This is a genomic window from Geobacillus sp. GHH01, assembly GCF_000336445.1.
In the GTDB taxonomy this organism is placed as follows: Bacteria; Bacillota; Bacilli; order Bacillales; family Anoxybacillaceae; genus Geobacillus; species Geobacillus zalihae.
Genome location: NC_020210.1, coordinates 333,015 through 390,685, shown reverse-complemented (window position 1 = coordinate 390,685; position 57,671 = coordinate 333,015). Strand labels below are relative to the sequence as shown.

At 51.4% G+C, this 57,671-nt stretch carries 51 protein-coding genes, 3 pseudogenes and 1 CRISPR repeat array (2 of these 55 cut by a window edge); of the genes and pseudogenes, 17 read left to right on the top strand and 37 right to left on the bottom strand.

The features are described 5' to 3' along the window. From GHH_RS01980 to GHH_RS01935, 10 genes are all read right to left on the bottom strand, one after another. Nucleotides 1–52, bottom strand: the beginning of a protein-coding gene (locus GHH_RS01980; RefSeq protein ID WP_015373893.1) for an RDD family protein. Its footprint begins 362 nt before the window's first position; 52 of the gene's 414 nt are visible here — the first part of the coding sequence; the start codon lies at nucleotides 50–52; its stop codon lies off the left edge, out of view. A 189-nt stretch (nucleotides 53–241) separates the two neighbouring features. Continuing rightward, a complete protein-coding gene (locus GHH_RS01975; RefSeq protein ID WP_015373892.1) occupies nucleotides 242–1,768 on the bottom strand; it encodes a PP2C family protein-serine/threonine phosphatase in 1,527 nt (508 codons plus the stop codon). Nucleotides 1,769–1,774: 6 nt separating this feature from the next. Then, nucleotides 1,775–2,059 carry an STAS domain-containing protein gene (locus GHH_RS01970; RefSeq protein WP_015373891.1) on the bottom strand — a complete coding sequence of 95 codons (285 nt, stop codon included), beginning with the start codon at nucleotides 2,057–2,059 and terminating at the stop codon, nucleotides 1,775–1,777. Between the two features lie 9 nt (nucleotides 2,060–2,068). Then, nucleotides 2,069–3,202, bottom strand: coding sequence for an IS4-like element IS5377 family transposase (locus GHH_RS01965; protein WP_015373890.1), 1,134 nt, complete (start codon nucleotides 3,200–3,202; stop codon nucleotides 2,069–2,071). A gap of 80 nt (nucleotides 3,203–3,282) precedes the next feature. Next, nucleotides 3,283–3,786 carry an ATP-binding protein gene (locus GHH_RS01960; protein ID WP_015373889.1) on the bottom strand — a complete coding sequence of 168 codons (504 nt, stop codon included), beginning with the start codon at nucleotides 3,784–3,786 and terminating at the stop codon, nucleotides 3,283–3,285. A 246-nt stretch (nucleotides 3,787–4,032) separates the two neighbouring features. Then, complete coding sequence (locus tag GHH_RS01955) at nucleotides 4,033–5,685, bottom strand: helix-turn-helix transcriptional regulator (RefSeq protein ID WP_015373888.1); 1,653 nt, start codon at nucleotides 5,683–5,685, stop codon at nucleotides 4,033–4,035. A 188-nt stretch (nucleotides 5,686–5,873) separates the two neighbouring features. Beyond that, nucleotides 5,874–7,283: a phosphomannomutase/phosphoglucomutase gene (locus GHH_RS01950; RefSeq protein WP_015373887.1), complete on the bottom strand. Its 1,410-nt coding sequence runs from the start codon at nucleotides 7,281–7,283 to the stop codon at nucleotides 5,874–5,876. Continuing rightward, nucleotides 7,234–8,349, bottom strand: coding sequence for a six-hairpin glycosidase (locus GHH_RS01945; RefSeq protein ID WP_015373886.1), 1,116 nt, complete (start codon nucleotides 8,347–8,349; stop codon nucleotides 7,234–7,236). Before GHH_RS01945 ends, GHH_RS01950 begins: the two co-directional genes overlap by 50 nt. After that, nucleotides 8,330–9,517, bottom strand: a complete 1,188-nt coding sequence (locus GHH_RS01940; protein WP_015373885.1) for a glycosyltransferase family 4 protein — start codon at nucleotides 9,515–9,517, stop codon at nucleotides 8,330–8,332. The genes GHH_RS01945 and GHH_RS01940 overlap by 20 nt, the downstream gene beginning before the upstream one ends. Further along, a complete protein-coding gene (locus tag GHH_RS01935) occupies nucleotides 9,514–10,557 on the bottom strand; it encodes an NDP-sugar synthase (RefSeq protein ID WP_015373884.1) in 1,044 nt (347 codons plus the stop codon). The genes GHH_RS01940 and GHH_RS01935 overlap by 4 nt, the downstream gene beginning before the upstream one ends. 291 nt (nucleotides 10,558–10,848) lie before the next feature. Here GHH_RS01935 and GHH_RS01930 point away from each other — a divergent pair, with 291 nt between their 5' ends. Continuing rightward, the gene (locus GHH_RS01930; protein ID WP_015373883.1) at nucleotides 10,849–12,027 is read left to right on the top strand and encodes a Gfo/Idh/MocA family protein; all 1,179 of its coding nucleotides are present in this window, start codon (nucleotides 10,849–10,851) and stop codon (nucleotides 12,025–12,027) included. Between the two features lie 65 nt (nucleotides 12,028–12,092). On the opposite strand, the gene GHH_RS01925 is transcribed toward GHH_RS01930, so the two are convergent. Further along, complete coding sequence (locus GHH_RS01925; RefSeq protein ID WP_015373882.1) at nucleotides 12,093–12,542, bottom strand: (deoxy)nucleoside triphosphate pyrophosphohydrolase; 450 nt, start codon at nucleotides 12,540–12,542, stop codon at nucleotides 12,093–12,095. A gap of 169 nt (nucleotides 12,543–12,711) precedes the next feature. Here GHH_RS01925 and GHH_RS01920 point away from each other — a divergent pair, with 169 nt between their 5' ends. Further along, nucleotides 12,712–13,473, top strand: coding sequence for a sporulation protein (locus GHH_RS01920; protein WP_015373881.1), 762 nt, complete (start codon nucleotides 12,712–12,714; stop codon nucleotides 13,471–13,473). 201 nt (nucleotides 13,474–13,674) lie between these two features. On the opposite strand, the gene GHH_RS01915 is transcribed toward GHH_RS01920, so the two are convergent. Beyond that, on the bottom strand, nucleotides 13,675–14,571 hold the full coding sequence (locus tag GHH_RS01915) for a 3-hydroxyacyl-CoA dehydrogenase (RefSeq protein WP_015373880.1): 897 nt from the start codon (nucleotides 14,569–14,571) through the stop codon (nucleotides 13,675–13,677). A 399-nt stretch (nucleotides 14,572–14,970) separates the two neighbouring features. Next, nucleotides 14,971–16,359 carry a 23S rRNA (uracil(1939)-C(5))-methyltransferase RlmD gene (rlmD, locus tag GHH_RS01910; protein WP_015373879.1) on the bottom strand — a complete coding sequence of 463 codons (1,389 nt, stop codon included), beginning with the start codon at nucleotides 16,357–16,359 and terminating at the stop codon, nucleotides 14,971–14,973. A 284-nt stretch (nucleotides 16,360–16,643) separates the two neighbouring features. Between rlmD (GHH_RS01910) and GHH_RS01905 the strand changes: the two genes are divergently transcribed. From GHH_RS01905 to GHH_RS01895, 3 genes are all read left to right on the top strand, one after another. Next, nucleotides 16,644–17,069 carry an SRPBCC domain-containing protein gene (locus GHH_RS01905; RefSeq protein WP_013144215.1) on the top strand — a complete coding sequence of 142 codons (426 nt, stop codon included), beginning with the start codon at nucleotides 16,644–16,646 and terminating at the stop codon, nucleotides 17,067–17,069. Continuing rightward, the gene (locus tag GHH_RS01900; protein WP_015373878.1) at nucleotides 17,032–17,403 is read left to right on the top strand and encodes a helix-turn-helix transcriptional regulator; all 372 of its coding nucleotides are present in this window, start codon (nucleotides 17,032–17,034) and stop codon (nucleotides 17,401–17,403) included. The genes GHH_RS01905 and GHH_RS01900 overlap by 38 nt, the downstream gene beginning before the upstream one ends. A gap of 94 nt (nucleotides 17,404–17,497) precedes the next feature. Further along, nucleotides 17,498–17,845, top strand: a complete 348-nt coding sequence (locus GHH_RS01895) for a hypothetical protein (RefSeq protein WP_015373877.1) — start codon at nucleotides 17,498–17,500, stop codon at nucleotides 17,843–17,845. A 182-nt stretch (nucleotides 17,846–18,027) separates the two neighbouring features. Here the strand turns inward: GHH_RS01895 and GHH_RS01890 are convergent, their stop codons facing one another. The 9 genes from GHH_RS01890 to GHH_RS01850 form a co-directional block, all read right to left on the bottom strand. After that, complete coding sequence (locus GHH_RS01890; protein WP_015373876.1) at nucleotides 18,028–19,497, bottom strand: sodium:alanine symporter family protein; 1,470 nt, start codon at nucleotides 19,495–19,497, stop codon at nucleotides 18,028–18,030. Nucleotides 19,498–19,862: 365 nt separating this feature from the next. Further along, complete coding sequence (locus GHH_RS19065; RefSeq protein ID WP_015373875.1) at nucleotides 19,863–20,027, bottom strand: hypothetical protein; 165 nt, start codon at nucleotides 20,025–20,027, stop codon at nucleotides 19,863–19,865. A 121-nt stretch (nucleotides 20,028–20,148) separates the two neighbouring features. Continuing rightward, a complete protein-coding gene (locus tag GHH_RS01880) occupies nucleotides 20,149–23,490 on the bottom strand; it encodes a DEAD/DEAH box helicase family protein (RefSeq protein ID WP_015373874.1) in 3,342 nt (1,113 codons plus the stop codon). 32 nt (nucleotides 23,491–23,522) lie between these two features. Further along, the gene (locus tag GHH_RS01875) at nucleotides 23,523–24,707 is read right to left on the bottom strand and encodes a restriction endonuclease subunit S (RefSeq protein WP_015373873.1); all 1,185 of its coding nucleotides are present in this window, start codon (nucleotides 24,705–24,707) and stop codon (nucleotides 23,523–23,525) included. A gap of 9 nt (nucleotides 24,708–24,716) precedes the next feature. Beyond that, nucleotides 24,717–26,174 carry a class I SAM-dependent DNA methyltransferase gene (locus tag GHH_RS01870; protein WP_015373872.1) on the bottom strand — a complete coding sequence of 486 codons (1,458 nt, stop codon included), beginning with the start codon at nucleotides 26,172–26,174 and terminating at the stop codon, nucleotides 24,717–24,719. A gap of 337 nt (nucleotides 26,175–26,511) precedes the next feature. Beyond that, the gene (gene rlmD / locus GHH_RS01865; protein ID WP_015373871.1) at nucleotides 26,512–27,885 is read right to left on the bottom strand and encodes a 23S rRNA (uracil(1939)-C(5))-methyltransferase RlmD; all 1,374 of its coding nucleotides are present in this window, start codon (nucleotides 27,883–27,885) and stop codon (nucleotides 26,512–26,514) included. A 76-nt stretch (nucleotides 27,886–27,961) separates the two neighbouring features. Next, nucleotides 27,962–28,882, bottom strand: coding sequence for a diacylglycerol kinase (locus GHH_RS01860; protein WP_015373870.1), 921 nt, complete (start codon nucleotides 28,880–28,882; stop codon nucleotides 27,962–27,964). 149 nt (nucleotides 28,883–29,031) lie between these two features. Further along, a complete protein-coding gene (locus GHH_RS01855; RefSeq protein ID WP_015373869.1) occupies nucleotides 29,032–30,552 on the bottom strand; it encodes a flotillin family protein in 1,521 nt (506 codons plus the stop codon). Between the two features lie 21 nt (nucleotides 30,553–30,573). Continuing rightward, a complete protein-coding gene (locus GHH_RS01850; protein ID WP_015373868.1) occupies nucleotides 30,574–31,110 on the bottom strand; it encodes an NfeD family protein in 537 nt (178 codons plus the stop codon). 205 nt (nucleotides 31,111–31,315) lie between these two features. Here GHH_RS01850 and GHH_RS01845 point away from each other — a divergent pair, with 205 nt between their 5' ends. Further along, nucleotides 31,316–32,194 (top strand): Rpn family recombination-promoting nuclease/putative transposase, encoded by an 879-nt coding sequence (locus GHH_RS01845; RefSeq protein ID WP_015373867.1) that lies wholly within the window; start codon nucleotides 31,316–31,318, stop codon nucleotides 32,192–32,194. A gap of 100 nt (nucleotides 32,195–32,294) precedes the next feature. Here GHH_RS01845 and GHH_RS01840 read toward each other — a convergent pair whose 3' ends face one another. The 3 genes from GHH_RS01840 to GHH_RS19285 all read right to left on the bottom strand — a co-directional run bounded on the left by GHH_RS01840 (nucleotide 32,295) and on the right by GHH_RS19285 (nucleotide 35,448). Continuing rightward, entirely contained in the window at nucleotides 32,295–32,624 is a 330-nt protein-coding gene (locus GHH_RS01840; RefSeq protein WP_015373866.1) for a DUF962 domain-containing protein, read from the bottom strand. Nucleotides 32,625–32,749: 125 nt separating this feature from the next. After that, nucleotides 32,750–34,138 carry a hypothetical protein gene (locus tag GHH_RS01835; RefSeq protein ID WP_015373865.1) on the bottom strand — a complete coding sequence of 463 codons (1,389 nt, stop codon included), beginning with the start codon at nucleotides 34,136–34,138 and terminating at the stop codon, nucleotides 32,750–32,752. Between the two features lie 737 nt (nucleotides 34,139–34,875). Beyond that, nucleotides 34,876–35,448 (bottom strand): IS630 family transposase, encoded by a 573-nt coding sequence (locus GHH_RS19285; RefSeq protein ID WP_015373864.1) that lies wholly within the window; start codon nucleotides 35,446–35,448, stop codon nucleotides 34,876–34,878. A gap of 96 nt (nucleotides 35,449–35,544) precedes the next feature. Between GHH_RS19285 and GHH_RS19360 the strand changes: the two are divergent. The 3 genes and pseudogenes from GHH_RS19360 to GHH_RS01815 all read left to right on the top strand — a co-directional run. Continuing rightward, a pseudogene (locus GHH_RS19360) lies at nucleotides 35,545–35,763 on the top strand (insertion element protein); the annotation flags it as partial. 653 nt (nucleotides 35,764–36,416) lie between these two features. Continuing rightward, nucleotides 36,417–36,854, top strand: coding sequence for a DUF4871 domain-containing protein (locus GHH_RS01820; protein WP_015373863.1), 438 nt, complete (start codon nucleotides 36,417–36,419; stop codon nucleotides 36,852–36,854). 488 nt (nucleotides 36,855–37,342) lie between these two features. Beyond that, nucleotides 37,343–37,561 carry a DUF4277 domain-containing protein gene (locus tag GHH_RS01815; protein ID WP_015373862.1) on the top strand — a complete coding sequence of 73 codons (219 nt, stop codon included), beginning with the start codon at nucleotides 37,343–37,345 and terminating at the stop codon, nucleotides 37,559–37,561. Between the two features lie 510 nt (nucleotides 37,562–38,071). On the opposite strand, the gene GHH_RS01810 is transcribed toward GHH_RS01815, so the two are convergent. The 3 genes and pseudogenes from GHH_RS01810 to GHH_RS01805 all read right to left on the bottom strand — a co-directional run. Continuing rightward, nucleotides 38,072–39,277 carry a S1C family serine protease gene (locus tag GHH_RS01810; RefSeq protein ID WP_015373861.1) on the bottom strand — a complete coding sequence of 402 codons (1,206 nt, stop codon included), beginning with the start codon at nucleotides 39,275–39,277 and terminating at the stop codon, nucleotides 38,072–38,074. Next, nucleotides 39,258–39,443, bottom strand: coding sequence for a hypothetical protein (locus tag GHH_RS17800; protein ID WP_081601547.1), 186 nt, complete (start codon nucleotides 39,441–39,443; stop codon nucleotides 39,258–39,260). The genes GHH_RS01810 and GHH_RS17800 overlap by 20 nt, the downstream gene beginning before the upstream one ends. Nucleotides 39,444–39,466: 23 nt before the next feature. After that, nucleotides 39,467–39,904: pseudogene (locus tag GHH_RS01805) on the bottom strand (PepSY-associated TM helix domain-containing protein); the annotation flags it as partial. Between the two features lie 167 nt (nucleotides 39,905–40,071). On the opposite strand from GHH_RS01805, the gene GHH_RS01800 reads away from it, so the two are divergent. The 4 genes from GHH_RS01800 (at nucleotide 40,072) to GHH_RS01785 (ending at nucleotide 45,226) form a co-directional block, all read left to right on the top strand. Then, entirely contained in the window at nucleotides 40,072–40,734 is a 663-nt protein-coding gene (locus GHH_RS01800; protein ID WP_015373859.1) for a response regulator transcription factor, read from the top strand. Then, the gene (locus GHH_RS01795) at nucleotides 40,688–42,097 is read left to right on the top strand and encodes a sensor histidine kinase (protein WP_371198460.1); all 1,410 of its coding nucleotides are present in this window, start codon (nucleotides 40,688–40,690) and stop codon (nucleotides 42,095–42,097) included. The genes GHH_RS01800 and GHH_RS01795 overlap by 47 nt, the downstream gene beginning before the upstream one ends. Before the next feature lie 175 nt (nucleotides 42,098–42,272). Beyond that, nucleotides 42,273–42,842 (top strand): TetR/AcrR family transcriptional regulator, encoded by a 570-nt coding sequence (locus GHH_RS01790; protein WP_015373857.1) that lies wholly within the window; start codon nucleotides 42,273–42,275, stop codon nucleotides 42,840–42,842. 74 nt (nucleotides 42,843–42,916) lie between these two features. Next, nucleotides 42,917–45,226 carry a YhgE/Pip domain-containing protein gene (locus tag GHH_RS01785; protein WP_015373856.1) on the top strand — a complete coding sequence of 770 codons (2,310 nt, stop codon included), beginning with the start codon at nucleotides 42,917–42,919 and terminating at the stop codon, nucleotides 45,224–45,226. Nucleotides 45,227–45,424: 198 nt separating this feature from the next. Here GHH_RS01785 and GHH_RS01780 read toward each other — a convergent pair whose 3' ends face one another. Then, nucleotides 45,425–45,772, bottom strand: a complete 348-nt coding sequence (locus GHH_RS01780; protein WP_015373855.1) for a hypothetical protein — start codon at nucleotides 45,770–45,772, stop codon at nucleotides 45,425–45,427. A 179-nt stretch (nucleotides 45,773–45,951) separates the two neighbouring features. Here GHH_RS01780 and GHH_RS01775 point away from each other — a divergent pair, with 179 nt between their 5' ends. From GHH_RS01775 to GHH_RS01765, 4 genes and pseudogenes are all read left to right on the top strand, one after another. Then, entirely contained in the window at nucleotides 45,952–46,476 is a 525-nt protein-coding gene (locus GHH_RS01775; RefSeq protein ID WP_015373854.1) for a hypothetical protein, read from the top strand. Beyond that, on the top strand, nucleotides 46,436–47,089 hold the full coding sequence (locus tag GHH_RS01770; RefSeq protein WP_015373853.1) for a PspA/IM30 family protein: 654 nt from the start codon (nucleotides 46,436–46,438) through the stop codon (nucleotides 47,087–47,089). Before GHH_RS01775 ends, GHH_RS01770 begins: the two co-directional genes overlap by 41 nt. 233 nt (nucleotides 47,090–47,322) lie before the next feature. Then, complete coding sequence (locus GHH_RS19355) at nucleotides 47,323–47,460, top strand: hypothetical protein (RefSeq protein ID WP_236612581.1); 138 nt, start codon at nucleotides 47,323–47,325, stop codon at nucleotides 47,458–47,460. Between the two features lie 12 nt (nucleotides 47,461–47,472). Continuing rightward, a pseudogene (locus GHH_RS01765) lies at nucleotides 47,473–48,555 on the top strand (MFS transporter); the annotation flags it as partial. Between the two features lie 59 nt (nucleotides 48,556–48,614). Here the strand turns inward: GHH_RS01765 and GHH_RS01760 are convergent. The 8 genes from GHH_RS01760 to csx2 form a co-directional block, all read right to left on the bottom strand. Continuing rightward, a complete protein-coding gene (locus GHH_RS01760; protein ID WP_041470631.1) occupies nucleotides 48,615–49,661 on the bottom strand; it encodes a P1 family peptidase in 1,047 nt (348 codons plus the stop codon). Between the two features lie 289 nt (nucleotides 49,662–49,950). Next, nucleotides 49,951–51,046: direct repeats of the CRISPR family, unit length 30 nt; unit sequence GTTTCAATCCCTCATAGGTACGATAAAAAC. A gap of 180 nt (nucleotides 51,047–51,226) precedes the next feature. Further along, on the bottom strand, nucleotides 51,227–52,369 hold the full coding sequence (gene cmr6, locus GHH_RS01755; protein WP_015373851.1) for a type III-B CRISPR module RAMP protein Cmr6: 1,143 nt from the start codon (nucleotides 52,367–52,369) through the stop codon (nucleotides 51,227–51,229). Nucleotides 52,370–52,381: 12 nt separating this feature from the next. Continuing rightward, nucleotides 52,382–52,786 carry a type III-B CRISPR module-associated protein Cmr5 gene (cmr5, locus tag GHH_RS01750; protein ID WP_015373850.1) on the bottom strand — a complete coding sequence of 135 codons (405 nt, stop codon included), beginning with the start codon at nucleotides 52,784–52,786 and terminating at the stop codon, nucleotides 52,382–52,384. A 14-nt stretch (nucleotides 52,787–52,800) separates the two neighbouring features. After that, nucleotides 52,801–53,703 (bottom strand): type III-B CRISPR module RAMP protein Cmr4, encoded by a 903-nt coding sequence (gene cmr4 / locus GHH_RS01745; RefSeq protein ID WP_015373849.1) that lies wholly within the window; start codon nucleotides 53,701–53,703, stop codon nucleotides 52,801–52,803. Continuing rightward, nucleotides 53,703–54,833, bottom strand: a complete 1,131-nt coding sequence (gene cmr3, locus GHH_RS01740; protein WP_015373848.1) for a type III-B CRISPR module-associated protein Cmr3 — start codon at nucleotides 54,831–54,833, stop codon at nucleotides 53,703–53,705. The genes cmr4 and cmr3 overlap by 1 nt, the downstream gene beginning before the upstream one ends. Continuing rightward, nucleotides 54,830–56,470 (bottom strand): type III-B CRISPR-associated protein Cas10/Cmr2, encoded by a 1,641-nt coding sequence (gene cas10, locus GHH_RS01735; RefSeq protein WP_015373847.1) that lies wholly within the window; start codon nucleotides 56,468–56,470, stop codon nucleotides 54,830–54,832. The genes cmr3 and cas10 overlap by 4 nt, the downstream gene beginning before the upstream one ends. Next, nucleotides 56,467–57,372 (bottom strand): RAMP superfamily CRISPR-associated protein, encoded by a 906-nt coding sequence (locus GHH_RS01730; RefSeq protein WP_015373846.1) that lies wholly within the window; start codon nucleotides 57,370–57,372, stop codon nucleotides 56,467–56,469. The genes cas10 and GHH_RS01730 overlap by 4 nt, the downstream gene beginning before the upstream one ends. Beyond that, on the bottom strand, nucleotides 57,372–57,671 hold the 3' portion of the coding sequence (csx2, locus tag GHH_RS01725) for a TIGR02221 family CRISPR-associated protein (RefSeq protein WP_015373845.1). It continues 1,041 nt past the right edge of the window; 300 of the gene's 1,341 nt are visible here — the last part of the coding sequence; its start codon lies beyond the right edge, outside the window; the stop codon is at nucleotides 57,372–57,374. Before csx2 ends, GHH_RS01730 begins: the two co-directional genes overlap by 1 nt.

Here is a 57,671-nt window from a genome sequence, read left to right as displayed (position 1 = left end):
ACAAGTTAGCCAACAGCCGCTTCCAAAATCCAGCCGGATTTGTCACCGCCATATGCCTTCCCTCCTGTTGCCTTTTCTATATTGTATTCTCCATTAACAGTATAATTGTCTTCATTTTACCGTAAATGGCGTATAAAAGAAAATCGGTTTTTTCGACATCACATCGATTTTTTGCTTCGATGCGGTGGTCCCTGCTGCACACGCTCAAGATGATGGAATCGATCTTCTTGCAGCAATTTCTTTAGCCCAGCTTCGCCACCACAGCCGAAAAATCGTCTGGAAGCGGCCCTTTTTGCGCAAAATGGCGGCGCAGATGGTCCAAAAGCACTTGCTCGTCCAATAAAATATGCGGCGCCAGCGCATCGCGGAACGCTTCAATCTTTTGCCGGACGGAACCCGTTTCCCCTTCGATCGCCCCGTCGGAATACAACACAAGCGTCGCCCCCGGCTCGTAGCGCAACCGGCCGCTGTCGACAAAAAGGCGCGGAAGCAGCCCGATCGGCGCGCAGCCGCGGTCCAACTCCGCCACCGTTCCATCCGGTTGGAACAAAAACCCCGGCGGATGGCCGGCTGATGCATATTCAATCATCCGTTCCTTGACATCCACCAGAACATATACGGCGGTGAAATAATACGTCATCCGCCCGTTTTCATGGTACAACTGGCGCATATGGCGGTTCAACTCGCGAAACACTTCCGTCGGAACGATCCCTTTGCGGATGACGCCGTTTAAGAGCGAGCGGACCGACATGCAAATGAGCGAAGCCGCTGCCCCATGACCCATCACATCCATTAAAAAAATGCCGTACCGCTGTTTGTCGATCGGATACCAGGCGTACATATCGCCACCCAGCTCCCGCGATGGGATGTACGTTCCGGCAATCTGGATTCCTTTGGCCGACAACGGCTTGCTCAACACGCGCTTTTGCACCTCGCGGGCCAGCCGCAAGTCATCTTTCATCGCTGCGATGTATAGGTTCTCGTAAGTTGGACCGGCAAATAAAAACAAGTAAAACGCGATTTCTCCATCATGGCCGGGCACAGCCCGCACCGTCGTCTGCCTGACATAGACCGAACCGTTTTTCCGCCGCCAGCGCACCCACCCCCTCCATTCTCCACTTTCCCCAGTGCTCGCTTGAATCACCTCATAAAGCCAGGCCTCGTAATAACCCGCGTAAAGCGTATGCAACGGCTGACCGACAATCTCTACATCATGACCAGTGATTTTTGTGAACGCCGGATTGACAAACTGAACGACAAACTGGCCATCGGTGACGAGCATCGCCTGTTCCATCGCTTTGTACACTTGTTCAGCGAGCTGTCGTTCATTCTCGTTTCGCTTTGCTTCTGTCAGATCAGCGACAAACCCGCTGACGAGCCTCACTTCCCCGAATTGATCAAGCACAGGAAACGTCCGTTCAAGCACCCAACGGACAGAGCCATCCCGCTGATTGATGATGCGATACGTCTGGGCGCCCGCATCCGCTCCTGAAAGAAGCGACCATTTTCTTTCCGCCTTGGCGCGGTCATCTGGGTAAGCCACCTTTGCCCATATGTCTTGATCGCGGTAAAAGTCGTCCGGAGGCAGGCCGTACAGCTGCTCGCATGATGACGAAATGAACAAGAGCCGCCTTCGTTCCGGCGTTGCGAGCCAATACACATAGTCGCCCGGCCCAACGAACACATTCATTTTTTCCAAGCCGAGAAGCAACTCCCGCCACGCGAGGTGGTCATAACGTTGAACATGTTCCCAAAACCCATCCACCATAGAACGTCATTCTCCACTGAAATAATCCATGGCTTCCTTCTCTGTGGCAAATAGTTTGATAAACGAAGAAAATTTGACAATATGGAAAATTTCTGCAAGCGACCCTTCCACTCCGGCAATGACCAACTCTTTTTGTCGGGCTCTCGCCTCCATGACGCTGTCAGCGATGACACCGAGTCCGGCGCTGTTTATGTAGTTGACCCCCTCCATGTTGACGATCAATTGGTCCGCTCGTTTGTCCAGCAACCTCTCCAGCGCTTGACGGAATGATTCGACGTTGTTTAAGGTCACGAGTGTTGATTATCCAAAATTAGACATACGCCTTCCATAAATTTGGGCATACTCAAACAAAGCAGCGGCCATCCCGGATTTCCAATCGAGAGGAAGCTGCCCAGAGAAAAAACGGCGAACGAACGAAATGAAGGAAAGAGAGACGTTCGTCTGTTTTTTGGTTTGATCATACAGCCATCGCAGCAACACATACGCGATGAACGCCGCAAACAGTTGGTTGTATACCGCATTTTCCGTCGTGCCAAACAAGGTCGGGACATTCAGATATTGCTTCACCCAACGGAAAAAGACCTCAACAGTCCAACGTTGTTGGTACATGTCGGCAATGGTTTCCGCAGACGCATGGAAGAGGTTCGTCACGACCCGAATGTCGCGGCCATTCGCATCTCGAAAGATCACCACCCGGTGACGCTTGGTGGAGCGGTATTGTTTCGTTCCCAACTGGCACGTGAAGTCGGCTTGAACCGATGAAGATGTGCTGGAAAGGCGTTTCAAGCTTTTTTTCTGATGAAGTTCGATGTTGTCCTTCATCCGAATGACAAAGAGCTGATGCTGCTCCACAAATCGATCGAGGCGTTCGATTTTGAAATACGCCCGGTCTTCCACCAGCACTTGTTGAGCGTTCGTCAACTGTTCTCCCACCGGGCCATCGTGACGCAGTCCGATGGTTTCCACCACGTCTGCCGGCAACGAGGATTCCGGCGAATACGCGACGTGCAGCTTCACTCCGGCGCGTTCGCCGTGATACGGCGCCCATGGCAGGCGGTTTTTCCCGACCGTGACGGTCGTCGAATCCACCACCCGAAGCGGTTTGGGAAACCGAAGCGAACGGCGGGTTTGGCGGTTGCACTTGGAAATGATCAACGCCAACAAGCGTTTCATGATGTCATAGGGAACTTCTTTCGCTTTCTTGGATACAGTTGAATAATGGAATCGCGGCAATCCATACAGAGGCCCCACATCGGCTCCGTGGCGAAAGCTTTTCCATTGATGCATGGCGGCCAGCAGGAAGAAGTGAATCAACTCGCGCAACGTAAAGGTTCGAGACGAATCACGATACCCAACCGCTTCGGCAATCAGTTGAATCTCTTCATCCGAAACAAGTTTTTGCATCAAATTCGGGAGTGTGGTATGCTTGTTCATAGAGAGCACCTCCTGGGTTTGTTTGTGTCGCTACTCACATTCTACAGGAAAGGTGCTCTTTTTTCTATACCCTTTGGATTTTATTGGATAATCAACACGCCTGGTTTAAGGTAATATCTTCTGCCCATGTCAGCGTGCAAATTGCCCCTTGTTTTGTCTCCATCTTGTTTCCTCCAATGGTCACTCATTTTTTTGCATTTGCACATGCAAAACAAGACGTTGTTTCCTGCTCGCTTCACGTATACATCATCGACAATATGGGTGATCAGCTGCAGCCCTCTGCCACGCGGCCCTGTGTTGACGACATCGGTTTGGGCTACGGAGAAGCATCCTCCTCGCTGTTTGACAATGATCATCAACTGTCTCGCTTCCATTTTCCAAAATATCCTAAATGGCAGTTTTCTTGTTTTTTGACAATATTCATATGCATTCGTGCACGCTTCCTCTGTCGCGAGCCGAAGAAAAAGGCAATCACGCGGCAAAAACCCCATTCTCTTCGCCAGTTCCTCGGTAATGTCCATCGCTTTTAAAATGTCCGCCGTTTTCATGATCGCCATCGTTCGGATCATGGTCCTGGGCTTCATCGGCATTTCCCCTATCTTTGTTATGCTTATACACCGGCCAAAGCAACATGGCAGCTTTTCCACTATCGCACGTTCCAGCGCTGGGGAAAACGGATTCGAATGCTATTTTTCTCCTTTATTGTTCCATCTATCGAAAAATAGTTCTTATTTACTACAATTCATTATAATACAAAATGGGGCTCATTCCAATTTCCTACATCCAAAAAAAAAAGACATCATGGCACCCATCGTCCAATGATGTCCCCCTTAACGGCGCTGCCGGCGGTGGTTTAGTTGATACACAAGGGCAATCAACTGTGACCGATCGTTGACGCCAATTTTTTGAAAAATGTTTGTAATATGATTTTTCACGGTATGGACGCTAATGAACAGCCGTTCTGAAATTTCGCGATTGCTGCAGCCTTGAATGAGCAGCTCCAATACATCCATCTCCCGGGCTGTCAACTGCTTGGACAACATGTCGATATTGACCGTCCCATCATTCCCACCGTGAGCCTTGCCGCTGATCATCATCGCCCCAATCGCGGCCAACGCCGTCATATACACTTCCGCCTCTTTCGCTTCCCTTTCTTTCTTTATATGAACGGCGAGAACGCCATAGCGGCCATCGCTGACGAAAAACGGCACTTCCATCACCGATTTGCCCTCAACATCAAGCAGCGCCGGCACCTCGCTTTTCGCCTTCTCGCCGTGACAGCCATAGCGACGGCAGACATCATCCCGATAACGAACAGCCATTTCTACGTCCATCGCTCCTTCGCGGACAACGGCTGTTTGGCCATCGCTAGACCATACCACGCAGACGAAATCGCCGTAAGCGAGCTCCGCGGCAAATTCGGCCATCATCCGGATGATGTCTTCCTCGTTCTGCACCACACGCATGGCCCGTCCAATTTCCATCAACATCGACAGGCGCATCAAGTGGCGGTCCATTTTCATATCAACCTCTGTACATTTAGCCAGGAGCAGCCAATGTTGAACGAGGGCGGAACCGACCGAACGAAGCGCCGCCGGCAGTGAAGAGGACGCCTCGCTGCCGATCATGATCCATCCTTCCACTGCTTTCCCGTACGTCGCCGGATACGCAATCATCGCTTTCGGACGGATGCCATGGCGAACAAAAAAGGAAAAGCGTGGATCCAAAGCGGCATCTTGAACGTAAACCGAACGAAGCGGCGGCTCCGAAGACGAAAGCGGCGGAAACAACGCATCGATCATCTTGCCGCGCAGCTTTCCGGCCTTTTCCCCGCTTGCCGCCGCCACCATCCATCCTTGCGGACATTTGGCGATATACAACGCCATATCGACGCGTTCATCGAACGCCCGCAACTCAAAAAGCAGCTTGTCCACGTCCGCTAGGGCGGAGCTGTCCGCAACCACTGCTTCGAGCCGTTTTCCGTATTCACAGCATTGTTGCTTGCGGCGCTCGCCGCTGATTAATTCCCCGCATATGACCGCCATCTTTTCTATATCTTTTAACTTCGCTTCGACCGCCCGCGCCGGCAACGCCGCCACCTGTTCGATCGCTGACATCCATTCTCCAGTGTCCATCAGCGGTTGTTCGCAAATGAGCCATTTCGTTTCTTCCTCGATAAACACGCCTGCCCAAATCCAATATTCCGCCTTCTCATCGACAAACACGGGAGCGACGATGCTCTTCATGCCAAAACGCCCGACCGGCACGACCGATGGACGCTGCCATCCGTCCATGACAAGCTCCTGCGGGCAGAAAAACGATGGCGCTTCCCTTTTAGCGGCAAACAAAACGAACTCCGCCAACTCGGTCATATTCGATACTTTCGTCACGGGAGCGCCGTGATCATCGACGATCAGCATGCTCAACTCCGTCAATGCCGCGTATGCATCTTGAATATATTGCAACGATTCACGGATCACCACGCCTTCAACTCTCCTACAATACATTTTTATCCTTATCTATTATGGACAAACCATTTGCAAGAAATCAAGCATGAGCCCCCTCACAACAAAAATAAACCGGCGTGGGAGCCCTACGGACGACCCACGCCGGAACAAATCTTTTGAAACGGACAGAGGGCGACAAGCGCAGACCATTCGGAGAAAAGGCGTCACCAGTCAATGCGCAATTCAAGGGTGGCGAGGCAATCAGCCAGCTGCCGCTTAATCTCCGCCAATGCAACCTCCGTCTTGGCTTCTGCACGCAACACAAGAATCGGCTGGGTGTTCGACGGCCGCACCAACCCCCAGCCTTCCGGGAACTGGATGCGGGCGCCATCAACGTCAATAACCGGATAGCGGCCAGCGAACCGATTTTTCACCGCGGCAATGGCAGCCGCTTTTTTCTCTTCCGGGCAAGCAACTCGCGTCTCCGGCGTCGCCGCGTACCGCGGCACATCGGCAAACCACTCGGACAGCGGGCGCTCATCGTGCGACAGTAATCGAAGCAGGCGCCCAGCGGCGTACAGCGCATCGTCATAGCCGTAAAACTCATCATTGAAGAACAAATGACCAGACATTTCACCGGCAAATGGAATCTCCGGACGACGGCGCAACGTCGCTTTGACGTGCGAATGGCCGGTGCGATGGAAGAACGGTTTCCCGCCGAGCCGCTCAATTTCCTCAACAAGCGCTTGCGAACATTTCACTTCGACGGGCGCGTCGGCTCCCGGATGGCGCTTAAGAATCTCGCGCCAGAACAGCACCATCAGTTGGTCGCCCCAACGGATCGCACCCGTTTCATCCACAACCCCGATCCGATCGCCGTCGCCGTCAAACGCGATGCCAAGATCAGCCTGCTCCTTGCGCACCATCTCAATCAAGTCCGTTAAGTTCTCCGGCACGACCGGGTCCGGATGATGGTTCGGAAACGTCGGATCGGATTCACAGTAAAGCGGGACGACATCGCACCCCCATTCTTTGAGCACTTGTGGTGCAATGATCGATGGGGTGCCGTTGCCGCAGTCGACGACGACCTTCAGCTTGCGCGGACCGAGCTTAATTTTCTCCTTCAACATATTGATATATGCCGGAGCAAGGTCAAGCGTTTCCTCGCGCCCGCGCGCTGTTTCAGGACGCGGCTGTTCCTGGCTGAGCCGCTCCATCGCCCGCCGCAGCGCTTGGATGCGCTCGCCATAAATTGTCGTTTTTCCCATGGCAATTTTAAATCCGTTCTCATCCCCTGGGTTATGGCTGGCGGTGATGATCATGCCGCATGGAATATTCGTGTAGTATAAGCTGTAGTAAAACATCGGCGTCGTCGAAAGCCCAATATCGACGACATCGCAGCCGCCATCGAGCAGCCCATCTTTGAGCGCCCGATGCAAGCCAGGCGATGACAGACGATTGTCATGACCGACAACCGCCCTCTTCTCGCCTTCCTTTTGCATCATGTCGGCAAAGGCCCGTCCGAGCCAATACGCGAACGACTCATCGAGCTCCTCACCGGCTCGTCCGCGGATGTCGTATTCTTTAAACACGTGTGCCGGCCATGCGAACGGTTTCGTTGTTGACGTATTCATCGACAACCACCTCCACCGAAATCGATTGAGCGATTGCTGCTGTTAACAAGTACGACAATGTTGACTCCGCCCCCCGATTCGGGTTTGGGCCGTTCGGGCCAAGCCCGTCGCAGCAACTGCCGTCGCTTGGGTCCGCAAGCGGCGCGTTGCCGTCGTTTTGTCCGTAAAACCAAGCGAGGCAGCGGCGGACGACGCCGCGATAACGCTCGTCGTCCGTTGCCCAATACGCTTCGCGCGCCGCCAAAGCGAGCTTCATCACATCAAGCGGCTGTTGATCCCAATCAGCGCGGTAGCGGCGGCTGCACCAGCCGCGGTTGCCGACCGGACGGATGACACCTCCCGGTCCGCTCATTTTTTCAATAAGGAAAGCAAGGCTTTTTTCCGCCACTTCCTTCACCTCATCCCGCGGCGCGCGCCGATATGCCGTCCAAAGCGCCCACGGCAGCACCCCGTTGGCGTACGTCAACTCCGGCTCATACCAATGCCAATCGTCGCCAGCATGCTCCCAATACGCCGCAAGCAGCCGCTGCTCAAGCCGTGCAGCCAAAGCTGCCACTTCCTCTTGATCGACGCCAAGCGGGCGTCCTTCTGTCAATAAGACGCCGCAAGTGGCCACCCCCCAGGCGACGCCGCGCAGCGAACGAAGCTCCCAAGCCGCCGGCATGGCCCGCCGCAACATATCTGCTGCCGCCTCGCGCCGCGCCGGATCGCTGAGGCGAACGTAAGCCAACGCCGCCGCCCAAAACGACCGCCCGAAGCAGTCGTCTGACGGCGTTTCCTCTTCTTTTGTCCGATCGAAGAAAAAGTTGTTATGGAACGTGCCATCATCGTTTTGCGCCCAAAGCAAAAACGCCAAATACCGGTCAAGCAAACGGTGCAGCCGCTCTTTCTCTCCTTTGTCTTCACATAGCGCCAGCCATTCCAGGCACGCCCAAATGGCGCGGGCGTTGTCATCGGTCGAATAACCCTCGCGACGGCGCGGGATGCGGCCAAGGCTATGCTCAAGCAATCCGGTGTCGTCAGTCATGCGCTCGAGATGGTCGAACTTAATGACTGACGGTGCCAATGGTCTTCACCTCCCCACGTTTCGCGTCGCACATGCGCGCAAACAAGGCGACATGCTGTTCGCCGACGCGCGGCCAATGCGTGTTTGCCCCGATTTGGCGCACCTTTTCCTCCCATCGCTTCAGCGCCGCCTCGTCGGCCAACAGCTGCCCGAGCCGCTCTTCCCAGGCGGTCGTATCGCCATACGGCAACAACAGCTCTTCACAACCTTGCAACAAATCGCGCGCATGCTCATACGGCGTCGAAACGACCGGACGGCCGACGCCGACCGCATAGGCAAGTGTGCCGCTTGTGATTTGCTGCATGCCCGGGTACGGGGTGACGTATAGATCGCACGCCGTCAAATAATCGATCAATTCCTCTTCGCTGAAATACCGAGCTTCCATGTGGACATGGCGCTCAAGCCCTAAACGGTGAATGAGCGATTTCAACTCCTCGCGATATGCTTCTCCTTCCCTCTTTTTCACTTCTGGGTGCGTCTGTCCGGCGATGACATACAGGGCTTCCGGCACCTTGCGAACAACCTCCGGCAATGCGGTCAAGACTGACTCAATGCCTTTGCCGCGGCTTAGAAGCCCGAACGTCAACATCACTTTGCGGCCGCTGAATCCGAGGCGGCGGCGAAGCGAATCGCGATTTTCGCTGCTTGGGCCTGGAGCACCGTGCGGAATGTAGACAATTTTTTCTTCCGGCAGGCCAAACGCTTTGACCAAATACGGGATCGCCTGCCGGTTCATGACGATGATCGCATCGCTTGCCGCCGCGATCTTTTCTTGAATCGGGCGGTACGGCAGCGGCGGTTCGGCAAACACCGTATGGAACGTCGTCACAAGCGGCTTTTCGAGCGCGGCGATGAAATCAAGAATGTATTCCCCCGCCTCGCCGCCGAAAATGCCGAACTCATGCTGCAATAAAACGATGTCAATGTCGCTTTCATTCACCCGTTTGGCCATCTCGGCATAAGCGGCGCGGTTTTGCGCCGGGAGCGGCCAATACGCCGGGTTGTGGCGATAGGCGTCATCGCCGTCGCTTTCGTTGTACAACACGATGACGCGGTCGCCATCGGACGGTCCGCGGACGCCGTCAATACTTTGCCGCAAATGTTCCGTAAACGTCGCCAGCCCGCACCGCCGCGGCGGATACGTGCTGACGTACGCGATTCGAATCATGCTTGCACCGCCTCCTTAAACTGGTTGATGATTGAATCCTCGAACACTTCTCCCGCCGTCGTCACCGTCCGGTAGCCGAAAATGCTGTTTTGCAACCGGCTGCGGTCGCGGATGACAGAGCGGTCCCAAACGATGGTTTGCGCGCAATGGACGCGGGCGCCAATTTGGCAGCGGTCGCCGATGACCGCATTCGGGCCAATGACGGCCTGCGGACCGATTTTCACGTGGTCGCCGATGAGCACAGGCGGCACAAACAAAACGCCAGACCCAATCTCCACGTTTTCACCGACAAACACGCCCGGTTGAATTTCACGTCCTTTGAGCGGAATCGGAAACTCCCGACGCAACGCATCCCAATGCACTTGGCGGTAGCGGGCCGGCGTCCCCATATCGCGCCAGTATCCGTCACTGACGATGCCATAGACACCGACATTCTTCTCGATCAGCAGCGGGAATGTTTCGCGTTCAATCGATACTTCCCGCTCAGCCGGAATATAGCGCATCACATCCGACTCGAAAATATACATGCCGGCATTGATCCGGTTCGATGGCGCTTCTTCGCGGCGCGGCTTTTCGACAAAGCGTAAAATTTGCCCACGATCGTCTTGTTCGACCACCCCATAGGAAGAAGGATCGTCTACTTCCGTTAAAACAATGGTCGCCAAACCGCCATGTTGACGATGGAAATCAAGCAGCGGGATCAATTGCGGCAAATGCACAATGTCGGCGTTAAACACGAGAAACCGTTCCTTCAGCCAGCGCTCGGCGTTTTTGATCGCCCCAGCCGTTCCGAGCGGGAACGGTTCGAGCGCGTATGTAATCTTGACGTTCCAGCGCTTCCCATCTTCGAAATAGCGACGGATCACTTCTGAACAATGATGTGCGGCGATGACAAATTCGTTGACTCCTTGGTCGCGAAGATGAACGATGAGGTGTTCAAGCCATGGCCGGTTCGCAATCGGGGCCATCGGTTTGGGGATGTTTTCGGTCAATGGACGAAGACGTGTGCCTAATCCTCCTGCCAGCAACAATGCTTTCATTTCGTCATCCCTCCATATCTTTTTTTCACAAAAATAGACACCTTTTTTGACGGATGAACGAGAAAATGAAAGTAGTTCATAGATTGCTAGCACTCGGCTGCGATGGTTGCTAATAATAATATACATAATATTCCTCCTTCTATGCAAGCGAAATGATTGTCGGATGGTGTCGATGAGGAATGATTGATGCTTGCCAATTTCAAAACTTTCATTTTCTCGTTCTTCTTTTTCTTTGCGGTATAATGAACATCGTTAATGCTATATATATGTGAGGGAGGAGGAGAATACGCCATGATTTCTTCATTTTTCCGTTACCGTGTCGGCATCGCCGGCGCCGGTGCGTTCGCTGAATTTTTAGCCGGCGCGCTCGCCCCGCTTCCTTCCTTTCATCTTGCTGCCGTCGCCGGCCGAACGGACGCAAAGCGCCAGCGCGTCATCGACGCCTATCGCCGCCGTCAGCCGCAGGCGGGCGACGTGCGCGAATACCGCGAAGCTGAACAATTGATCGTTGACCCGCATGTTGACATCGTCATTCTCACCACCCCGCCGCATTTGCACGCCCCGCTTGCCGAGCGGGCGCTTGAGGAAGGAAAACATGTGCTGCTTGAAAAGCCAGGCGGCCTCACCGCCGAGGCGTTGCGGGCGAACATCCGGCTTGCCGCCCGCCAAAACCGGGCGTTGGCGGTCAATCTCGTCTTGCGCTACCATCCGCTCACAGAAGCTGTCAAGCAACTCATCCACCGCGCGCTTCTTGGACCAGTGGACTACGCAAGCCTTCACAACGCGGCTCACCGCGTCGCCAAAGGCCATTGGTTTTGGGACGAGCGGCGAAGCGGAGGCATTCTCATTGAACACGGCGTCCACTTTTTTGAAGTCGGCCGCGATTGGTTTGGCGAAGCGGTTTCCGCCCACGGATTCGCGCTTCAGGAAACAGACGGCACACGGCCGCGCGTCGGCGCCACGGTGATTCATGAAAACAACGGCCGGCGCATCCCCGTTCATTATTACCACGGCTTTACGATGGACCCTGCCGCTTCAGAATCGACGCACTGGGACATTCATACGAAACGCGGCCGCATCGTGCTTGACGGCTGGATTCCGACGCAGCTGTCCGTCTCCGGCCTCGTCACTGACGAGGAGGCAGCCTGCATTGACGCCTGGCTTGACGCCATCCCGACAAAGCCGTCGGCTGACGCTATCGAACAACTGCAGCAAGCGGCCGACCGGCTGTTGCCGCCCACGGAACCTTCAGCCGCTCCGCGCCGCCCATACGAGCGCACTGTGGTGCTCTCGGACCGCCACGGGTGGTACGAAGCGATCGCTCAAACGCGCTTTCTTGATTTTTGCCGTTTGATCGAAAACCCGAGCTGGCGCGTCCTCGTCACCGCCGAAGACGCCGCCGCCGACCTCTCCTTGGCCGAAACGTGCACCGTGACGGATAAAGCAGTCGACCCACTTGACATCCGCTAACTGCTGACACCAAAAGAGCCTGGTGCGGCCACATGGCAAACGGCCGCAACCAGGCTTTCTTCACCTCAATCGGCGATAGATCTCGGTCTCATCAGAACGTCCAAAACGCCCTTCTGCGCTTCCCTCTCGACCAACAATGCCTCAACAGTCGGAATGTCCGCCGGCGCCCACTCAAGCGAGCGCAATGCTTGAAGCGGCACCCACCGAAGCTCAGCATGCTCCCGCGCCCGCGGCTCCCCATCGGTCAGGCAAGCTTCGTACGTGCGCAAATGAATCACGGCATGTTCGTATTCGTGAAATACATCAGCCAGCAGCTTGCCAACTGAAACGGTGCAACCAAGCTCCTCGCGAATTTCCCGGACTAAGGCCGCTTCCGGACTTTCCCCTTCCTCCACTTTGCCGCCGGGAAACTCCCACACGTTTGGAAGCGACATATTTGGCGCACGCAACGCGCATAACACATCCCCCTGTTCATTGAAGATGGCTGCCCCGACAACGTGAACGACCCGTTTCATTCATAACCCGCCCTTCTCATCCATATGCGCCATTTTAGCAAAAACCTCTTTGTCTTCCAAAATAGTGGAACCCCTCCGAACATTATGTTATAACGAAAATGGAACCTTTTTACTAGGAACCGCGTATTCCCAAACGAGACGGAACATAACCAAAAAGGGGGAGAACCTATTGTTCAAAAAACTATTAAGCTCCATCGGCATCGGTGCCGCCACTGTTGATACGAAGCTCGCCAAAGCGCAATATGTCCAAGGCGAAACCGTCGAAGGGGTTGTCGACATTCGCGGCGGCAGCGTCGAGCAGCATATCGATGAAATTTATTTGGCATTAGTCACAACGTACATCCGCGAAATCGATGATAAGAAATTCGAAGAAAAAGCCGTACTGGCGCGCTACAAAGTAAGCGGTCCGCTGACGATCGGGCCGAACGAAATGAAAACGATCCCGTTTCAATTCGCTTTGCCGTACGACGTGCCGGTCACGATCGGCACGTCGCGTGTATGGCTGCAAACCGGCCTTGACATTAAAATGGCGCTCGACCCGCAAGACCGCGACTATCTCACGATTGAACCGCACCCACTCGTCGCCGCGTTTGTTGACGCAGCCCGCCAATTAGGCTTCCGCCTCCACCACGTCCAATGCGAACAAGCGCCGCGCTATTGGCAACGGCGGCTGCCGTTTGTCCAAGAGTTTGAATTCAAGCCGGCAAGCGGACCGTTTAAAGGCCGACTTGACGAACTGGAGGCCATTTTCTTTGTCTCCGAGCATGGGGTTGAAGCCATTTTAGAGATTGACCGCAAAGCGCGGGGGATCACTGGATTGCTCGCAGAGGCGCTTGACATGGACGAAACGTTCGTCCGGTTTGCCTACGGACCGAACGATGCTCCTTCCTTGCCTCAGCTTTTGGCAGACGCCCTTCAGCGCTACAGCTAAAAACAGCGCTGTTCGCGCAAAGCCAAGAAAGTTCGTTCGGACCAATCAAACAAAATCGCCTGCTTCGCTGCCTGGCCCTGCAAACTTTCAACTTGCACTGTCCATCGTCTTCGCAAAAAGCGGCTATGGACAAACAATTGTCCCGACTAGCATAAAGGGAGCGGCGCAACAGTCCGCTGTTGGGCCGACCCCCGTTTCGTTTCACTCCTTCAGAAAATCAGGGTCTTCGTAGCGCGGATTCGGATAGCGGTAGAAGCCTTCCCCCGTTGTGACCCCAAGCTTTCCTTGATCGATAAACTCCGTTTTCAATCGTTCCGCCAATCTCCGCGCCTCCTTATCACCCGCTTTCGCTTTGGCGCTGACGATGTTGTAAACCGTATTGATGCCGACGACGTCCATGATCGCAAACGGCCCCTTCGGCGAGCCGGTGGCGATCATCCACGTTTTGTCGATAATTTCCGGATCAGCGACATCCCGGATGTACAAACTTTGCGCTGCATCCAGAAACGGCACGAGCAGCGAGTTCAAAATGTAGCCGGGCTGCTCTTTATGCAATGGCAGCGGCACCATCCCGATCGCCCGGGCAAACTCGATGACCGCTTGAAACACCTTCTCGTCCGTTCCTGGATGCTTCATCACTTCCGCCGTGTTGTGGAGCCAAATCTCATTCGCAAAATGAAGGGCCAAAAACTTTTCCGGCCGTCCGGTCGCCTCCGCGAACTGGCTCGGCAACATCGTTGATGTGTTCGTCGCAAAAATCGTTTTCTCCGGCGCGCACTGCCCGAGCTTTTTGTAAAACTCCATCTTAATGTCCGCGACTTCTGGAACAGCCTCAATGACCAAATCGGCATCACGCACCGCTTCGGCCAAATCGGTATAATAGGAAATCCGCTCGTACGCAGCGCGGACGTCCGCTTCGGAAGCGCCCAAATCTCCCTGATAGCGCTTCATCAATTCCTGAAAGCGTCCTTTTGCCTTTTCAATCGCTTCATCATTGATGTCGTATACAGATACCTCAAATCCTTTAAACGCCGTTTGAAACGCGATTTGGCTGCCTAACACGCCGCTTCCGGCGACAGTAATATGTTGGAAATCCATTGTTCATCCCTCCAATGTGATTCGTTCGACGTTTCGGTCATCCTACTTGGAAATACATCGGCGGTTTTTCATTTCCACCCTGCCCCTTCGGTAGCCGTTCATCTATGACGAGGTGTCATCTGCCTGCTTTATTATTCCCCATATGGCTCCGCATATGGCTTCGTTCCGATCCAAATGTCGGCGTCTTATACAGCTGGCACCTTTTTCGGCCTTTCCCGAAACGCACAAAAAAATGGTACAATAGCCTTTGGCGGTTTTCCCCACGATATTCACCATTTTGGAGGAGTTAGCTATGCAAAACATCGCCGGAAATTCGCAAAACGGTCATTCTTCACGCCCCGATTGAACGTGTATGCGAAACGCCCGTTTCCTTCATTAGGAAGCGGGCGCTCCTTTTTATTATGTGGATTTAACGAGCAGTGCGCAACACTCCACATGCGCCGTGTGCGGAAACATGTCCACCGGCTGCACGGTTTTCAATGTATAGCCGAACGGGACTAGCTCCGTAATGTCTGACGCAAACGTCTCCGGATTGCAGGAGACATACACAACCCGCTCCGGCTGCGCCCGGCCGATTTTGCGCATCACTTTTCCGCCTGCGCCAGAACGCGGAGGATCCAAAAGCAGCAGCTCCGGCCGCCCGAACTGCTCCAACACGTCATCAATCCCGCGCCGTGCATCCCGCGCCAAAAAGTACGTATTGTCAACGCCGTTGTCTTTCGCGTTTCGTTTCGCCGACTCGATCGACGTTTCCACAATTTCAATGCCCGCCAACGCCTTCACCCGCTTGGCGAACGGCAAGGAAAACGTGCCGACTCCGCAGAAGAGATCGATCATTTTCTCATGGGGCTTGGGCTCGCCCATCTCCAACGCCAGTTCAACCAATTTGGCCGCCTGCACCGGGTTCGTTTGGAAAAACGTATCAAACCAAAGACGGTAGCGGAACCCGCACAATTCATCGTAAATGAAATCCCGTCCGGCCAGCACGTGCGTTCGTTCCGCCTGGGTGCGGTCGGCCCACGCCCGATTCTCCAGCCAAAGCAAACTTTTCACGTCCGGGAGCGCCTTCGTGATCCGCTCCGTCAAATCAGCCGCCGCTTCTTTCAGATCCCCTTCCGGCGCCTCGGTCGCAAAGAGCGCCACCATCACCTCTCCTGTCGCAAACGACTCGCGCACCATGACGTGGCGAAGCAGCCCTTCATGGGTGTCTTTGTGATACCCAGGCAGCTGATGATCGCGCGCCCAACGCGCCACCTCCATAGCGGCTTTGACGATCTTCTCGCCGGCAATGAGACATGTCTCCAACGAAATGACTTGCCGGAAATTCCCTTGCTCGTGCAGTCCAAGCAGGCCCTCAGGAGAGAACGTAAACTCCATTTTATTGCGGTAATGCCACGGATGTTCCATCCCGATCGTCTCGCGGACAACGCCAGGGTCAAATCCGTGCTCTTTCAAGAGCGTCTTGACATGCTCCGTTTTATGGCGCAGCTGTCCCTCATAGCGCCAGTGCTGCCAGACACAGCCGCCGCAGCGGTCAAAGTGTGGGCACGACGGCTCAAGTCGTTCCGGATGCGGCTCGATCACTTCTTCCAACCGCGCCTGAACTCTGCGCCGTTTTGGCTCATCGACAACGACTCGCACCTTCTCACCGGGAAGTGTAGACGGAATGGCGAGTTTAAGCTTCTTTCTCTTTCCGTCCTCTTCATGCCAAACGACGGCTTGTCCAATTCCTTTTTTATCCAACTGATGAATGTCCGTAATGAACGATTGTTTTGCGCTGTCTGTCAATGGCTTTCCTCCTTCCGAGATGAGCGATGTGTTGTCACTCTTTATGTATTGTACACGATCAACGGACGAATCCAAAGAAACTTCGCGCAATGGAACAGTGTTCCCCAAACTGTATAATAAAGAAAAGCCTAAGCTGGCAATGTACGTCCGTATTCTCTTAATCAATGGAAAGGGTACAAACAATCGCCATCGCTTGCGGCCCTTCCATTTGATTTTAACACCAAAAGGTGATATATTTATTTTAAAACCTATTGGTGTCATATCCAATGAATGGAGGAGTTCTTGTGGAAACAAAGCAAACGTTGCCGGAAATCCGCAAAACAATCGTATTGAATGCCCCCATTGAAAAAGTATGGAAAGCGGTGGCGACATCCGAAGGTATTGCGGCGTGGTGGATGCCGAATACGTTTGAGCCGATTTTAGGTCACCAGTTTGTTTTGCACGCAGGGCCATTCGGCGATTCGCCATGCAAAGTGACGGAGCTCGATCCACCTAACCGCTTAGGGTTTGACTGGGGAAAAGATTGGCACCTTACGTTTGAATTAAAAGCATTAGAAGACGGAAAAACAGAATTCACCCTGATCCATTCCGGATGGGATGCGGACAAAACAACCGAATTTGGGCAGCCTCACACAGTCGTTCGCAAGATTATGGATGACGGGTGGGAGAACATTGTCAACCAAAAACTTCCCGCATATCTCGAAGGATAAACGGACCGTTTCCGCGCCGAAGCACGATGTGTTTCACGCCATCGCCGATCCGACTCGCCGCCAGATGTTGCAGCTGCTGGCCGACAACGAATTGTCGATTGCCGCGATTGCCAAATCCTTCCCAATCAGCCGCACAGCTGTCAATAAACATCTTCGTGTGCTTTCGGAAGCAGGTTTGGTCAGCTGTCGGAAAACTGGACGCGAAACAAGGTACAGGCTAGAGCCCGAACCTCTCGCCGAACTGAAAACGTGGCTTTCCTTCTTTGAACCGTATTGGGATGAACGGCTTGCAGCTCTCAAGCATTTGGTGGAAGCGGATGAGGAGTCATCATGATGACAAAAATCGCACGGATTCACGGGGGCGCAAAAACGGGTCAAGCGACAATCTATACGCCCCCTATCGCTCTGTAAGGAAGGAGAAGAAAAGAATGGAACCTTTCATCTCTTGCCCGCAATGCACAAATCCGATTACAGTCAAGGACGTCATGCGCTTTTCCTCGCCTTGGACGATGAAATGTCCATATTGCGATGTGAAGCTGAAAGAAACGCGGGTCACCCCGTTTTTGCTGCTGGCCGCCGCATGCATCGTCCCGTTGTTTCTTTTCATCACCGTCCGAATCAAGACATATGCTGCAGCTTATTGGCCAATCATCGATCACGTACCGACAATCATCGTGTTTCTTGTTACACTCTATCCCATTTATTGGCTTTACGAGCGCACCAACGCCACAATCCTATGCAAAAAAGGGCGCTTTCAGGTAAAAAAAAAGATGTAGCGCCTCCGAAATGGGAAAAGGAACGTTGCGATTCGCAACGGCATGTACAAGTTTGAAACCGGCCCATCACTGACCATCCTAGAAAACGTCTAACGAAAGTGTTCCTTAATCCATATAGATGATGATGAAAAAAGGGTGTCCCGCTGCGTTCGGGACACCGTCGACTCCAACCAATCAACCTGTTACAATGCCTTCCCTTTCTTTTCTTCCCATCTCTTATATCCATTTTCCCAGAATTCCGCGTTCTTGATTCCGTATTTCGACGCGTTGAACTCCGGATCTTTCCCTTGCTTCAGCTGTTCTTCGTAATCTTTCAAGGCCATATAGGCCGGTTTAAACAACAACAAGATCGCAATCAAGTTGAGCCACACCATGATGCCAAGCCCGATGTCGCCCATCGCCCACGCCGTCGTCGCCGTTTTGACCGTTCCATAGAACGTGGCCGCCAAAAAGATGAGCTTCAAGGCAAAGAAGGCCGTTCCCCTCTTTTCACTGCGCACCAAATAGGCGAGGTTCGTCTCGGCAATATAGTAATACGCGTACATCGTCGTAAACGCGAAGAAGAACAGAGCGATCGCAATAAAGGCCGACCCGAATCCCGGGAAGAGCGTGTCCACCGCCGCCTGCGTATACCCTGCGCCCGGTTCCACCCCTTTCAAATGCTCGACAATCGTCTCTCCCGTTTTTTCATTGATCACATTGTATTGACCTGTAAACAAAATCATCAGCGCCGTCGCCGTCACGACCAAGAACACGTCCAAATAGATCGAAAATGCCTGCACAAGCCCCTGCTTCGCCGGGTGGGACACTTCCGCCGCCGCTGCCGGGTGGGCGCCCGTCCCTTGCCCCGCTTCATTCGCATAAAGGCCGCGTTTGACCCCCCACATCACCGCCGAACCAAGAATGCCGCCAAACACTTGATCAGCGCCAAACGCGCTTTTGAAAATCAAACCAAACACATCCGGGACTTTCTCAATATTGGCCGCAATAATGGCAATCGCGACCAACAAATAGCCAACTGCCATAAACGGCACGACAATTTCCGCCGTTTTCGCGATCCGCTTCACTCCGCCAAAAATCGTAAAGCCAAGAACGGCAATCACGAAAATTCCCGTCACCAATTTCGGAATGCCAAACGCATTCGAAAAGCTGTCGGCAATCGAGTTTGCTTGAATTCCCGGCATCAGCACCGCCATCGAGAGAATGATCGCCGCGGCGATCACCACCGCAAACCATTTCCAGCCAAGGCCTTTTTCAATGTAGAACGCCGGACCGCCGCGGTATTGTCCGTCTTGTTCCTCTTTATAAATTTGCGCCAGCGTCGACTCGACATACGCGGTCGCCGCTCCGATAAAGGTGATCACCCACATCCAAAAGACCGCGCCCGGCCCCCCGTACGCAATCCCCGTCGCCGTCCCGGCCACGTTCCCGACGCCGATGCGGCCGGACAACGACATCGTCAACGCCTGGAAAGAAGACACCCCGGCCTCAGAGCTTTTCCCCGTCGTCACAAGCCGGACCATCTCTTTCGCATGGCGGATTTGCAGGAAACGGGTGCGAATGCTAAAATACAAACCGCAACAAACAATGAATGCAATCAAAAAAGGACTCCATAGCCACCCGTTCACCGTTTCTACAAGCTTTTCAATCAACCCAATCCCTCCTATGCCAGCTGATTATTTTTGTTGTACAACACACAACTTAAATAATATTATAAATATTACACATTTCAGCTTCAATATTTTTTTCATATATCATTCTTTTCTGCATTTTCTTTATATTTCCCGCGCTTGTCCTCGTGTAGAAAAATGAACGACTTTCTTCGCTTTTTTTAAAAATAACTTTGAAGCCCAAAAATGATAGATGAGGCAAGACAGAGAAATCCGCCTCGAACGGTCCCCTAATGCCAGTCCTTGAGGCCTTGAGCGCGAGCCCCATCTCCCCCAATGATCCCCATCTGAATCGCCGCAAACGCAAAGCCGAACACACAGAACAGCGTGTTCGGCTTTGGCTGTTGTTACATATAGCCGATGAGAAACACGACAAAACCGGCCAATCCGACCGATGCGACGAAGAGGCCAAAGGCGATCCGTTTCGCGGCTTTGCTCTTTTGGACAACACCATACACGAACAACACGATCGACATGACCAACAAAAGCAAAATGAGAGACGAAATGCTCACGTTCAGCGCTCCTTATCGTGCACTGCCCCTAGGAAAGACAGCGCATCTCCATCCGTGCCATCACAACCAGCGATTGATCCATTCCCGCGAGAACCTCTTCCCGGTTGATGCCGCCCATCGCTCACGCCCCCGCAATTTCTTCCGAATTTCGGTTAATCTCATCGATAATGCGAATAATCTTCCGCGCGTCATCCATGTTGTCTTGAAAGAGTTCAACAATGCTGCCGACGGTTTTGAACGGTTCCTCCTGAAGCACCCGCTTGTCCATGACCCCATTTTTCACAAAGTAATCGACGATCAATTTGACAAAGCGGCTTTGTTGGATGTTCAACCGTTCGCTTGATAAAAATTCGGAAAACGCTTCGTTGGCGGCCTGTGGGTCAAGGCCGACGATTTGGCGGACGAGCTTTGTAATCGGCGTGTCTCCGAATTCTCTTTGATAATCGTCTTTTGTGCCAAGCTCGCTCCAAAGGATATGCTCGAGCGTTTTCAAATCTTGCACCGTTAACTTTTTGTTGTTTCGCAGCTTGTAAATGGCCATCTGATCGCGGTGTTCGTGCAGATAATGTTCCACCTTTTTCCGATAATTTTTCAGATCATTGACATTAAACATCGGGCCGTTTTCTTTGACCTCTAAAATTTGGTCTTTAAAGTTCGTATAGTAAATTTTTTGCGTTTCTTTTTCAAGGAATTTGACTAAGTCACGCAACGCTTCGCGAACGGCTTCCAATTCGAAAATATCGGCTTCGATCCAAAACTCTTCCGTCTGCACCTTTTCGATGATATATTTTTGTTCCATCACTTGAGGAATTGAACCGAGCTTAGATAACGCCTCTGCGGTGCGAATCACACTCCGAATCGGCTTTGTGGCATTTTTCGTTTGCAGCTTCGCCAATTCGATCGTGTACATGAGTAAATCAAAACGTTTCGCCAATTCATCATCGTTTAGCGGAACAATCAGCGGCGAAATATGTTCTTTGATTTCATTAACATCTATCGCTGTTAAGGAGTCCCATTTAGTCCGGTTTTTAAACTTGTGTACGTATTGAATATGTTGGCGTACGCGGAAGTTTTCTTCGTTTAACTTATTGATTTTCGCTAGCACCTCGTCAATCAATTCATTGCGATAGGCAATATACTCTTCTTCTTGGTACTGTAAATGCTGAAGCTCCTTAATGATATCGACTTTGGCGTTAAACAGGCGCTCGGTTAAACTTTCCACCGCTTTTCCTTCGATTCCTTTTGGATTTTCGCGGAAAAACTCAAAGTTGCCGCAATAATCAAAAATAAGGAAATGTGTTTTATCTTGCCCGACTCCGAATAAGTCTTTGCATAAACGGGTTCCGCGCCCAATCATTTGCCAAAACTTTGATTTGGAGCGTACTTTTTTAAAGAACACAAGGTTGACGACTTCCGGAATATCCACTCCAGTATCGAGCATATCGACCGATACCGCAATTTGCGGCCATTTGTTGCGGTCGGAAAAATCATCGATTAATGTTTGGTAGTAGTTCACGCTGTAATCAATGACCCGTGCAAAGCCTCCCTTGTATTCAGGAAACAATTGATCAAAGCGCTCCACGATTCGTTCCGCATGGCGATGGTTTTTCGCAAAAATAATCGTTTTGCCGAGTTTGTCTCCGCCTTCGACGCGAATTCCTTTTTCCATTAAATCTCTCAGTACCGTATCAATCGTATCGTCATTAAACAGCCATTCGTTTAACGCGGCACTGTCAATGTCCTCGCCTACTTCATCATCAAATGTTTCTTCATATCGTTCTTTTTCTTCATCCGATAACTCATCGTAATGAATGCCCTCTTCAAGAAATTTAAGCTTTGTTTCAATGGTACGATAATCCACTAAATAGCCATCTTGAACCGCTTGATCTAACTCATAGGCATAGGTCGGCACACCGTTTTCTAAATCAAACACTTCATATGTATTGCGGTCAATTTCGTCCTTTGGTGTAGCGGTAAGCCCAAGCAATATCGCGTCAAAATAGTCAAAAATTGCTCGGTACTTCTTATAAATACTGCGGTGGGATTCATCGACGATAATTAAATCAAAATGCCCGACGGTAAAGAGGCGTTTGCCGTCTTTTCGTTTCGCTTCGTCAATCGCGTTCATCATTGTCGGGTACGTCGAAAACACCATCCGACTTTCTTCCGGATTATCTTTATTATCGAGCAAATTGCAAAGCGTCAAGTTCGGTAGCAAATGGCTAAAGCTATTTTTCGCTTGCGTTACCAGCGTTTTGCGGTCCGCTAAAAACAAAATATTTTTCACCCAATTATGACGGGTAAGAACATCGACAATCGAAATCGCCGTCCGAGTTTTGCCACTCCCCGTCGCCATGACAAGCAACGCTTTGCGCCGTTTGTTCTCAAGCGCGTCACATACGGCTAAAACCGCTTCTTTTTGGTAATAGCGATTCGTTATGTTGTCATTGATTTGCACATTTTTTAGCGGCTTCTTCATCGTCCGACGATCAATAAGCAAGCTTAATTCTTCCTTATTGTAAAAGCCGGAAACCTTCCGCGCCGGATAGTTCAGATCGTCCCAAATATACGTTTCAAAACCGTTTGTGTAAAAAATGATCGGACGTTGGCCGTGCATTTTTTCAATACAGTCGGCATATAGTTTGGCTTGTTGCTTTCCTTTGTTCGGGTCAGCGGTTGTCCGTTTCGCTTCGATAACCGCAAGCGGCTTTCCGTTGTCGCCAAAAAGAACGTAATCGACATAGCCGACTCCTTCTTGATTCGGCATGCCAACCACAGGATATTCCACAACAACGTCCTTTTTAAATTCCCAACCCGCTAACTTTAAATCTAAATCAATGTATTTCTTTCTAGTTTCAAATTCGCTTAATTCGTCCACTTGGAAGTGATACTCTTTTGTATTCGCTTCCCGTTTGGCGGTGAGAAGAGCGCGGAGCTGTTCGTTTTCTTTCATCATTTCCTCAAGACGCTTGTCTTTCGAACTTAGCCGCTCGTATAAATCTTTCAGCTCTTCCGGACGCTCGCGCTTTTCCTCGCCGATTGGCAGCAACGATTCATCAAAATCTGTAGCAGTGTATTCGTCAGAATAACAATAATCAATCCATGACACAAACTGATGAAGATGATGCAGGGAAAGAATCGCTTCTTCCCTCGTAATCATCGAGTTCGTATGAACCGCGACATTTCCCAGTTTGACAATGTAACGCAACAACGGCAACAAGTCTTCATCAATAATGGACAAAAAGACGTTGTCATGAATCAAGCTGGAAAGATTATCTTGATACGGAACTTTTAAAGCGCTATCAAAGCTGTACACCCACTTCACCGCCAGCTCCAGCGCACGGCGCGTCAAAATCGCGCACGTCGCCGGACTCACAACCAAACTTTTCTCCGCCTCTAAACACGCATTCGTAAAACTCTCATAATGAGGTTTGCCTATTAAAAAATGAAAGTTGGATAACAATAAACGCCCCTCCTTTGACCGAAACTAACCTTCTAATCGTTGAACAATTCTCCCTTAAATGCGCGTTGCATAAGGGAATTAAACATATTTTGTATCTCTGCTTGACTTTTTAAAAGAAGTTCTTTCTTTAAGTTTATTTGTTGTATAGTAGCTGCAAATAATTCCTGTAACTCTAAAGGTGGAATAATGATCTCAAGTTCTTTTAAATTTTTTAAAGGAAGCTGCGGTTGAGAAGATCCTGTTTGTGTTTTCTTTAAAACTAATTGAAAGCTATTAGATGTATAAAGTTGCTGGAAAAAAATTCGATTAACATTTTTCAATCTAAGAATCGCCATTTGAGCATTTATGAACCCTGTGTCATAACCTTCTTCATCAAAAATGACTATATTCCCAATGGATCCCCTCAGTGTAACAATTAAATCTCCCCGTCTTAATTTTCCTTTTCTCAATTGACTAAACTTTTCCTTTGTAATATACGTTACTTTCGATAAGTCTAATTTGTTGTTCACAAAGTTTGAGGTAGACAAAAAAAGTATACCTTCACTAACAAGCTCATGTTGCTTCGGATAGTTTTCACCTCGATCTCCATCCTCAATTTCCGCAATATCTTTTAATTTCTTAACATCCCATCCCTTTGGATTACTTACTGGATCCCCAAACATCTCCAAAAACACACTTTGCGTTAATTGATCTAACGCTTCAATTTGAGCTTTTCGTTTGTCAATGAGTTCTTGGGCTTTATCTAGTACAGAAACAATGCGCTTCTGTAAGTCTATACTAGGGATTGGAATTACAACTTCTTTTAAAAATTTAAAATGACGATTATATCCTGTGTCTGGTATATTCACTGTGCGAAGATAATAATAAATGTATTTCGTAAGAACTTCTTCCTCCGAGAATACATTTTTTAGTAGTTTTGCACCATCTGCGCCTATAAATATAGGAAAATCAATATACTTTAATATTCTTGTATGATCACCAAATATGATTAATGGAGATTTATCATAGATACCGTCTCCATCATTGGTAAAACCAGCAATATAGTCTTTTCCCTGATCAATAATTGGATAACTTCCTTGTGCAAGGTATTCCTCTTTTTTTATTTTTTTTGCATTCTTAGTTTCATCTCTTAAAACATCGCTAAATTTTAATAACTTCCAATTGGGATTTTTTTGCAAACTTCTTAAAGATTTCTTGTCCTGATATTTACTAAACATAGCATCACTCTATCCCTTTATTAAGTTTTTTAATTCCTCTAATCCATTTATAATTTCTTTTTCCAAGGCTTCCACTTTTTCAAGTATCACACTTGGCGCTTCATACTGTACTTCTTCATACTCAATCTCTTTATATCTATTAATCGAAAGGTCATAATCGTTTTCGCGAATTTCTTCCACCGGCACGAAGAACGACTGCTCCGTGCGTTTCCGTTCTTTCTCTGCTTCACGGTTATGGAAGCGCGCAATGATATCCGGAATATCGTTTTCCTCAATCGGTGTGCGCTTGTCATCCAATGAGTAGCCGTCCGCTTTCATGTCATAGAACCATACTTGATCCGTGCCGCCGACTCCTGTTTTCGTGAAAATCATAATCGCCGTCGAAACGCCGGCGTATGGTTTAAACACGCCGCTTGGCATGGAAATAATTGCTTCTAATTTATGATTTTCCACAATTTCTTTGCGGATGTCTTTATGCGCCTTCGAGCTGCCGAACAATACCCCATCTGGCACGATGCAGGCACAGCGTCCGCCTGTTTTTAAGATGCGCAGGAATAAGGCCAAGAATAAAAGCTCCGTTTTCTTTGTCTTTGTAATTTTTAACAAGTCGCTTGAAACCGCCTCATAATCTAGTGAACCTTTAAAAGGCGGATTCGCAAGGACAAGCGTGTATTTGTCTTTATCTTTGTTTTGCTCAGAAAGTGAATCGCGGTATTCAATATTCGGATTTTCAATGCCGTGGAGCATCATGTTCATCGCGCCAATCCTTAGCATCGTCCGGTCCATGTCAAAGCCGTAGAACATGTGGTTGTTAAAGTGTTCTTTTAAACTTTGCACGAAAAACAGATCGCTGCGGTGCTTGCGCAAATATTCGCCCGCCGCCACCAAAAACCCCGCCGACCCCGCCGCCGGGTCGACGATGATGTCTTCCGGCGTCGGTTTCATCAGTTCGACCATCATTTGAATGATATGGCGCGGGGTGCGGAATTGGCCGTTCGTGCCCGCCGTGGCGATTTTCGATAACAAATACTCGTACAAGTCGCCTTTCGTATCGCGGTCTTTCATCGGAATGCGGTCAATGCCGTCGACGATTTTGACGAGCATTTGCGGCGTCGGGATCATGAAAATGGCGTCGCCCATATATTTTGCATAGGCCGATTCCCGATTGCCGTGCAAGTTTTTGATGAACGGAAACACTTCATTGGACACGACATCGTACATATGGGCGGCTTCAAAATGTTTGAATTTGCTCCAGCGCAAGTGTTGCTTATCGGGAGGAAAGATGCGTTCCGATTCAATGCCGAGCAGCGCATCCTCCTGCTCACGCTGTGTTTCGACTTCATCCAAGCCTTTGATGAACAATAAGTAGGTAAACTGTTCAATGACCGTCAGCGGGTTCGTAATCCCGCCTGTCCAAAACGTTTCCCATATTTTATCGACTTTATGGCGCAATTCGCCTGTGAGCATGGCTTCTATGTACCTCCTTGTGATTTCCAATCTCCATTATATACGGTTTTCGGTACAAAAGGGGAAGAAAAATACGTTTTATGCCGGTTGACGCTCAGGAAGACAGAGGGTGACATTTGGGGCAAAGAAACTCCGACTGTGCTTTGCATGAAGCGGGAGTCGTTCACCATAACCGTTCGAGGAACACTTGCAAGTGTTGTGGATTCTCAATAGGATGAATCTCATCCAGCCCCCAGTTTTGCAGGCGGATGAAATCTTTATCATGTCATTCGTGTCGTCATGGCCGTTTGCCCAATTCGACTGCAAACAACAAGGCCGGATCCACCGGCCCGTTGTCTTATCTCAACCGAATTTTCGCCACACACTCCACATGCGCCGTGTGCGGAAACATGTCCACTGGCTGGACTTCGATCGTTTCGTAGCCGCCGTCTTCTAGGATGCGCAAGTCGCGGGCGAGCGTCGCCGGGTTACACGAGACGTAGACGACGCGCGGCGGTTTCATGGCGATGATCGTCTCAAGCAGCGCGGCGTCACAGCCTTTGCGCGGCGGGTCAACGACCAAGCAGTCGGCGCGGATGCCTTCTTGATACCAACGCGGGATGACGTCTTCGGCGGCGCCGACTTCGAAGGTGACGTTTTGGATGCCGTTGAGTTTGGCGTTGCGCTTGGCGTCTTCGATCGCTTCGGGGACGATTTCGACGCCGTAGACGTGTTTCGCTTTACGCGCCAAAAAGAGCGAGATCGTGCCGATGCCGCAGTAGGCGTCGATCACCGTCTCCCGCCCGGTCAGCTCCGCGTATTCGAGCGCTTTGTCATACAGCACTTTCGTCTGTTCGGGGTTGACTTGGTAAAACGAGCGGGCCGAGATGGCGAATTGAATGCCGCCGATGCGGTCGGTGATGAACTCGCTTCCCCATAACACCCGCGTTTTGGCGCCGAAAATGACGTTCGTCCGCTCGGGGTTGACGTTTTGCACGATCGATTTCACGCCCGGAATGGCGCGGACGATGTCACGGACAATGTCCTGTTCGTGGGGCAGATGGTCCGTGCGGGTGACGAGCACGACCATCACCTCGCCAGTTGACGCGCCGTAGCGGGCGACAATATGGCGAAGAACGCCCTTGTGCGTGGTTTCGTCGTATGGGGGAATACCATAGCGCTCGGCGATGCGCTTCACGGCCTGGACGACGACATCGTTCGCCTCTTGCTGGATGAGGCAGGCGTCCATATCGATGATTTCATGCGTCCGCTCCTTGTAAAAGCCCGCCACCAAGCCCCCTTCGCGCTCGCCAACGGGCACTTGCGCCTTGTTTCGATACCGCCATGGGTTCTTCATCCCGATGACGGGATGGACGGTGACGCCTTCTAGCTTGCCGATGCGGGCGAGCACTTCTTTCACCTGCTTTTCCTTCGCTTTCAGCTGGCCTTCGTAGCTGAGGTGTTGCAGCTGGCAGCCGCCGCATTGGCGATAGACGGGGCACGGCGGCTCAACGCGGTCGGGGCTTGGTTCGTACAGCTCCACGAGGCGGCCGTACCCATACCCTTTTTTCACTTTGATCGCTTTCACCTTCGCCCGCTCGCCGGGAAGCGCGTGTTTCACAAACAACGGAAAACCGTCGACTTTCGCCACCCCGAGCCCGTCGTGGGTCAAATCGGTGAATGTGACGTCATAATACTCGTTTTTGGCGACTGGTGGTTGCTGCTTCGTCATGTCGTTCTCCTTTCTGCCGTTCCTCTGTATATGTAGCGTGCCCTTTATAGGGGAAAGGCATAAGAAAAGAACAGGCTTATCTTCCTGTTCTCACTTGTTCTGCCTTTTCTTTTGGCATCAATACGTCAATATGGCGGCGCAAATTGACGAACTCCCCTGGAAGCATGCCGCCGAATTCGCCGTCTAAGTTCAGCTGCATCGGCGAGTGCACTTTTACCCGGTTCGCTTTCGTGTAAATGACGTGCGGGTCGTTGATGTGCTCGCCGCGCGCCGCGAGGGTGACAAGGCGGATGAATTCGGCCAAGTTCGTTTTCTTGACGATGATAAAATCGAACAGGCCGTCATTCAATGATGAATCGGGTGCCAGTTTTTCAAACCCGCCGACCGAGTTCGTGAGCGAAACCAAAAACATCATAATCTCGCCTTCGAACAGTTTGCCGTCATACTCGATTTGCGCTTCGGTCGCCTTGATGGACGGCAACATCTCGATCCCTTTCAAGTAATAGGCGAGCTGGCCAAGCATCGTTTTCAGCTTGCTCGGCACTTCGTAGGTGAGCTCGGTCAGGCGCCCGCCGCCCGCGATGTTGATGAAATAGCGCGTTTTGTCTTCGTTCGTCACACAGCCGATGTCAATCGGGACGGGCTCGCCCGTGGCGATCACGTCGCACGCCCCTTCAATCGAACGGGGCACGCCGATGGCGCGGGCGAAATCGTTCGTCGTCCCAACGGGAATGACGCCCAGTGTCGGCCGATGCGGCTGATCGGCGATGCCGTTGACGACTTCATTGATCGTTCCGTCGCCCCCTGCGGCGACAACGAGATCAAATTCCCGCAGGACGGCCTGGCGCGCTGCTTCCGTCGCATCCCCCGGCCCTTCGGTGGCGTGGCACGACGTTTCATAGCCCGCCTTTTCCAACCGCACGAGCACATCAGGCAAATGGCGCTTAAACAGCTCCCGCCCTGATGTCGGGTTATAAATGATTCGAGCTCGTTTCATTATTCTCAACCTACTTCCTTTTTTCCATTCCACCCGTTCCCATCATAACGAAACAACGCTTCATGCGCAACTCCGACGAATGTCGTGAACAAGGCGGCGAGAAACAGCGCCCTCGGGTTCAAGCGAAGGGCGCTGTGGGAGGATAGGCATCATTCTGTTGTCTTCGCCTCTTGGGACGATGCTGGCGCACCGAGCGGCTGGACATGGGCCGCTCCACCCTGGGCGACGCTCTCGAGCAGCTGCTTCACATCGATGCCCGTTGACGCTTTCAACGTCTCCTGCAAGCTCGCCATTAAGTTCGTCGCATAGCCCGTGACGCGGTTGGCGCCGCCTCCCGCTCCTGAGCCGGTGTCGACGATCGTCAGCTTCTCGATGTTCGCAAGCGGGCTCGCCACTTGTTTCGCATACTCCGGAAGCATCTTGATGATCATGTCGAGCACCGCAGCCTGGCCATAGCGCTCGAACGCTTCGGCGATCTTTTGTTTCGCTTCCGCTTCGGCGAGGCCTTTCAGTCGGATGATTTCCGCTTCCGCTTCCCCTTTCGCTTTCTCCGCCTCGGCTTTTGCCAACCCGTCGAGTCGGACGCGCTCCGCTTCCGCTTTCGCCAGCGTTTCGACGCGGTACTTTTGCGCATCGGCTTCGGCGATTTGTTTCGCCTTTTCCGCCGCCGCTTTTTGTTCGATCGCATAGCGCTCGGCATCGGCTTTTTTCTTCACTTCCGAGTCGTATTGGCGCTCGCGGCGCAAAATTTCTTTTTCTTCGAGCTCGATTTGTTTTTGCCGCTCGATGATTTTGATTTGCATTTGTTGGGCCATCACTTCTTGTTTCGCCTTCGCTTCCTCCAAATGATACGCCTGGTCGGCGCGCGCTTTGGCGATGTCTTGTTCGCGGCGGAACTCGGCGAGCTTCAGTTGGTTGATTTTCTCCGCTTCGGCGATTTCCGTCAGCCGCTCGAGCTCGGCTTTGCGCGCTTCCTTGTCCGCTTCGGCGCGCTTGATGCGCGTCTCTTTTTCCGCCTCGGCTGTTGCGATGTCGGCGTCGCGCTTCACTTGGGCGATGCGCGGTTTCCCGAGTGCATCAAGGTAGCCGTTTTTGTCGCGCACGTCTTTGATCGTAAACGAGACGATGACGAGCCCCATTTTCGCCAAATCTTGCGACGCGACACGCTGCACTTCTTGCGAAAACTTGTCGCGGTTTTTGTAAATTTCTTCAACAGTCATTGACCCGAGAATGGAACGGAGATGGCCTTCGAGCACTTCTTTCGCTTCGTTTTCCATATCTTGGCGTGTTTTCCCTAAAAACTGCTCGGCCGCGGTCGCGATTTCGCCGATTGAGCTGCCGACTTTAATAATGGCCACCCCGTCCGCCATCACGGGCACGCCTTGTTCGGTGTACACCTCGGGCGTTTGCACGTCAAGCTTGATCGACAATAGGCTCAGCGGCTCAGCCTGTTGGAAAATCGGCACGACGAACGTGCCGCCGCCGCGGACGATTTTGATTTTGTTTCCCGATTCATCGACATGAACGTTTTTGCTTCCTAAGTAGCTGCCCGTCACAATGAGCGCCTCGTCCGGCCCGACGGTGCGGTAGCGGGCGATAAAAATGGCAATAAGTCCGACAAGAAGCAGGACGACGACGCCAATGACAATCAACCATGGTGCAACAGTCATGACATTTCCCCTTTCGTTATGTTAGATAGAAAGCTGATACGGATCGTGCCTCTCCACCACGGCGATGCCGTTTTCCATTTGCACGATGACGACTTCTTCCCCCGCAGCGATTTCCTCGCGATGGAGGCTTTTCGCTGGTTTCGCCACCGCCCCGCTTTTGCGGGAGATGAGAATTTCACCAAACCCATCAGGCGGCACCGGGATGATCACTTTGGCGAGCGTTCCCTCCAAATCGGCGTCCGTATACCCAAGTGACGCCTCAGCCGAACGGAGCGGCAAAAAAACGAAAAAGTGCAACAGCAACACGACAACGAGCGCCGCGCCGATGGCAAGCCATAGAACCAAGCTCGATGCCCAGTCTGTGTACCATTCCGCCAGCAATCCGACCGCGCTGCCAACAATGAAAAACGATAAAACTAGCTGCGGACTGAACAGCGGATGATCAGCCACATCGAACAAACCGTCAAGCACATCGCTGAAGAAAAAATACAAAACCGTCAACAACGCACTGACGACAAGCACCCATCCGTACACAACTTCAGGCGAATGGCTGAACAACTCCCCTCCCTCCTTTCCCCTTCGCTTATACATACGGCGAGGGCAGCCGTTGGTTTCATCATTTTTCCAATGTCATCAAAATTCGACAATCCTCCCTGATTTCCTTCTTCTAACAGCAGAAAAAATGCAGGGAGACCGGCAGGATTTTGCATAGTGCAAGGCGAATCAAGCTATGCGAATCTAAAAACATATCGGGAGGAAGACCATGTCAGAAACGCGCATTGACCACGATCGGCTGTTTAAAGAGTTGTTGAGCACCTTTTTTGAAGAATTTGTTCTCCTCTTCTTTCCTCACGTACACGAACAGATTGACTTTCACTACCTTTCCTTTTTATCAGAAGAAGTGCTGACCGATGTCACCGCGGGTGAAAAACATCGAGTCGATTTATTGGTCGAGACGAAGCTGAGAGGAGAAGATGGACTGATCGTCGTCCACATCGAACATCAAAGCTACATCCAATCCTCGTTTTCAGAGCGAATGTTCATTTATTTCAGCCGCTTGTTTCAAAAACACCGCCGCCGCATTCTTCCGATCGCCATCTTCAGCTATGATGCCATCCGCGATGAACCATCTTCATTCACCGTTTCGTTTCCGTTTTTGACCGTTCTCGATTTCCGTTTTTTGACGGTGGAATTGTCCAAACTCCCATGGCGCACATACATCCGCCATGACAACCCGGTCGCTGCCGCCCTGTTAAGCAAAATGGGGTATAATGAAGAGGAGAAGGTGGAAGTGAAAAAGGAATTTTTGCGCATGCTCACCCGCCTTGAGCTCGATGAGGCGAGACAGCGTCTGTTGTTCGGCTTTTTCGAAACGTATTTGCGGTTATCGGAGGAAGAAGAAGTCCGACTGCGAGATGAGGTGAAGACCGTGGAGGAAAAGGAGGCTGCCAAAGTCATGGAACTTATCGTGTCATACGAACAGAAAGGCATGGAAAAAGGAATGGAAAAAGGAATAGAGAAAGGAATGGAGAAAGCAAAGTTGGATGTTGCGAAACGAATGTTGGCAAAAGGATTTGATGCTGACACGATCCATGAACTGACCGGACTGCCGCTAGAAACGATTGAACAATTGAAGCCATGAGAAGGCAACCCCCTTCTCCCTGAATCATTCGAATGGCCGCCCCCACTCCTTCGAACTTTGAAACATCTTCAGGGAGAAGGTCTTTTCATCGTTCTTCGCTTTATTCCTCTGAAATCCCCAGCCGCTCCAACTCCCGCCCAAGCTGCCCCGTAAGCATGAGCCCGTACATGCGAAAATCGGCCCGAAGCGACCAAAACGGATGGCCGAAGGTGGCGGGCTTGTTTCCTTCAATGAAAAAGTGGCTGAACCAGGCGAGCGCATAGGCGGCCACTGGAGCGCCGAGCAGCCACCACGCGTTCCTCGTCACGATCGCGATGATCACGAACAAAAAGACAAAACTCGTCCCGGCAAAATGCCATCTCCGCGTCGCCGGTTTGCGGTGCTGGGTCAAATAAAAGGGCCAAAACTCTTCATAATCGCGGAATCCCATCTCCCTTTCCCCCTTCGACGGATGCGGCGCGCCGCCACGCCAGCGATGAACGTGGCGATGCCGACAGCCCAGTATCCAATCAACATCCATAACGGCATGCTCGGACCTATCGTTATCCCCTACTCCTATTGTATTTCATCCATCACCTGAAATGTCTGCAAGTTGTGCTTTTGCTTCGGCACGGTAAACTTGGCGGCAAGTTGGCCTGTACGAAGATGGAAAATGTTCATTTCTCCTGCATAGTCCGCCTTGTTCCCCTCCTGCGGCTCAAACAATGCATACACATAGTCGCCGTAAAACCGCGCTTCCCAATACACCAACGGCAGCTCATGCTTCTTCATCACCTTAAACTGATCGTTCAGCGCAAGCCATCCTGACTTTCCCCTCTGGACATAGCTCACCCACAGCGTGTCTCCCTTCACGTAAAGCTGATCGAACTGCGTCTCTTCTTGCCCCATGCCCCAATAGGCCACTCGCCATGAATGCGGATCCACGATGGTGAGGCGAGGTTTCGTGGCGATGACAAGGCGGCCGTGAAAGACCGCCATGGAGCGCGCGAAGGACGTAGGCAACGAAATTTCCTTCACTACGGAACCGCGCTGATCCAACACATACAATACACCGTGCTCCTGTTCCATCGCATCAGCAAACACATAGAAATGCGGCTCTGCACGCAAAACTTGAAGAATGTAAGGAGGAAACCGCTTCGAAAATAGCAATTTTCCCCCTTTCCGGACTTCTAGTTTATGAGTGTTGACATCTTGATTCAGTGAACGAATCTCCCATTCGCCCTCCATCGAGGCAAACGAAAGAGGGCTGGAGACCGCTTCTTGATCGACCAATGTCCATGTGTCTCGATTCAGTCGATAGACATGCCGTCCCGTATAATCTGACCACAACAACAGTTCCTTCGTTGATGAACCACGCGAAAGCTGGGACACCCCAGCAGCTTCTAGCGTCACCACGTTGCGCACGTGCAGTCCATCCGCCTCCACGATATACGAATCTCGCGCAAACGGGTGAGAATACAAAAAGAAGATGCGTCCAAGCGGTTCGTTCGCCGAGCGGCTCTCAGACGGCTCATACGTCCTCACTGAGGAGACGACGGAATCATCCAAACTCTGCACCCCATACACAATGACAGGCGCGGCAGCCGCCAGCACCACCCATATCCATTGTTGCCGCTTCCACCAGGACCGTCCTTCCTTTTGGCCTCCTATGCGTTGGACAAGCCATCCCCAATACCAGACGATGTAAAGAAACAACGCAAGCGACAGCCACGCCCACCATTGCCCCTCGATGAGGGATTGCTGCCAGTAGGCGAACGGATCGACGCCGACCCTGGCGATGGTGTGAAAATTGTTCAGAAAAAAGAGCGGCACTGCGATCACTGCAACGAGCGAATACAAGCGGCGAACCGTTCCTTTCACCAGCATCGCCATACCGACAATCAAGGTGGCTATGCACATAATGTAGTACAACACGGACATCCATAGCGGCGCACTCGGGCCCATTTCAAATCCCCTTTCATCCGTAGTGATGGCCATATTCGATGAGAACCAAAAGAGTTCCTTCCTGTTAGAACGATGTTCCCTTCCTCTGTGAGGGAGCGGCTGTTCAAGTTCAACACACATTTGGCCTGCACCCACAAAGCTCCCCTTCATAATGAATTGTGTTTTCAAGTTGCGGGAAAGAGTGTGGGAACACAGAAGGACGTAACTCTTAGAACGGGATCTCCTCCATTTTTGGGATCATGCCCGCTCAGCTGCAGTCAGTTCGCTTTTGTTATGTTTAGCACTTGAGAATCAATACCTAATTTCTATATACATGCAACATGAAGAGTTAACTTCTCAGTCATCCTGCACACCCTAAGCGTTGCAGCACTTCCTGCGGACGTTCGTGGATGTCGTCCACAAACCGAGCAATGGCCTGGACGATATCGTTTCGATGTTTGTGAAACACATTGGCGATCACGGTGTCTTTCAGCCTTTTCCACAAGCTGAATGCGGGCGTGATCCAACACCAAGACGATGAGACGGTCTGGATAGCGCTCTTTGAGCATTCTCAAGAAATTCAAGAACGTCGCGGCATTGGCACGGCAGTCGTTTGATGAAGCACCGTTTCGCCATCGTGGATGTTGACCGCGCCAAACCGCGATACGTGGGCATGATGGCCGAACGTCGGCACTTGTTTTTGGCGGCCGACTTCTGACCATGTGGACCGCAAGACATGGTAAGAGCGGATATGGGTTTCATCGATGTACAGAAGAACGGCATCTTCTGTGTCCTTGGTGATCAAGTTTTTTGATCAGATCCATTTGCTTTTCCAATTGCTTTTGCTCATCCGGGTTCCCTTTCGCCAGTGTGTACGTCGGTCGTGTCCACGACAGCCCTTTGCGGTGCAGGAGTTTTCGCAGCGCTTCGCGGGAAATGGAAACACCGAATTGCTTTGCGACATAGGATTGCAGGAGTTTGGTGTTCCACGCCGAGGCGACGTCCCAGCCCAGTTCGGCGGGAGTGGTGGTCAACACAAGCTGTTTGATCTTTTCCTGCTGTTCTTCGGTGAGAAACGGCTCCCGCCCGGGGGCGAAATCCCGATGAAGCAGGAGTTCAAGGCCGCCTTCGTTGAACAGCGACACATAATGGGAAACGGTTTGTCGGCACACGTTGACCATGGAGGCCGCTTCTTTGCCCGAATAGCCTTCCATGACGAGGCGAACGGCCATCACCCGTTGGCGAAGAAGGGTGTTTTTGATTTTCCGTTCCTGTTTGCGAAGTGTCCGAGGTGTCCATCCGTGATCGTTGGTGATTTTGAGACGTTTCATGCAGAATTCCGCTCCTTTTCCATACTTTTCCTTAGGGACAGTATAACCGGAGTGGGCACCGCTTATGCGAAGGTTAACTTTTCAATGAGCATGTATATAGAAAGACCTCTTGTAACAGCAAGAGGAGATGGAAAAAGTTATATTTATTCCAATTGCAATCCGAAATACGCTCAATATGCGTTAACGATTCTTCGCACATTTTATAATTTTTGTCTGCCTTATAAATCATTTGATGATAAGAAACTGACACCTGCACAAAGACTTGGAATGACCGACCGACAATTCACCATGAATGACATCATTTATTTTAAGTAAATCGCCCTATGGATATTAGGGTGATTTTTTAAAGGGAATTTGGTATTTAATGTTAAATATATATTAAATAGCTCTGTTGATATTATGGGTTCTGTTAATTTTTTTAATACGAAACTCTAAAAGATAAATTAGCGTCTAATTAGAAAAGGGGGGAATCATTTGGAAATTAGGGCTTTATTTTCTTTAGTGGATAGTGTTTTTGTTTGTAGTAACGGGATGTGCAAGTGAAATAAAAAACAAAGAACAAAAAATTGTGATTTTTGTTGATGGGGGGTTCTAAAGAAATCACTCATAATAAAAAAGTTTCACAGTTAAATAAAATACTAAATGATACTGATTGGGAAAATGCTGAAGTGCAAATGGCACGTTTACCTTTCAAATTGTTACTAAAGATTAATCCATTGAAGCAAAATCAGTAACTTAAGATGTTTGGATTAGCCCTAATAAAGACAAATTAGAGATTGTCAAAAGAGATGGTCAATATGCTCAATTAACAAAAGAAAACTCGGCTCTCTTGGTTGAGATTATGACAGGAGGGAAATTGGCTGATTTAAAATAAATTAGTCATTGTATTAACAAGATTAGTTCAATAAATAAAGAAACAAACTCACCATTTTATTCGTCTTTTATAAATGAAGATAGGGGGAGAAACATTGAAACGATTTATTTCTTGTATTCTTTTATTTTTGCTTCTTTTGGTAGGTTGTTCGAATAATGTAGAGAAAGCTGAAGAAACATGGAAAGTTAGTCCAACGTTCTCTACGGACTATGGTGAAATGTTTGGTAAGGAAGGAAAAATAGGCATCATCGGTGGTGAAGTAAAAGCAGGAAAAGGACAAAAGTGGATGTGGCATTTTTGGGGTTCGGAGGATATTTCTTATAAAGAATGGGAAGTAAAGGCTGTTCACCAAACTACCAATAAGGAAATCAATCCAATCCTGTTTAAAGATGAAAAGTTAACGCCGAAAGATAAAGAAATTCAAGGACATGCTCGTTCGCAAGTATCTTTCCCTTCGCCAGGACTGTGGAAAATTAAAGTGTTTATCGACAATAAATTTTTTGATGAATTTGTTGTTGAGGTTAAGAACTAAACATTTCTTTAATTAATGGGAATCTTCAGTTCAATAAGAAACACTAATAAGTATTAAAAACGCTCAGAATGAAAATCTGAGCGTTTTTCTTTGCGATTTATATTGTTATTTTTGTTTAAATGTATTGCTAATTACCTTGCTATTTGATGTATTATTTAACATTTTCCCTTCCTAATGTGAATCCGTTAGCAATTACCCTGCTTTTTAATTTAATTGAATGCTAATTGATTTGTCAAAAATAGTGTCATTTTCGACCATTTTTTTGTTTTTGCACCTCAAAACGGAACCCTTTAGGATAGGGCATCCCCTTTCTTGTGTTTCAAGAATTCATGTAAACGCCACGATAATGAAGACTTTATCATCTCCACAAATACAAAAATAGTAACGACTCACATTTCGCACCCTCTCGACCAACATCGGGAGGATTTTTTCGTCCCCATGCCGAATCGATCCTTGGTGCACAAGGAAAGCAAAGGAGTTTCCACACCATGGACGTTCGCATTCGTGCGATTGATGAACGTTCCTATTTGACTATCATAAACGCCATCTTCAAGGATCTTGGCCTCCCCCAGCTGATTGACCGGCTGGTTCCGGTGGATCGCCAACGCCAAACCCGAACCAGCGATATCGTCAGCCTGATCACTCTGGATATCTTGAGCGGCCGTAAAAAATCCTTTCTTTCTACCCCGTTAGGATGCGAAATGTGAGTTAGGATATGAATGCTTTACCACCTTATCTGAAAAACCTAGGGAGTGTTATCCATCTCGGAACAGCCTGTCGATAAGAAAAGAAAATGTATCGCTCTTCATATTCTTCTATTTTTCAGTTTCACAATCCTTCTTTAACTTCCCTCCGAAAGAAGTCTCCTACTTCTAAACGTGAAGGTGCGCCAGCACCAGTGAAAGTGGGAGATGAATGTCGGTTGGCGTTAGCCAACGAATAGGATAGAATATGGCTAGAACGGACACCTTCGGAACGAAGGGAAGCGTAAAGGGTTCTTGTGTGTGGCTTACCGTTCAGCGAACACACACAAGTCGCTTGAAGCCCCCACCTCTAAGCGAAGCGTAGGTGGTGGGTAGTTCACTATAGCGAAACAAACAGACCAACAGCGGCATTCCATGAACAAGCAGCGGACAAGCCGATATACATGGTCGGAATGCCAAACGTAAAAACAGCGCCCCTTCTCCGCCGATTGGGCGGAAAAGAGACGCTGCTTCTTACGATTGACTGTTTTCTCTCGCTTTAAGCGTGACGGAAACCGTTGTCTCAAACCTGTCGCGGTAGACGGTCACGTTAATCCGGTCGCCCACCGATGTTTTCGTATACAAATATTTGCGCAAGGCGCTGACGCTGTCGATTTTCTCCCCGTTGATCGCCGTGATGACGTCTTTCGATTTCAATCCGGCCTCGGCGGCTGGGGAGAACGGTTCGACGGACGTGATGGCTGCACCATCTGTCACGTCGGACGGCAATTTCAGTTCATCCGTGCGGACGTCATCGGACAAATCGGCCACATCGACGAGCTGTACGCCAAGGTACGGGCGTTTGATTTTCCCGTCTTTCATGAGCTGTTCGACGATCGGTTTGACGTTTTCGCTTGGGATCGCAAAGCCGAGCCCTTCGACGCCCGTTTCGGCGATTTTCATGCTGTTGATGCCGATCACTTGCCCCGCGCTGTTGATGAGCGCCCCACCGCTGTTGCCCGGGTTGATCGCGGCGTCCGTTTGGATGACGTCGATTTCCCAATCCCCCGCTGACGTCGAAACAGGCATCGTCCGTTTGCCGCTGACGATCCCTTCCGTCACCGTCCGCGACAAGTCAAGGCCGAGCGGGTTGCCGATCGCCGCGACAGGCTCGCCGATTTTCACCTTCGACGAGTCGCCGAAGCTCGCCACTTTCGTCACCCCTTCAGCAGGGATTTTCAAGACGGCGAGGTCGGTGAGTGCATCCGCGCCGACGATCTCGGCTTTCACTTTTTTCCCGTTCGCGAGCGCCACTTCGACTTTGTTCGCCCCTTCAATGACATGGTTGTTCGTCACAATGTAGGCCGCATCGCCGTCTTTTTTAAAGATGACGCCCGACCCCGTTCCCGCTTCGGTATCTTGCGCTTGATCAGAGAAAAAGTCCACTTGCTTCTGAATGTTGACGACGCCGACGACCGCATCGGCCACTTTATTAATGGCGGCGATCATGTTCGTGTTGACGTTCGCCGTCGGCTGCAGCGGCAGCGCCTCGCTTTTTGCGGTCGTTTCCGCTGTTTCCGTTTGGGAATTCGTTTCTTCATGCATCCATTTCGGCGCCACATACCACGTCGCCGCGCTCCCAATCACCGCCCCTGCGACGGAAGCGGCGAGCCACGATACGAAGCGGCCGCGGCGTTTCGGTTCTGGCGTTGGGGTTGGTTCAAATGGCATCATGTCCATGGGTCATCTCCTCCTTCATGATCCATGATGGAATATGCAGCATCTTCGAGCGAATGGCCGCCAAGCAGTGAAATGGCGGGCGAAATACGACGATGCCACCGACATCGATCGGTCTCGCATAAAGGGAGGACCAGCGGCACTGTTTCCTCCGATTGTTCCGATGCATCGTTTCATCCCTTTCTGCATACGTTATGTCGTCTCCGGCGCTGGCGTCATCCGCTTCTGCTTCCGCCTCCGCCCGGCTGCGAGCGTGCGGATCGACAGGAAAATCCCCGTCGCAGTCAAAATGATCATCGCCACCGCCGCGACATCAACCGCCCAGCGGATGTCAAGCGAACCGATTCTCCCTTCGTGCAGCTGGCGGACGAACATCATGAGCGACGATCCGCCTCCCTCGGCGCGCGGTGCCATCGGGGCCGTAGATGCCCCCGCTCCCGACGTCTGCCCCGCCCCGAACGCGTTCATTCTTTCCTGCGCGGCGCGGTGCATCTCGCCGCGCTCCGTCTGGCCGATCAGCCACGGCTCGGATAGAAGGAGCCCCGTCACCGCCTCAACAAGCAAAAAGATCGAACTGATCAGCCCAATCCAAAGATGCAAATTCCTCATTTTCCTCATCGCCGTTTGCCTCCTTTTCCTCTTCGTCCATCATGATAGCCAAGGAAGGTGAAAAAATGGTGAAAATTCTTTTTGAGAGAACAGCCTTCTGCGCGGCGAATGGGCTGCGTTTTCACCGTTTTTTCACGAACGATTTGATATGATTAAGAAGGAAGAGAGACAGAACGGGAGGAATGGCGATGAAAATTTTGCTGGCCGAGGACGATCTTCACCTAGGGGAGCTGATCGTTCACTTATTGAAAAAGAAAGGGATCGACCATATCGATTGGGTGCAGGAAGGCGAAGATGCGTACGATTACGCCATGGCGGAGTTTTACGATGTCGTCGTGCTCGATTGGATGCTTCCAAACGGCGATGGGGTGGACATTTGTCGACGGTTGAGGCAAAACGGCTACACAGGCGCGATTTTGATGTTGACGGCGAAAGACGCCGTCCATGACCGCGTCACCGGGCTTGAGGCGGGAGCGGACGATTACTTGGTCAAACCGTTTGAAATCGACGAGCTCGTCGCGCGGCTCAAGGCGCTCGCCCGGCGCACGTTCGTCCCGCTTCAAGAGGAAAAAGTGGCGTTTCACGGCTTCACCTTAAACCGGACAAGCCATACGCTCCATCGCGGCGATGAAGAGATTTTCCTCACTCCACGCGAGTTTCAGCTTCTCGATTTGCTCGTGCAAAACCAAGGGCAAGTCGTGCCGCGCGAAACGATATTGGACCGCGTTTGGGGGTGGGATGCCGATGTGTCAATGAAAACGATCGACGCGACGATCAAATTATTGCGCAAAAAGTTGAAAGACGATGTCATCCAAACCGTTCGAGGAGTGGGGTATAAAATTGAAAAATAACTGGAGGGAATGGCGCGACTGGCTGCGCCGCTTAGGAAGCGCCGACTTGTTCCGCCGCGCCCATTGGCGGCTCACAGCGCTCTACAGCGGCATTTTCACCTTGTTTCTCGCCTTGTTTGTCATGATCGCCGCTGCCTTGTTTTACTGGATCGCTACCTCTGACCAAGAGCGGCGCATCAGCCGCCTCGCCGAGCAAGAGGCGAATACGATCGAACAAGTGCTGCTCAAGCAAAGCAACTTCGACTTGTTTGATGATGAAAATGTCATTTTGTTAAGCGAAGACCAACTCTTTTTTTACGTCATCGGCCCAAACGGCGGCCTGCTCGCCGGGGATGAAGTGCATCCGCGCCTGCGTCCGTATTTTTTAAACGCCTTGTCCCATCTCAAGGCAAATGAGCGCGCTCCCGTCTACATGAGCGTCTCTTTGCCGGAACATATGCCCGGCCTCGCGCGCGAAGCGGCCCGCGACTGGCGCGTGCTCGCCGCCGCCCACCCGCTCGTCATCCACGGCGATTTCGTGGGCATGCTGTATATCGGCATGGACGTCACGTCGTTTTTCGGCGTGTTCCATTGGCTGCTCATTGTGCTCATCGGCTTGGCCGTTTTGTTTCTTGCCGTCGGCGTGGCGCTCAGCTTCTTTATGTCCAAGCGCGCGCTCGCACCGATTGAAGAAGCGTACGAGCGGCAGCGCCAGTTCGTCGCCGACGCCTCTCATGAGCTGCGGACGCCGCTCAGCGTCGTCTTCTCGTCCGTCGAGGCGCTTTCGCTTGAGGAGGATGTGATGAAAAACGACTTCGCCCGCCGCTTGCTCGACCGCCTGCGTGACGAATTGAAGCGAATCACGAAACTGATGAACGACTTGTTGACGCTCGCCCGCGCGGATGCGAAACACGCCGCGCTGGAGCTTTCAAAACAAACGTTCGATTTCCGCCCGCACGCCGAGCGCACGTTCCAGCTCATGTCGGAACTGGCGGCGAAAAAACAGATTACGATGCATTTTCACGCTCCCGAGCAAGCGCTCGTCACCGCTGACCCGGACAAATTGACGCAGCTGTTGTACATTTTGCTCGACAACGCGATCAAATACACCCCCGAAGGCGGCGAGGTGACGCTGTCGATCCGCACCGAGCCAAAGCACGTGTTCCTTTCCGTCAAAGACACCGGCATCGGCATCCCGCCGGAAGACATCGGCCGCATTTTCGACCGCTTTTACCGCGTCGACAAAGCGCGCTCGCGCCAACAAGGCGGCCACGGCCTCGGGCTGTCGATCGCCAAATGGATCGTCGACGCCCACGGCGGCGCGATCCACGTCCATAGTCAAATCGGGAAAGGAACCGAATTTCTTGTTCGTCTTCCTCGCTAAATCCAGGGGGCAAAACAGTAAGGCGAAGGCTTCCTTCCCCTAACAGAACGTGCCGTTGAGTGAGAAAAACGAAACATCATACTTTGTTGCTGTTGCAAACCGAACATATTCATGTTATGATTCAAAACGTAATGACCAAATTGTCCATTTAGTCAAAAATGAAGGATGAATGCCCATGTCGGATAAAAAACAACAAATTATTGATGCCGCCACTCAATCATTTTCGCTGTTCGGCTACAAAGCAACGACAATGGATCAAGTAGCGAAGATAGCTAATGTCGGCAAAGGAACGATTTATACATTTTTCAAAAGCAAAGAAGAGCTGCTTGACCATATCGTTTCCTCTGTTATATCCGAAATTAAGCATGAAGCGGATGCGGCTATGGATGATCGTTTGCCGTTCAGCGAAAACGTCCAACGCGCCTTGCAGCGTATTTTTACATTCCGTCAAGAACATGAATTAACCATCAAACTTTTGCAAGAAATGCGGGATATTGGCACCGCAGCTGTACGAGATGTGATGAAACGCCTTGATCGCGAAATGATTGCCTATATTCGCGAAAAAATTGAAGAAGCGATGGCAAAAGGGGACATTCGCTCTTGCGATCCAGAGTTAACGGCATTTTTCATGTTTAAAATGTACATCGCATTAAGCATTGAATGGGAAAAAGATCACGAACCATTGTCTCAACAAACCATTGCCGAACTGTTTGATCTGTATTTGCTGAAAGGATTGTCTCCATGATAATCCTTCTCTTTTTGGAGCGAAATGACTAAATGGACAAATCAGTCAGAATTATAAACAAAGGAGGTTCGGGCATGCACGCATTTCAATTATGGTTAAAAGAATGGAAGGCCATTCTGTCCAACCGCAAAGTGCTGATTCCTGTCATAGCTGTATTATTCATCCCTCTTCTATACAGCGGCATGTTTCTATGGGCATTTTGGGATCCATACGATCATTTGGATGAACTTCCCGTCGCTGTAGTCAACCAAGACAAAGGGGCGGTTCTCAACGGCAAAGAGATTCATCTTGGGGAAGATCTTGTCGAAAAGTTAAAAGAGAACAAGCAGTTTGACTGGCATTTTGTAACCGAACATGAAGGGGAAAAAGGGTTAAAAGAACAAAAGTATTATATGCTCATTCAAATCCCTGACGATTTTTCCCGGAATGCGACAACGCTGCAAGACGATCATCCGAAAAAACTGCAGCTCATTTACAAACCGAATGAGGGATTTAACTTTCTATCGGCACAAATCGGCGAAACTGCAGTTGAAAAAATAAAAAACGAAGTAGCGAACGCCATAACAGAAACATATGCCGAAAGCATGTTTGATACGATTCAAACTGTCGCTGACGGATTGACAAACGCGAGCGACGGAGCCGCACAACTGCATGACGGACTCAGCCAAGCACAAGACGGAACAAACCGACTGTATGATGGCATGAAAAAAGCACAAGACGGAACTGAAACGTTATATCACCATTTAGCGACACTCGCGGAAAAATCCGTGAGCTTTACTGACGGACTGCACCAAGCTGCCAGTGGCTCATTGCAAGTTCAAACCGGGTCCGAAGCGCTTTACAACGTGATGAAACAGATGACCGCTGGGCAAGAGAAACTCCTCTCCGGAGCAAAGCAGGCTCAGCAAGGAGCAGCGAATCTTGCTTCAGGGACAAGACGCGTATATGAGGGAATGCAAGCGCTCGACGCCCGCACTCCGCAGCTTTTGCAAGGATCTGAACAATTGAGCGATGGAGCAGCAAAGCTCACAGCTTCATTGGCTCAGTGGCAGGAAGGAGCCGAACAAGTTCACACAGGTGCGGCCCAAATCACAAGCGGTCTTGAGCAGTTGGGCGCGCAGCTGGACGTGCTCATCAAGACAACTCCTCAAGCGCAACAGAGAGCCGTATATGAGCAATTAAAAGAACAAATCATGAAACTATCATCGGGAAGCCAGCAAGTCGAAAACGGCCTTGCGCAGTTAAATAGCGGCGCCCAATCGTTGCACTCTGGAGCCTCTTCTTTGCACGAAGGAGCCCAACAGCTGCATGAAGGGCACATCGCTCTCGATCGCGGAGTCGATGAACTGCTTGCCGGTCAACAACAACTTGTCAATGGCGCAGACGCACTGGCGAATGGCCAAGAACAACTCGTCAGCGGCATGAAAACAATGTATGACAAAATGCAAGAAGCTGCACAAGGAGCAAGCCAGCTTGCCCATGGCAGTGGAACACTTTCTTCAGGCCTGCAAACATTGGCTCAAGGAGCGGATCAGCTTCAAGATGGTACGCGCCAGTTGAGGGACGGTTCACAACAAGTAGCGGCTGGAACGAAGGAATTAACGAACGGGACAAAACATTTGCAAGATGGTGTCAACCAACTGACAGACGGCTCGAAAGAATTGGCGGATAAATTGAAAGAAGGAGCCGAACAAGCAAGCGATGTCAAAGCCAATAAGGCTGTCTACGACATGTTTGCCCAACCAGTGAATCTCCACAAGGAAGAAATCAATAAAGTGCCGAACTACGGAACAGGGTTTACGCCGTACTTCTTATCACTTGGATTGTTTGTCGGAGCGCTGTTGCTTTCCATCGTCTTTCCGCTTCGCGAACCAGCGGAGATTCCGCGTTCACCATTGCATTGGTTTTTGGCTAAATTCGGCATCTTGATCGGCATCGGGATTTTGCAAGCACTGCTGGCGGATGTCGTGTTGCTGGTTGGACTCGATTTACACGTAAAAAGCGTCCCGCTCTTTATCGTGTTTAGCATTGTCACTAGCATCACATTTTTATCTGTCATTCAATTTCTTGTTACCGTGTTCGGCGATCCAGGAAGATTTATCGCGATTGTCGTGCTGATTTTGCAATTGACAACAAGCGCGGGAACATTCCCGCTCGAACTGATTCCACGCTCGTTGCAACACTTTAACGCATGGCTTCCGATGACGTATTCGGTTTTCGGATTGAAAGCGGTCATCTCAAGCGGTGATTTCTCGTTTATGTGGGAAAACATCGGCAAGCTGCTTCTATTTGTTGTTGCCATGATGATGGGAACACTCGTTTATTTGACTATCCAACATCGCCGCCAATTTGCCACGGCCGTCGAACAAGCTTCTGAAGCGTAATTGCTTCAGAAGCTTGTTTTTTTCTATCGACCCTTGCCATCGTTATCATTCTTTCATGATTTCTCTCTGATGCAAGGGACAATGATGGAGAACAGTTTTTCATGTTCTTCCTCACATTTCAACTAATGATTCTTGAACGGTGAGACAGACGTTATGAGCCGCTTCAGCGTTTTTTCGCAAACGGAACGTCGCCCTGCTTCAGGCGATGCAACAGGTGGAGGGCGTGGAGAATGCCAAATATATCAACGCATTCACAACCGCGTTGATATACTGCATAACCAAGTCTCCGACATCGCGGATTTCGATCGGAAACAGGCGGATGATGAGGACAGACACCGCGATGATGAGGAACGAACCGATCAGAGTACCGCCGAACCGCGCCTGCGGATGCCATCGAATTCTCGCCAAGCCGACGATCAACGAACCGATGGCAAACCCCAAAAACGAGCCGTACGCATAATATCCAACATAAAACGTCGGAAACAAAAAGGAAAACAACAACACCAACAAAGCGCCGCCCACATCAACCCCATACGACCGAACCACGTCTTTCCTTCCTCCCCCGTCATGTCATGCGAACATCACCGTTCATCTCGCAGCTCCCCCCTAATGGATGATATGCTCAAAACCCCTTCAAAAAACATTCGCTTTTCACCTAATTTTCTCCTTCCCCTTCTACAATACAAACCGTAAGCCAGTCCACCACACAAAAGGAGGTGACGAGATTGAAAAAAGCTCGAGCGGTGTTTCTGCTCGCCTTTGTCGCTCTCGCGGGGGTCAGCCTGTTTCACGTTCTCGCTCCGCATGAAGTGATGGCGCACGGGCGTCCGGGCGCTCCGTTTGACGGCATGCCGGGCGGATTCGGTCATCCCCATCGGGAGTTCATCATGGAGCGGCGCGATGGCTGGATGATGCCGATGTTGTTCCTAAAGTGGCTCATTCCTCTTTTGCTTGCCGCCGTCGGGGCCGTATGGCTCGCCGCGGCGCGGTCGAAGCGCTGGATCGGCTGGGTGCTCGTCGCTGTAGGGATTGCGGCGCTCCTGCCGAAATGGGTGTTGATTTTGCTTGCACTGGCCGCGGTGTACGCCTCGGGGCGGCGTCAAGCGCGCAAACCATCTGCTGTTGAGGCGTTGATGCCAGCGGCGCCATCCGTTTCCGCCGATTGGCTTGATGAATGGGAAAAAACGATTCAAAAGGAGGCACAAACAAATGGGCATTTTTCGCCGAATGAAGACGATCGTTCTCGCTGAAGTGAACGAACAAATCGACCGCTGGGAAGACCCTGTCGCCATGACGAAACAATATTTGCGCGAACTTGAAGAACAGCTCGAACGAGGGCGCCAGGCGCTCGCCCAGCAATGGGTCGCCGAGCGGCGCTATGAGACGCTCATCGCCCAAGCGGAGGCGACGATTGAAAAACGGAGCCGCCAAGCGAAACTGGCGCTCGAGCGCAACGAAGAAGCCGTCGCCAAACTCGCCTTGCGCGACAAGCTGTTGTATGAGAAAAAGCTGGAGGCGTACAAACAACAATACGACGCCATCAAAGCGAAAACAGCCGAAGTCGCCAACCGTCTAAACCAACTGCGCGAGCGGTACGACGAGCTCGCAGCTAAGCAGCTGGAGCTCGCTACCCGCGTTAACGCCGCGCAAGCGTTGAAGCAAATCGACTCGGCGCTCGCCTCCTTTTCCGCCGACGAGGCGCTGCGCGGATTCGCCCGCATGGAAGAGCGCGTCATCGCGTTAGAAGCCGAAGCGGCAGCCGCCCGATTCGGAACGAACGCCGTGTTGTCCCCTTTGCCGTTTGACGAAGAAGTGGAACGTGAACTGGCGAAATGGAAAGACGCCCAAGCGCATAACGCCTAATTTTCCCCTCCCCCCTTTTGACATAGATCACCCCCTTGCCGAGTTGGCAAGGGGGATTCGTTTGTTTCGCTCCCTTGGACAAGCGGCGGCCAAAAGCACATGCAGCCCGCGACAAGCCTGAACGATGCCCGATGCCATGGTCTTGCCCCATTGATAAGCAAAATCGTTTCCTTTGTTTTTCCATCGTGCTAAAATTAATTAGAGAGACGAAAGAATACAGGAGATGACCTGCCTTGAACTGGAAACGAAGCGTCCGCATCCTTTGGCTGTGCAATTTCATGGTGTCGGCGGGAATGACGATGGTCATTCCGTTTTTGTCGCTGCTGTTGTGGGAAATGGGCGTCACCGAGCACCATTCGTTGAGCGTCTGAACCGGTCTTGTCTTTTCGGCGACGTTTTTGTCGGCGGCCATCATGGCGCCGATTTGGGGCATGTTCGCCGACAAGTACGGCCAGCGCGCCAACCTCATCCGTGCAGGGATTGGCATGGGGCTGATCACCAGCTGCATGGCGTTCGCCCATTCGCCGATGGCGCTGCTTGTTCTTCGCTTTTTGGTCGGCTTTTTCTCGGGATTCATCACCGTCTCGTTTTCGTACTTGGCGCGCGTCGTGCCAAAAGACCATAGCGGCGAGGCGCTCGGGACGCTGCAGACGGGAAGCATCGCCGGCAACATCATCGGGCCGCTCATCGGCGGCGCCTTATCCGATTGGTTCGGCTTCCGCCCGGTGTTTCTCGTGACCGGGTTTTGCATTTTGGCGACATTGCTTCCTGTCGTCTTTTGGCTCGACAAAGACCCCGTCGCGCCGCAGACGCAAGAGCGCCATGCCAGTTTCAAAGAAGTATTCGCCCATCGGCCGCTCGTCATCTTGTTTGTCGCCACCTTTCTCGTGCAAATCGCCGTTCTTGGCGTCAACTCGATGATGACGATTTTCGTCCAGTCGCTCGTCGGCGATTCTCGCAATCTCGCATTTCTATCAGGGCTCGCCTCCTCGATCACCGGAATCGCCACGATCATCGGCGCGCCGTATTTAGGCAAGCTCGGCGACCGGATCGGGCAGGAGAAAACACTGCCGATGTTGCTTCTGCTCTCCGGCCTGTTCGCCTTGCCGCAAGTATGGACGGACCATCTTTATGAATTGTACGTCTGGCGCTTCTTGCAAGGGCTTGTCGTCGGCGGGGTATGGCCTGCCCTTCAAGCGCTGATCAACGCGCAATGCCCGCGCCGCATCCAAGGCCGCGTGTTCGGCGTCACAGCCAGCTCCCGCTTTCTCGGCAACCTCGCTGGTCCGACGGCAGCGGGAGCCATCGCAGGATTCGCATCCATTTCGGCCATTTTCGCCTTGTCAGGGCTGCTCCTCATCGCCACAGGGGCTTTGGTCGGATCCACCACCCACGACCGCGCATGGCGTGAAGACATGAAAGAAAAAATCGCCGCCTGGGCGCACCGCCTTCACATCCGCCACTGACAGCGCGGCCAAGGCAATGAAAAACGGCCTGAGAGGAATCCCTTTCAGGCCGTTTTCGCTCATTCTCCCATCCGTCGAAGCAACGAATACGGAATCGCCTCCCCCACCCGCCCGTTGCGCCCGGTCGTCGTCTCAGCCATCGTAAGCGAATTCCAAATCGCTTCCTCGGTCGCCTCAATCGCCGCCTGAAACAGTTCATTCATGAGCGGCGCGTCATCACGGACGAGCGGAGGGAACGGTTGAAGAGCAGAATCCGAAAAATGGGGAATGGTATAAGCATTGGAAAACGCAATGACAATGTCGCCGCTCCCGTGATGGACGCAGCTTCCCGTCCGCCCGAGCCCCACCGCCGCCCGCCGCGCCAGCCGCTTCAACTGCCGCGCATCAAGCGGCGCGTCAGTCGCGACGATCATCATAATCGACCCAGGCGGCACATCCCGTTCATCGAACGACGGCGGCATATACGGCACGAACCGCAACTCCTCACGCCGGCCGAAATTGCTCACGACCAGCGCCCCGACTGTATACATCCCGCCCGCGATCCGCGACGAACTGCCGACGCCCCCTTTCCACCCGAAACACATCATCCCCGTACCCGCGCCAACCGCCCCTTCTTCCATCTCGACGCGCGCCGCGGCAATCGCCTGTTTCGCATGCTCCTTCGTCACCGCCATCGCCCGCGCCGTATTCAAATAGCTGTCATTGCATTCCCCGACGACAATGTTGACCGACCCCGTCACATCCCCAATCTCCGGCGTCGCCTCCAACATATATTCCAGCGTCCCTTGCCAAACCGCCCCGACGCTGAACGTATTCGTCAGCATAATCGGCGACTCGATCGTCCCAAGCTCCTCGACTTGCACAAGGCCAGCCGTTTTCCCAAACCCATTCAGCACAAAACAAGCCGCGGGCACTTTCTCCAAAAACCAGTTGCCCCCATGCGGCAGCACCGCCGTCACCCCGGTGCGGATCACCGTCCGTTCGTCCATCTCTTCCCGAATCGTCACATGACCGACCTTTACCCCAGGCACATCGGTGATTTGGTTCCGCCTCCCCACCGGAAGCGTGCCGATGGAAAAACCGAGATCGCGAAGCTTGCAGCGCATAACCGTTCCCCTTTCTTTCCTTTGCTTGCCCCCATCGTGAAAAAGCAAAAACAAACGCCCATCCGGAAGCAAACAAATGTTGCTCCTTCTATCCAAGTATAGCGCATCGAACAAAGCTGCCGCGAGAAAAACAGAACGAAGAAGAAGTTTTGCGCGTGGCGAGGATCAAGGGAAGATGGTGGGTCATCTCCACATTGCCAGCGAAGACAGCACAAGAGGAGAAAAGATCACCAAATTGCGTGGGTGAAAACGCGATTCAGATATGTGTGGAAGACGGGGAGTTGGATAAGTTTTAATCCCTCATAGGTACGATAAAAACAAAGAGTGTTGGCGGAAGTGGAAAAGGCATTTTCTGCGTTTCAATCCCTCATAGGTACGATAAAAACGGCGGCCACTGCGATTGGCGGAGCGCTAGGGTTTGCCGTGTTTCAATCCCTCATAGGTACGATAAAAACCTGCGCTCGCGTTGCATAATCCCAATCGTTGCTGGTTTCAATCCCTCATAGGTACGATAAAAACTTGCACACTCAACCACCTCAAACGTTTGCTCACGGTTTCAATCCCTCATAGGTACGATAAAAACTCCAAAACTTTCGCAACATTCATCTTCATCGGATGGAGTTTCAATCCCTCATAGGTACGATAAAAACGATGGCAGCGATGAACCCGTCAACTAACGATTATCAGGTGTTTCAATCCCTCATAGGTACGATAAAAACACCCGTTCGTTTCGGAGCGAGCGCTTTGGTTTCTTGGTTTCAATCCCTCATAGGTACGATAAAAACGAAAGACGGGCGCAGGAAAAATATCAACCGGAACAGTTTCAATCCCTCATAGGTACGATAAAAACTACGAAGAAACAGCGTTATTTACCGCTTTTGTTCATGTTTCAATCCCTCATAGGTACGATAAAAACGTGGTTTAACTCAGAAAGGGAATTAAAAGTAAGCACAGTTTCAATCCCTCATAGGTACGATAAAAACATGAATGGAGGAATGAATAAAGATGATTGTCAATTGTTTCAATCCCTCATAGGTACGATAAAAACCTTTGGGTGCTGTCGATTTGTATTCAATCATTTTCTTGCGTTTCAATCCCTCATAGGTACGATAAAAACACAAGGAGTTGTTGCTAAATGAAAATGAAAGCTGTGTTTCAATCCCTCATAGGTACGATAAAAACAAAAATAAAAAATGTTAAAGACGCGGTATACTTAGCTTTGTTTCAATCCCTCATAGGTACGATAAAAACGCTATTCCAAGAAAAAGGCCTATATGCAATGATTGGGTTTCAATCCCTCATAGGTACGATAAAAACTTTTTATATCTTATTCATTGATCAAACGAGCCACAACCGTTTCAATCCCTCATAGGTACGATAAAAACCCAAACCATGCGCATCAAATCAAGCTTTTTCCCTTTGGGTTGTTTCCAGAATATCACGTTTCAAAAATTCTGTCAATACAGTTCGGCCGTGATGGCTGTAGGATTTTTGGCGCAAAAAACATTGTCGTCGATCCCCCGGGATTTTTGCACGATTGGGGGTCGACGACAATCGCAAGACCCTCACTTTTCCTCCAACAGTTGTTGAAGTTTGTCCATTTTTTGCTTTTGCTTTTTGCTGACGGCTTTTCCCCATTCTCCGATGCGTTTCCAATACGCCTGCAACGCAACGGCGGCTTGTTTGTTTTGCTGCTCGATCACCTGTTGGTAAAGGCTATCCTTGCTTCGCTGCCTATCCGTTTCGCTGTCAGTCAACCGTTCAATTTCGGCCACCAACCGTTCTTCGGGGGAGAGGAGGGCCAGCCTTGCTCGTTCTTCTTCCTCGCGTCTCTTTCGCTCCACCATTTCCTGCTCGATTTTTCGACGCTCAAGACGAGCGCGCTCTTTTTGCACCATTGGGAGGAATTCCGTTTCTGTCACATCGTCCACCTCAGAAAATCGGCCATATCCCGAAGATGTTTTCGAACCGATTCCCCATTCCATCAACGCCTGTTTGGTATATAACGATGCTGCCTCTAACAACCGGGTAGTTTTTTCATCGTCTCGAAAGCCATGAGCCGTTAAATAAATGTCCACCTCTGCAGCCATGACCGTCCAAAACGAAACGGGAACAGGTTTTTGATTATCTGTCGCAGCGTTTTTTCCCTCATAATACTCCTTCATATGTACAGCGAGCACATCCTTTTCCAACCGCAATCCATCGATGAGAAAGATGTCGTAAAACTGCACCTGTCCTTTATGGTCTTGTATCCCAAAAATCGCACATCCATCTTCATGCTCGCCGAGCCGTTTCTCGTCCCCTTCGCAATACGCCTCGATAAACCAATGGCGCACAAGGCCTTTCAGACTGGAGGCAGGAATGTAAGGAAGACCGTACACGGGGTGGATCGTCAATGACGTCTCGCGAACATGCCCCGCGCCCAGTCCGTGGACAATTCGGCCAGAGAGGCGGGCTTTCAGCTTCTTGACTCCCCCTGTTTGCGCCCATTCCACCATGGCCTGTTCTCGCTGCGCCCGCAGCTGCTCGCCAACCTCTTTCAGCTCGGGGAGAATCGGGGCGGATTTCAACTGTTTCGAAGGTTCCCACACTTTTTTACGGTCATTCCACCGATGCTCAATAAAATAATGGAGATGGTACGCCAAATGCCCGATCGATTTATTGGCCTTTTGCACGACTTCTAGGGTGTCCTTTGGATGAAAAAGCATGCCCTCCCCTCCTTACTCTGCCGCCTTTGCATCGTCTTTCGCCATCCCGTCGGCAAACTTGCGCATCCAATCTAACAGCGCCATGGCTTCCATCGTCCATAACCGGTAATCAACGCTCGATAAGTTGACGACAGCCTCGACGAGTTCTTGGTTTGCCGATGAAAATTGATCCGGAAACTGTTCCCTCATCCATTTTGCGAGGGATTGATAAATCGCCTTGTATTCCTTCCCTTTTTGAAAACAAAACGCCAATGCTTGTCCGAGACCGTTGACTTGAATTAAGGACGGCATTTTTTTGACGTAAGAACGATAGTTTTCGAAGCTTCCTCTCAATCGTTCTTTTGCCTGTTTCACTTCTTGAAACGCAAATGCGGCTCTCCCGTTCTCAATCCCCACACGCTTCACGTTTGTTTCCATGGCTCCTCCTCCGTTCACACCCAAATCGTTCTCATCATTCCGCGGCCTAATGTACTGTTCCCGCCAAGCTGAAAGACGGATGGAAATTTGTTTTCATTCACAAAGTACTGTTCAATATCCGCAGCCTTCGCAAGACCGTCTATTCCGTCTCCCCGTACATCACCAATGTAGAGGAAACTGTAAAAAACCGTTTCTGGCGGAACATTTTCCTCATACCAGAGCGCACCGTTGTCAACGGTCCCTGTCTCCGGTGAAATGCGAATGCGCGCGTTAATTTCGGTCGACAATTTGACGAAATCCGTGAAATCGTCATCGGAGAGAACAACGAGTCGATCTACAAGACGCAGGCGGCAATGCTCCCCAAGGAGGGCGGCAAGTTGTTCCGCCAGCTGTTTCGCTTCAGAAGAGACGGTGACCGAAAACGCATACTCCTCCAGCACAATGCGTCCATTGACCGCCATCAACCGGTCGGAACTGACCGTGTTCGGTGCGGGCACCGGAAGAAGTTGAACTTCTTTCCCGATCGATTGCTGATGGACGCTCATCTCTTGATTCCACCGCTCAATCACAAACGGGCACGTAATCCAAGCAAATACGCCGCGAAGCGATTTAACCGGAAACAGCAAAACGCGTGCATCGCTCAGAGCAATGGCGCTCGCTTGTGTGACGCTTTCCTGTCCTTTGTCCGCGCCGAAAATCAGTTCAAGCTTCTTCCGTTCAAGATTCTTCCCATCTTCAGGAAGCGACTCTGTCATATGATATCGAAGCGCCCCTTTGAGCGAGGAGCTTTCGATTTTTGGAAATCCTGTATGCTTCTCTCGCTGAATAGGCAAGTCGACAAACCCGATCTCGCTCCCGCTCCCCGCATGGACAGACGTAATGGCATGCATAAGAAAAGGCCGTACGATCGAATACATTACAACTCCTCCTCGCTTTCTTTCGCACTCGTGATCACTGCAAACCCAAACCCTTCCTCCGCCCCTTCATCGGTGAGATGAACGCCGTCAAGGGCGGAGAGGACAAGCGGCAAAGCATCGTCGCGTTCGATCTTCACATAGATGACCGAACCGGCTGGGATCATCCATTTCCGCGGTTTTGGCCGATGGCGGACGATGTCCCATCCCCCGTACAACTCCGGACGTCCGATGGAAGCGGCAAGCCAAGTGACGACCGCCCCGTTCGGCCATGTCCACTGATCGCCGTCCATTGCCGCTGGACGGGATCCGTTCGAGAAAATAGCTGGAGACAAAAAGACGATTTTCGCCAGCTTTGTCCGCTGAATGTCTTGTTCAATCCCCTTTTTCTCGTCTGGATTCCATATACGAAGCGTTTCCGGCTGCTGGCGGATAGACCACGGCCGGTTTTCCCCGCCGATCCGCGCCCACTTGACATCAGAGAAATCCGGTCCATCACCGATGTAAGCGACAAGAGACGCCCCATCTACAAAACGCCCTTTCGCCACCCGGTATAAAAGCCCCTTTTGTGCTGTTCGGCTGGACGTGTCGAGTTGAATTCCCACCTTATCTTCCCGAGCGATGAACGATGACAATGAACAAAGGGAAGAGATTGGCTTATTCTCAAGAAGCGCCTGCTTCCATTCCTCCATCGGGACGTAATAGTGCTGCGGACTTTTCGTTTTGTCACGCCGCGAAGAAGCCAGACGCCACATCGAAGCAGATGATGAAGGCTTTCGGTCTTTGACAAGCCGCAATGGATACGCTTTGAGCGATTTTTCCTCCTCTATGACTTGATAATCAAAGGGCAGGGGAAAGAACAAGACGTCTTCTTTCACCAGCGTGCAATAATGGAGACAGAACTGCCCCCGCTCAGTCGGGGTGCCCATCCATCTCCTCACCTGTTCATCACTGCCCCTCGTAAAATCGTCAAACGTGCTGTACGCATAAATGTACGCCGCCCGCAACGCGCCGTAAATCGTATTCGGGCGCGGAGGGAATATCGACTCCATCACCGTCGCCTCCCCCGCTTGCGTCGCATGATGGTTTTTAAAGAAAAACGTGTCTACCGGTGTCAAGACTAATTTTGTCATTGCCCGTTCCCCTCGCTCCGTTTGAAAAAGGTCAATATCTTTAACAGATACAAAAAGTCATAGCCGCTGCGAACCGCTTCATGCAAAGACAAAAGAACTTGCGTGTGATGGGCGATCTCTTGGGCGCTCAGATGGCTTCCCTCTTTTACAGACCGCTTAAGCAAACGCCGAAGCTCTGTCGCGAGCATGTCGCCATTCTCCCATTTAGGGCAGTGCCGCTCATGCAGCAGCGGGGCAAACGCGGAAGCGAAATGAAAAATAAAGTTCGGCGACAGGGATGTTTTCAACAGATTAATCCATTGATCCAATAATTGTGAAACCTTCTCTCCTCCAATCATCCATGGGAGAACCGCTTCCGAAATCTCGCCAGAGCGGGTGTGAAGCGCTAAAGCAAGGGCGTCCTTTCGCTGCCCCGTCTTGTCGTTGGAATACTGTTTCGCCTTTTTCTCCAACGCTCTGACAGCGTTAAGAACGAGATGGAGCGGCGACTTTTTGTGAGCGATGACCACGCCAAACGAGGCGGTCGCTCCATGACCTAATCCTTTCCGTTCATCGCCAAACGCCAATCGGAGCTCCTCAGCCGCTTTCAGCACCGTCTCGGTCGGCAGGAAGGCAAGGACGTCATCCCCCCCTGCATAAACGAGCTTGCCGCGGCACTGTTCTTCGACAATCCGAGGAACGATTTCCTTCGCAAACCGGGCCAGTTTTTGGCTCGTTTGACTATACTCCTCTTTCCGTTCCCCGGAGAACCATTTCCCCATGTTGTCCCCGTCCATCATGAGCACGGCGTAATAATCGCCCGCTCCGATCTCGAGAACAGACGGAAACGACAAAACCGAAGCGCCAAACAAAGCGGAGAAGTAATCGCGGGCCACCCGTTTGCCTAAGCAAATGCCGCATAAAAATTCGTTGTCCTTGATTCGTCCCGAGCGGCGGTCGTCTTCTTCGCCTCCAGCTCCTTGAAATTTCTCCGCCCGCCGCTTCCAAAGGTGGAGCGTTTTCCGCTTGATCTCACCGTAATGATCCGTTTCCTTGATCTCGGCAAGCCGCAGCGCCTCCCTTTCCTTGCAGACGGAACAAACAAGGCCGAATTGGGAAACAGGAATGTAATGCTTCTCATTTTTCAGCGCCCCCAACCGCCGTTCGGCGCGTTCACGCACGGTCCGGAACGAAGCGGACGGCTCATACGGTTCAGCGACCCAGTACACTTCTAAAAACGACTGCACTTGCTGTTCCACCATCATCTCCAGCCATTCATACTCTTCGGCAGTGAGATGTGGAAACACGCGTCGAATGGCTTGAAAGCAGAAGTCCAGAAACACTTGGCGAACATTGTCCTCCACTTCGCGCAGCCAGCCGCCAACCTTTTCTTCTGTTCCCTCCATCACCACCGTCACGCGGTTCGGGATCGAAGCAATGCGAAAATCCCGCGCAGATGGCGACCGCAACTCCTCCCTTGTGACGAGCGGGTATACGACTTCACAGTTGGCATCCAACTGGTAAAACTGTTTGATCGCCTCTCGCACCAAATGGGACAAAATATAACTTCCGCTCCAAAAATCTTCCGTTTTGCGGGCTGAAGCGATAAACGACTGCACAGGCCCGACCGTAAAAATGACGATATAGCGATTGGTCATATCCTCACCCCAACGATCTCTAAAAACCGGTTTCGATCTCGCTCATAGCGCGGCTCGCTGTAGCGCGAGTCATGGTTTCTCACTTCTGTTACAATCGGATAGTAGCGGCCTCCGATTTTCCTCACCGTGCACCATAACGGGGAAGAAAGCTTTCCTTCTTTCCCTCTCATATATCCTAGGCTGCCATAACGATTCGCTTCATGCGATGCCCTGCCAAACGCCTTCACCACTTCCGCCGCGCTCTCTTTTCCTTCTCCAACCCACACCGCGGACAATACCGGATGAGGTGTTGCGATGTCTTCACGTCGTGCCACAAGGCAGCCGCGCTCCGCAAAGGAAAACGCATCCGCCGCCCCGATGCGTTCTAGCGTCATACGCAAACTTTCACCGTATTCCTCAACGTGATCCCATTGATGCTCCGTCCATTGCACAGCTCCGAATCCGCGGCGCGACCGCTGCCCGAAGCTGGCGAGGTGAAGCATATATTGAAAGTGCCAATCATATTGCGCCAATCGCTCTTGATGACGCTTCCGCACCGAGAGCGTCACGGTCACCTCCCCGCCGGCAGGAAGCGCCGGAACAAACGTTGGAGACGTACGATGCGGCAAAATATTTTCTCTCATTGTCCCTTCCATCGCTCTTGCCAACGTTAGATGGACAGGCGATTGCTGCTTTGTTTTCCTCGTGCCGCCAAACCACTCTTCCTCCTTGGCAAGCAGCTTTTCGTGATGAGGTTCATCCTGCAGCGTCCGCCACCAGTACCTCCATACCCCCCGCAACGACGGAAGGCGAAACTCCGCCTTCTCCCTCGGATCAGCGCCGTGAATGGCGGCCGGCGTCAAGAGAACAAGCGGATATGACGACTGAGCAACAGCTGTTACCCCGCTTTCCTGATAGGCCATCACGCATTCTCCTTTGAGATTTGCATCGTTTTTGCGAGCGCTGACATACGTTCAAAAAACGCACCAAGTTCTCGGAACGACTGCTCCGCATCAGGCCAAAACTTTTCCGCCTTTAGCGGTTGCGGCCGCGCCCCAGCATGATTGATGTCGTTGCGCCGCTCCTTAAGCGTGCTAAATCGTTTTAAGTCGCCCTTATAAGGAGACAAGAAATCGATTATTTGTTCAACCCGCTCTACGGAACGAACGCGCCATTCCTCTTTCGGAATATCTCGCAATAAAATTTCAATAGCCGAATGAAC

Excerpts from the sequence above, each read along its gene's own strand:
- GHH_RS01975 (WP_015373892.1), bottom strand. The coding sequence starts at position 1,768 with ATGGTGGATGGGTTTTGGGAACATGTTCAACGTTATGACCACCTCGCG.
- GHH_RS01965 (WP_015373890.1), bottom strand. The coding sequence starts at position 3,202 with ATGAACAAGCATACCACACTCCCGAATTTGATGCAAAAACTTGTTTCG.
- GHH_RS01960 (WP_015373889.1), bottom strand. The coding sequence starts at position 3,786 with ATGAAGCCCAGGACCATGATCCGAACGATGGCGATCATGAAAACGGCG.
- GHH_RS01950 (WP_015373887.1), bottom strand. The coding sequence starts at position 7,283 with ATGAATACGTCAACAACGAAACCGTTCGCATGGCCGGCACACGTGTTT.
- GHH_RS01940 (WP_015373885.1), bottom strand. The coding sequence starts at position 9,517 with ATGATTCGAATCGCGTACGTCAGCACGTATCCGCCGCGGCGGTGCGGG.
- GHH_RS01935 (WP_015373884.1), bottom strand. The coding sequence starts at position 10,557 with ATGAAAGCATTGTTGCTGGCAGGAGGATTAGGCACACGTCTTCGTCCA.
- GHH_RS01930 (WP_015373883.1), top strand. The coding sequence starts at position 10,849 with ATGATTTCTTCATTTTTCCGTTACCGTGTCGGCATCGCCGGCGCCGGT.
- GHH_RS01925 (WP_015373882.1), bottom strand. The coding sequence starts at position 12,542 with ATGAAACGGGTCGTTCACGTTGTCGGGGCAGCCATCTTCAATGAACAG.
- GHH_RS01915 (WP_015373880.1), bottom strand. The coding sequence starts at position 14,571 with ATGGATTTCCAACATATTACTGTCGCCGGAAGCGGCGTGTTAGGCAGC.
- GHH_RS01895 (WP_015373877.1), top strand. The coding sequence starts at position 17,498 with ATGGAACCTTTCATCTCTTGCCCGCAATGCACAAATCCGATTACAGTC.
- GHH_RS01875 (WP_015373873.1), bottom strand. The coding sequence starts at position 24,707 with ATGTTTAGTAAATATCAGGACAAGAAATCTTTAAGAAGTTTGCAAAAA.
- GHH_RS01870 (WP_015373872.1), bottom strand. The coding sequence starts at position 26,174 with ATGCTCACAGGCGAATTGCGCCATAAAGTCGATAAAATATGGGAAACG.
- rlmD (WP_015373871.1), bottom strand. The coding sequence starts at position 27,885 with ATGACGAAGCAGCAACCACCAGTCGCCAAAAACGAGTATTATGACGTC.
- GHH_RS01860 (WP_015373870.1), bottom strand. The coding sequence starts at position 28,882 with ATGAAACGAGCTCGAATCATTTATAACCCGACATCAGGGCGGGAGCTG.
- GHH_RS01855 (WP_015373869.1), bottom strand. The coding sequence starts at position 30,552 with ATGACTGTTGCACCATGGTTGATTGTCATTGGCGTCGTCGTCCTGCTT.
- GHH_RS01845 (WP_015373867.1), top strand. The coding sequence starts at position 31,316 with ATGTCAGAAACGCGCATTGACCACGATCGGCTGTTTAAAGAGTTGTTG.
- GHH_RS01840 (WP_015373866.1), bottom strand. The coding sequence starts at position 32,624 with ATGGGATTCCGCGATTATGAAGAGTTTTGGCCCTTTTATTTGACCCAG.
- GHH_RS01835 (WP_015373865.1), bottom strand. The coding sequence starts at position 34,138 with ATGGGCCCGAGTGCGCCGCTATGGATGTCCGTGTTGTACTACATTATG.
- GHH_RS19285 (WP_015373864.1), bottom strand. The coding sequence starts at position 35,448 with ATGAAACGTCTCAAAATCACCAACGATCACGGATGGACACCTCGGACA.
- GHH_RS01815 (WP_015373862.1), top strand. The coding sequence starts at position 37,343 with ATGGACGTTCGCATTCGTGCGATTGATGAACGTTCCTATTTGACTATC.
- GHH_RS01810 (WP_015373861.1), bottom strand. The coding sequence starts at position 39,277 with ATGGACATGATGCCATTTGAACCAACCCCAACGCCAGAACCGAAACGC.
- GHH_RS17800 (WP_081601547.1), bottom strand. The coding sequence starts at position 39,443 with ATGCATCGGAACAATCGGAGGAAACAGTGCCGCTGGTCCTCCCTTTAT.
- GHH_RS01800 (WP_015373859.1), top strand. The coding sequence starts at position 40,072 with ATGAAAATTTTGCTGGCCGAGGACGATCTTCACCTAGGGGAGCTGATC.
- GHH_RS01795 (WP_371198460.1), top strand. The coding sequence starts at position 40,688 with ATGTCATCCAAACCGTTCGAGGAGTGGGGTATAAAATTGAAAAATAAC.
- GHH_RS01790 (WP_015373857.1), top strand. The coding sequence starts at position 42,273 with ATGTCGGATAAAAAACAACAAATTATTGATGCCGCCACTCAATCATTT.
- GHH_RS01785 (WP_015373856.1), top strand. The coding sequence starts at position 42,917 with ATGCACGCATTTCAATTATGGTTAAAAGAATGGAAGGCCATTCTGTCC.
- GHH_RS01770 (WP_015373853.1), top strand. The coding sequence starts at position 46,436 with ATGGGCATTTTTCGCCGAATGAAGACGATCGTTCTCGCTGAAGTGAAC.
- GHH_RS01760 (WP_041470631.1), bottom strand. The coding sequence starts at position 49,661 with ATGCGCTGCAAGCTTCGCGATCTCGGTTTTTCCATCGGCACGCTTCCG.
- cmr6 (WP_015373851.1), bottom strand. The coding sequence starts at position 52,369 with ATGCTTTTTCATCCAAAGGACACCCTAGAAGTCGTGCAAAAGGCCAAT.
- cmr5 (WP_015373850.1), bottom strand. The coding sequence starts at position 52,786 with ATGGAAACAAACGTGAAGCGTGTGGGGATTGAGAACGGGAGAGCCGCA.
- cmr4 (WP_015373849.1), bottom strand. The coding sequence starts at position 53,703 with ATGTATTCGATCGTACGGCCTTTTCTTATGCATGCCATTACGTCTGTC.
- cmr3 (WP_015373848.1), bottom strand. The coding sequence starts at position 54,833 with ATGACAAAATTAGTCTTGACACCGGTAGACACGTTTTTCTTTAAAAAC.
- cas10 (WP_015373847.1), bottom strand. The coding sequence starts at position 56,470 with ATGACCAATCGCTATATCGTCATTTTTACGGTCGGGCCTGTGCAGTCG.
- GHH_RS01730 (WP_015373846.1), bottom strand. The coding sequence starts at position 57,372 with ATGGCCTATCAGGAAAGCGGGGTAACAGCTGTTGCTCAGTCGTCATAT.